The sequence below is a fragment of the Streptomyces sp. NPDC002138 genome (assembly GCF_040296485.1).
In the GTDB taxonomy this organism is placed as follows: Bacteria; Actinomycetota; Actinomycetes; order Streptomycetales; family Streptomycetaceae; genus Streptomyces.
On record NZ_JBEOXE010000052.1, the window covers coordinates 1 to 52,369 of the forward strand.

Annotated in this window: 53 protein-coding genes; 30 read left to right on the top strand and 23 right to left on the bottom strand. The window is 72.2% G+C overall.

The window, feature by feature from the left end; genetic code table 11:
• Nucleotides 1-51 precede the first annotated feature (51 nt).
• The 3 genes from ABT084_RS27970 to amaP are packed head-to-tail and all read left to right on the top strand — an operon-like array spanning nucleotide 52 to nucleotide 1,585.
• Nucleotides 52-435 (top strand): Asp23/Gls24 family envelope stress response protein, encoded by a 384-nt coding sequence (locus ABT084_RS27970; protein ID WP_351049461.1) that lies wholly within the window; start codon nucleotides 52-54, stop codon nucleotides 433-435.
• Complete coding sequence (locus tag ABT084_RS27975; RefSeq protein ID WP_351049463.1) at nucleotides 432-1,022, top strand: DUF6286 domain-containing protein; 591 nt, start codon at nucleotides 432-434, stop codon at nucleotides 1,020-1,022. The genes ABT084_RS27970 and ABT084_RS27975 overlap by 4 nt, the downstream gene beginning before the upstream one ends.
• 8 nt (nucleotides 1,023-1,030) lie before the next feature.
• Nucleotides 1,031-1,585 carry an alkaline shock response membrane anchor protein AmaP gene (gene amaP / locus ABT084_RS27980; protein WP_351049591.1) on the top strand — a complete coding sequence of 185 codons (555 nt, stop codon included), beginning with the start codon at nucleotides 1,031-1,033 and terminating at the stop codon, nucleotides 1,583-1,585.
• A 12-nt stretch (nucleotides 1,586-1,597) separates the two neighbouring features.
• On the opposite strand, the gene ABT084_RS27985 is transcribed toward amaP, so the two are convergent.
• The 6 genes from ABT084_RS27985 to ABT084_RS28010 all read right to left on the bottom strand — a co-directional run bounded on the left by ABT084_RS27985 (nucleotide 1,598) and on the right by ABT084_RS28010 (nucleotide 8,048).
• On the bottom strand, nucleotides 1,598-2,353 hold the full coding sequence (locus tag ABT084_RS27985; RefSeq protein WP_351049466.1) for an SDR family oxidoreductase: 756 nt from the start codon (nucleotides 2,351-2,353) through the stop codon (nucleotides 1,598-1,600).
• A gap of 9 nt (nucleotides 2,354-2,362) precedes the next feature.
• Nucleotides 2,363-3,196 (bottom strand): SURF1 family cytochrome oxidase biogenesis protein, encoded by an 834-nt coding sequence (locus ABT084_RS27990; RefSeq protein WP_351049469.1) that lies wholly within the window; start codon nucleotides 3,194-3,196, stop codon nucleotides 2,363-2,365.
• 102 nt (nucleotides 3,197-3,298) lie between these two features.
• On the bottom strand, nucleotides 3,299-3,532 hold the full coding sequence (locus ABT084_RS27995) for a metallothionein (RefSeq protein WP_351049472.1): 234 nt from the start codon (nucleotides 3,530-3,532) through the stop codon (nucleotides 3,299-3,301).
• A gap of 64 nt (nucleotides 3,533-3,596) precedes the next feature.
• A complete protein-coding gene (locus tag ABT084_RS28000) occupies nucleotides 3,597-4,583 on the bottom strand; it encodes a DEDDh family exonuclease (protein WP_351049475.1) in 987 nt (328 codons plus the stop codon).
• A 41-nt stretch (nucleotides 4,584-4,624) separates the two neighbouring features.
• A complete protein-coding gene (locus ABT084_RS28005) occupies nucleotides 4,625-7,276 on the bottom strand; it encodes an MXAN_6230/SCO0854 family RING domain-containing protein (protein WP_351049593.1) in 2,652 nt (883 codons plus the stop codon).
• 139 nt (nucleotides 7,277-7,415) lie between these two features.
• Entirely contained in the window at nucleotides 7,416-8,048 is a 633-nt protein-coding gene (locus ABT084_RS28010) for a TetR/AcrR family transcriptional regulator (RefSeq protein ID WP_351049477.1), read from the bottom strand.
• 147 nt (nucleotides 8,049-8,195) lie between these two features.
• Between ABT084_RS28010 and ABT084_RS28015 the strand changes: the two genes are divergently transcribed.
• The 4 genes from ABT084_RS28015 to ABT084_RS28030 are packed head-to-tail and all read left to right on the top strand — an operon-like array spanning nucleotide 8,196 to nucleotide 12,421.
• Nucleotides 8,196-9,005 (top strand): acetoacetate decarboxylase family protein, encoded by an 810-nt coding sequence (locus ABT084_RS28015; RefSeq protein ID WP_351049480.1) that lies wholly within the window; start codon nucleotides 8,196-8,198, stop codon nucleotides 9,003-9,005.
• A gap of 1 nt (nucleotide 9,006) precedes the next feature.
• Complete coding sequence (locus ABT084_RS28020; protein WP_351049481.1) at nucleotides 9,007-9,891, top strand: SDR family NAD(P)-dependent oxidoreductase; 885 nt, start codon at nucleotides 9,007-9,009, stop codon at nucleotides 9,889-9,891.
• Between the two features lie 11 nt (nucleotides 9,892-9,902).
• Complete coding sequence (locus tag ABT084_RS28025) at nucleotides 9,903-11,189, top strand: amidohydrolase family protein (protein ID WP_351049484.1); 1,287 nt, start codon at nucleotides 9,903-9,905, stop codon at nucleotides 11,187-11,189.
• The gene (locus ABT084_RS28030; protein ID WP_351049487.1) at nucleotides 11,186-12,421 is read left to right on the top strand and encodes an amidohydrolase family protein; all 1,236 of its coding nucleotides are present in this window, start codon (nucleotides 11,186-11,188) and stop codon (nucleotides 12,419-12,421) included. The genes ABT084_RS28025 and ABT084_RS28030 overlap by 4 nt, the downstream gene beginning before the upstream one ends.
• Before the next feature lie 60 nt (nucleotides 12,422-12,481).
• Here ABT084_RS28030 and ABT084_RS28035 read toward each other — a convergent pair whose 3' ends face one another.
• Complete coding sequence (locus ABT084_RS28035; RefSeq protein WP_351049490.1) at nucleotides 12,482-15,592, bottom strand: NACHT domain-containing protein; 3,111 nt, start codon at nucleotides 15,590-15,592, stop codon at nucleotides 12,482-12,484.
• 113 nt (nucleotides 15,593-15,705) lie between these two features.
• Here ABT084_RS28035 and ABT084_RS28040 point away from each other — a divergent pair, with 113 nt between their 5' ends.
• Genes ABT084_RS28040 through ABT084_RS28050 form a run of 3 tightly spaced genes read left to right on the top strand, consistent with a single transcriptional unit; the run spans nucleotide 15,706 to nucleotide 18,345 of the window.
• Nucleotides 15,706-16,608 (top strand): sterol desaturase family protein, encoded by a 903-nt coding sequence (locus ABT084_RS28040; RefSeq protein ID WP_351049493.1) that lies wholly within the window; start codon nucleotides 15,706-15,708, stop codon nucleotides 16,606-16,608.
• The gene (locus ABT084_RS28045; protein ID WP_351049495.1) at nucleotides 16,605-17,255 is read left to right on the top strand and encodes a lysoplasmalogenase; all 651 of its coding nucleotides are present in this window, start codon (nucleotides 16,605-16,607) and stop codon (nucleotides 17,253-17,255) included. Before ABT084_RS28040 ends, ABT084_RS28045 begins: the two co-directional genes overlap by 4 nt.
• A gap of 46 nt (nucleotides 17,256-17,301) precedes the next feature.
• Nucleotides 17,302-18,345: a zinc-dependent alcohol dehydrogenase family protein gene (locus ABT084_RS28050; RefSeq protein ID WP_351049498.1), complete on the top strand. Its 1,044-nt coding sequence runs from the start codon at nucleotides 17,302-17,304 to the stop codon at nucleotides 18,343-18,345.
• Nucleotides 18,346-18,412: 67 nt separating this feature from the next.
• Here the strand turns inward: ABT084_RS28050 and ABT084_RS28055 are convergent, their stop codons facing one another.
• Nucleotides 18,413-19,945: a S8 family peptidase gene (locus ABT084_RS28055; protein ID WP_351049501.1), complete on the bottom strand. Its 1,533-nt coding sequence runs from the start codon at nucleotides 19,943-19,945 to the stop codon at nucleotides 18,413-18,415.
• A 286-nt stretch (nucleotides 19,946-20,231) separates the two neighbouring features.
• On the opposite strand from ABT084_RS28055, the gene ABT084_RS28060 reads away from it, so the two are divergent.
• From ABT084_RS28060 to moaA, 3 genes are all read left to right on the top strand, one after another.
• Entirely contained in the window at nucleotides 20,232-20,615 is a 384-nt protein-coding gene (locus tag ABT084_RS28060) for a DUF485 domain-containing protein (protein WP_351049503.1), read from the top strand.
• Nucleotides 20,612-22,240 carry a monocarboxylic acid transporter gene (locus tag ABT084_RS28065; RefSeq protein WP_351049506.1) on the top strand — a complete coding sequence of 543 codons (1,629 nt, stop codon included), beginning with the start codon at nucleotides 20,612-20,614 and terminating at the stop codon, nucleotides 22,238-22,240. The genes ABT084_RS28060 and ABT084_RS28065 overlap by 4 nt, the downstream gene beginning before the upstream one ends.
• 192 nt (nucleotides 22,241-22,432) lie before the next feature.
• Nucleotides 22,433-23,422, top strand: a complete 990-nt coding sequence (gene moaA / locus ABT084_RS28070; protein WP_351049507.1) for a GTP 3',8-cyclase MoaA — start codon at nucleotides 22,433-22,435, stop codon at nucleotides 23,420-23,422.
• 30 nt (nucleotides 23,423-23,452) lie between these two features.
• On the opposite strand, the gene ABT084_RS28075 is transcribed toward moaA, so the two are convergent.
• Both ABT084_RS28075 and ABT084_RS28080 read right to left on the bottom strand, forming a co-directional pair.
• A complete protein-coding gene (locus tag ABT084_RS28075; RefSeq protein WP_351049510.1) occupies nucleotides 23,453-23,707 on the bottom strand; it encodes a hypothetical protein in 255 nt (84 codons plus the stop codon).
• A gap of 147 nt (nucleotides 23,708-23,854) precedes the next feature.
• Nucleotides 23,855-24,187 carry a DUF3099 domain-containing protein gene (locus ABT084_RS28080; protein ID WP_351049513.1) on the bottom strand — a complete coding sequence of 111 codons (333 nt, stop codon included), beginning with the start codon at nucleotides 24,185-24,187 and terminating at the stop codon, nucleotides 23,855-23,857.
• A gap of 177 nt (nucleotides 24,188-24,364) precedes the next feature.
• Between ABT084_RS28080 and ABT084_RS28085 the strand changes: the two genes are divergently transcribed.
• Nucleotides 24,365-24,643 (top strand): GlsB/YeaQ/YmgE family stress response membrane protein, encoded by a 279-nt coding sequence (locus tag ABT084_RS28085; protein ID WP_351049515.1) that lies wholly within the window; start codon nucleotides 24,365-24,367, stop codon nucleotides 24,641-24,643.
• Nucleotides 24,644-24,760: 117 nt separating this feature from the next.
• Here ABT084_RS28085 and tyrS read toward each other — a convergent pair whose 3' ends face one another.
• Genes tyrS through ABT084_RS28100 form a run of 3 tightly spaced genes read right to left on the bottom strand, consistent with a single transcriptional unit; the run spans nucleotide 24,761 to nucleotide 28,992 of the window.
• The gene (tyrS, locus tag ABT084_RS28090; RefSeq protein WP_351049518.1) at nucleotides 24,761-26,026 is read right to left on the bottom strand and encodes a tyrosine--tRNA ligase; all 1,266 of its coding nucleotides are present in this window, start codon (nucleotides 26,024-26,026) and stop codon (nucleotides 24,761-24,763) included.
• Between the two features lie 51 nt (nucleotides 26,027-26,077).
• Nucleotides 26,078-27,469 (bottom strand): metallopeptidase TldD-related protein, encoded by a 1,392-nt coding sequence (locus tag ABT084_RS28095; protein ID WP_351049520.1) that lies wholly within the window; start codon nucleotides 27,467-27,469, stop codon nucleotides 26,078-26,080.
• The gene (locus ABT084_RS28100) at nucleotides 27,469-28,992 is read right to left on the bottom strand and encodes a TldD/PmbA family protein (protein WP_351049523.1); all 1,524 of its coding nucleotides are present in this window, start codon (nucleotides 28,990-28,992) and stop codon (nucleotides 27,469-27,471) included. The genes ABT084_RS28095 and ABT084_RS28100 overlap by 1 nt, the downstream gene beginning before the upstream one ends.
• Nucleotides 28,993-29,177: 185 nt before the next feature.
• On the opposite strand from ABT084_RS28100, the gene fabG reads away from it, so the two are divergent.
• The 3 genes from fabG to ABT084_RS28115 all read left to right on the top strand — a co-directional run bounded on the left by fabG (nucleotide 29,178) and on the right by ABT084_RS28115 (nucleotide 31,421).
• Entirely contained in the window at nucleotides 29,178-29,897 is a 720-nt protein-coding gene (gene fabG / locus ABT084_RS28105) for a 3-oxoacyl-[acyl-carrier-protein] reductase (RefSeq protein ID WP_351049525.1), read from the top strand.
• A gap of 5 nt (nucleotides 29,898-29,902) precedes the next feature.
• A complete protein-coding gene (fabI, locus tag ABT084_RS28110; RefSeq protein ID WP_351049528.1) occupies nucleotides 29,903-30,682 on the top strand; it encodes an enoyl-ACP reductase FabI in 780 nt (259 codons plus the stop codon).
• Between the two features lie 214 nt (nucleotides 30,683-30,896).
• On the top strand, nucleotides 30,897-31,421 hold the full coding sequence (locus ABT084_RS28115; protein WP_351049531.1) for a hypothetical protein: 525 nt from the start codon (nucleotides 30,897-30,899) through the stop codon (nucleotides 31,419-31,421).
• Here ABT084_RS28115 and ABT084_RS28120 read toward each other — a convergent pair.
• Nucleotides 31,402-32,106 carry a FadR/GntR family transcriptional regulator gene (locus ABT084_RS28120; protein WP_351049534.1) on the bottom strand — a complete coding sequence of 235 codons (705 nt, stop codon included), beginning with the start codon at nucleotides 32,104-32,106 and terminating at the stop codon, nucleotides 31,402-31,404. The genes ABT084_RS28115 and ABT084_RS28120 overlap by 20 nt on opposite strands.
• Before the next feature lie 99 nt (nucleotides 32,107-32,205).
• Here ABT084_RS28120 and ABT084_RS28125 point away from each other — a divergent pair, with 99 nt between their 5' ends.
• The 4 genes from ABT084_RS28125 to ABT084_RS28140 all read left to right on the top strand — a co-directional run bounded on the left by ABT084_RS28125 (nucleotide 32,206) and on the right by ABT084_RS28140 (nucleotide 34,670).
• The gene (locus tag ABT084_RS28125; RefSeq protein WP_351049537.1) at nucleotides 32,206-33,519 is read left to right on the top strand and encodes a CynX/NimT family MFS transporter; all 1,314 of its coding nucleotides are present in this window, start codon (nucleotides 32,206-32,208) and stop codon (nucleotides 33,517-33,519) included.
• 5 nt (nucleotides 33,520-33,524) lie between these two features.
• The gene (locus ABT084_RS28130; protein ID WP_351049539.1) at nucleotides 33,525-33,641 is read left to right on the top strand and encodes an SGM_5486 family transporter-associated protein; all 117 of its coding nucleotides are present in this window, start codon (nucleotides 33,525-33,527) and stop codon (nucleotides 33,639-33,641) included.
• A gap of 178 nt (nucleotides 33,642-33,819) precedes the next feature.
• Nucleotides 33,820-34,041 (top strand): hypothetical protein, encoded by a 222-nt coding sequence (locus tag ABT084_RS28135; protein ID WP_351049542.1) that lies wholly within the window; start codon nucleotides 33,820-33,822, stop codon nucleotides 34,039-34,041.
• A gap of 107 nt (nucleotides 34,042-34,148) precedes the next feature.
• On the top strand, nucleotides 34,149-34,670 hold the full coding sequence (locus tag ABT084_RS28140; RefSeq protein WP_351049545.1) for a SixA phosphatase family protein: 522 nt from the start codon (nucleotides 34,149-34,151) through the stop codon (nucleotides 34,668-34,670).
• 82 nt (nucleotides 34,671-34,752) lie between these two features.
• Here ABT084_RS28140 and serB read toward each other — a convergent pair whose 3' ends face one another.
• Both serB and ABT084_RS28150 read right to left on the bottom strand, forming a co-directional pair.
• Complete coding sequence (gene serB, locus ABT084_RS28145; protein WP_351049547.1) at nucleotides 34,753-35,952, bottom strand: phosphoserine phosphatase SerB; 1,200 nt, start codon at nucleotides 35,950-35,952, stop codon at nucleotides 34,753-34,755.
• An 84-nt stretch (nucleotides 35,953-36,036) separates the two neighbouring features.
• On the bottom strand, nucleotides 36,037-37,545 hold the full coding sequence (locus ABT084_RS28150; RefSeq protein WP_351049550.1) for a streptophobe family protein: 1,509 nt from the start codon (nucleotides 37,543-37,545) through the stop codon (nucleotides 36,037-36,039).
• A gap of 228 nt (nucleotides 37,546-37,773) precedes the next feature.
• On the opposite strand from ABT084_RS28150, the gene ABT084_RS28155 reads away from it, so the two are divergent.
• Complete coding sequence (locus tag ABT084_RS28155; protein WP_351049552.1) at nucleotides 37,774-40,272, top strand: ABC transporter ATP-binding protein/permease; 2,499 nt, start codon at nucleotides 37,774-37,776, stop codon at nucleotides 40,270-40,272.
• 120 nt (nucleotides 40,273-40,392) lie between these two features.
• Here ABT084_RS28155 and ABT084_RS28160 read toward each other — a convergent pair whose 3' ends face one another.
• Complete coding sequence (locus ABT084_RS28160; protein WP_351049555.1) at nucleotides 40,393-41,055, bottom strand: transglycosylase SLT domain-containing protein; 663 nt, start codon at nucleotides 41,053-41,055, stop codon at nucleotides 40,393-40,395.
• Nucleotides 41,056-41,604: 549 nt separating this feature from the next.
• On the opposite strand from ABT084_RS28160, the gene ABT084_RS28165 reads away from it, so the two are divergent.
• From ABT084_RS28165 to ABT084_RS28175, 3 genes are all read left to right on the top strand, one after another.
• Nucleotides 41,605-42,639, top strand: a complete 1,035-nt coding sequence (locus ABT084_RS28165; protein WP_351049557.1) for a GAF domain-containing sensor histidine kinase — start codon at nucleotides 41,605-41,607, stop codon at nucleotides 42,637-42,639.
• Nucleotides 42,632-43,282: a response regulator gene (locus ABT084_RS28170; protein WP_351049560.1), complete on the top strand. Its 651-nt coding sequence runs from the start codon at nucleotides 42,632-42,634 to the stop codon at nucleotides 43,280-43,282. Before ABT084_RS28165 ends, ABT084_RS28170 begins: the two co-directional genes overlap by 8 nt.
• A 172-nt stretch (nucleotides 43,283-43,454) precedes the next feature.
• Nucleotides 43,455-43,700, top strand: coding sequence for a chaplin (locus ABT084_RS28175; RefSeq protein WP_351049596.1), 246 nt, complete (start codon nucleotides 43,455-43,457; stop codon nucleotides 43,698-43,700).
• 95 nt (nucleotides 43,701-43,795) lie between these two features.
• Here ABT084_RS28175 and ABT084_RS28180 read toward each other — a convergent pair whose 3' ends face one another.
• Complete coding sequence (locus ABT084_RS28180; RefSeq protein WP_351049563.1) at nucleotides 43,796-44,578, bottom strand: Rv1486c family protein; 783 nt, start codon at nucleotides 44,576-44,578, stop codon at nucleotides 43,796-43,798.
• A gap of 141 nt (nucleotides 44,579-44,719) precedes the next feature.
• Between ABT084_RS28180 and ABT084_RS28185 the strand changes: the two genes are divergently transcribed.
• The 4 genes from ABT084_RS28185 to ABT084_RS28200 all read left to right on the top strand — a co-directional run bounded on the left by ABT084_RS28185 (nucleotide 44,720) and on the right by ABT084_RS28200 (nucleotide 47,937).
• Nucleotides 44,720-45,514, top strand: coding sequence for an ABC transporter ATP-binding protein (locus ABT084_RS28185; protein WP_351049565.1), 795 nt, complete (start codon nucleotides 44,720-44,722; stop codon nucleotides 45,512-45,514).
• An 84-nt stretch (nucleotides 45,515-45,598) separates the two neighbouring features.
• On the top strand, nucleotides 45,599-46,030 hold the full coding sequence (locus ABT084_RS28190; protein ID WP_351049568.1) for an NfeD family protein: 432 nt from the start codon (nucleotides 45,599-45,601) through the stop codon (nucleotides 46,028-46,030).
• A gap of 95 nt (nucleotides 46,031-46,125) precedes the next feature.
• Nucleotides 46,126-47,082 (top strand): SPFH domain-containing protein, encoded by a 957-nt coding sequence (locus ABT084_RS28195; RefSeq protein WP_351049571.1) that lies wholly within the window; start codon nucleotides 46,126-46,128, stop codon nucleotides 47,080-47,082.
• 78 nt (nucleotides 47,083-47,160) lie between these two features.
• Nucleotides 47,161-47,937 (top strand): sulfite exporter TauE/SafE family protein, encoded by a 777-nt coding sequence (locus ABT084_RS28200; protein ID WP_351049573.1) that lies wholly within the window; start codon nucleotides 47,161-47,163, stop codon nucleotides 47,935-47,937.
• Nucleotides 47,938-48,006: 69 nt separating this feature from the next.
• Here ABT084_RS28200 and ABT084_RS28205 read toward each other — a convergent pair whose 3' ends face one another.
• The 4 genes from ABT084_RS28205 to ABT084_RS28220 form a co-directional block, all read right to left on the bottom strand.
• On the bottom strand, nucleotides 48,007-48,510 hold the full coding sequence (locus ABT084_RS28205; protein WP_351049575.1) for an HNH endonuclease: 504 nt from the start codon (nucleotides 48,508-48,510) through the stop codon (nucleotides 48,007-48,009).
• Between the two features lie 147 nt (nucleotides 48,511-48,657).
• Entirely contained in the window at nucleotides 48,658-49,191 is a 534-nt protein-coding gene (locus ABT084_RS28210; RefSeq protein ID WP_351049577.1) for a YbhB/YbcL family Raf kinase inhibitor-like protein, read from the bottom strand.
• A gap of 49 nt (nucleotides 49,192-49,240) precedes the next feature.
• Nucleotides 49,241-50,326: an IS630 family transposase gene (locus tag ABT084_RS28215; protein WP_351049580.1), complete on the bottom strand. Its 1,086-nt coding sequence runs from the start codon at nucleotides 50,324-50,326 to the stop codon at nucleotides 49,241-49,243.
• A 101-nt stretch (nucleotides 50,327-50,427) separates the two neighbouring features.
• Nucleotides 50,428-51,210 carry a sporulation protein gene (locus ABT084_RS28220; RefSeq protein WP_351049582.1) on the bottom strand — a complete coding sequence of 261 codons (783 nt, stop codon included), beginning with the start codon at nucleotides 51,208-51,210 and terminating at the stop codon, nucleotides 50,428-50,430.
• Nucleotides 51,211-51,325: 115 nt separating this feature from the next.
• Between ABT084_RS28220 and ABT084_RS28225 the strand changes: the two genes are divergently transcribed.
• Nucleotides 51,326-51,967 carry a DNA-3-methyladenine glycosylase gene (locus ABT084_RS28225; RefSeq protein WP_351049585.1) on the top strand — a complete coding sequence of 214 codons (642 nt, stop codon included), beginning with the start codon at nucleotides 51,326-51,328 and terminating at the stop codon, nucleotides 51,965-51,967.
• Between the two features lie 146 nt (nucleotides 51,968-52,113).
• On the opposite strand, the gene ABT084_RS28230 is transcribed toward ABT084_RS28225, so the two are convergent.
• Nucleotides 52,114-52,369: hypothetical protein (locus ABT084_RS28230; protein ID WP_351049588.1), on the bottom strand; the 256-nt coding region annotated here is incomplete at its 5' end.

The following is a 52,369-nucleotide window of genomic DNA, read 5'->3' on the forward strand; positions in this document are numbered from 1 at the left end:
CCCCGCCGGTGTCCCGGCCGATACGAAAGGAGGACGGCGCGGGCGCCCGCAGTGCCCGAAAGTCGCGGAACGCGGCGCCGGAAGCCCGACGCGGCCCCCGCCGACCGGGGCGCCACCCGGATCGCCGACCGGGTCGTGGCCAAGATCGCGGCGCAGGCGGCCCGGGAGGCCCTGGCGGGTCTGCCCGCCGCCCCGCCCGCCGAGGCCGCGCCCCCGCACGCCACGGTCACCGTCCACCACGACATCGCCCGGGTCCGGATCAGCCTGGAGCTCGGCTACCCCGCCGATATCGCCGCCCAGTGCGCCGCGGTACGCCGCCAGGTCGCCCACCGGATCGAGGACTGCGCCGGGATGACCGTCCCGGAAGTGGACGTCGACGTCGAACGCCTGCACCCCGCCCAGGTCGGCCCCGCCCGACGGGACCGGCTGCGGTGACGGCGCCCGTCGAACTCCGCAAGGCTCCGGCCGAGTCGGCCGCCGCCCCGCGCTTCCGCTCCGCCCGCCGGGTCCCCGCCGCGCTCACCGCCCTCGTGGTGCTGTGCGCCGCCGGGGTCTTCCTCTACGACCTCGCCGCCGTCCGCGCCCAGCGCCCCGGCATGCGCTGGCGCCGCGAACTGGCCCGGCTGCTGGAGCGGCACGCCCCCGCCGACACCGGGGTGGTCATCGGCGGCGCCGTGCTGGTCCTGGCCGGGGCGGCGCTGCTGTTCCTCGCGGTCGCCCCCGGGCTGCGCGCGGTCCTGCCCATGCGCCCCCCGGGCGACGGCGCCGGGGTGCGCGCCGGGATCGGCCGCAAGGCCGCCGCGCTGGTGCTGCGGGACCGGGCCATGGAGGTCTCCGGGGTCCAGTCGGCGAGGGTCACCATGACCCGGTCCCGCGTCACCGTGCGCGCCGCCTCGCACTTCCGTGAACTGGACGACGTACGGGCGGACCTGGAAGCGGTCCTCGCCGTCGGACTCGCCGAACTGGGCCTGGCCCACGCGCCGCAGCCGCGCGTGCGGGTCGGGCCGGCCGGGAAGGGGTGACTCCGCAGATGCTCGGGGTGGTCAACCGGATCCTGCTCGCCCTCGTCGGGCTCGTGCTGCTGGCGGGCGGCGCCGCCGTCCTGACCGGCCACCAGCCGCTGGAGGGCCGCCACGCGCCCCTGCTGAGCGCCGCCCGGCGGCGGCACTGGCCCAGCGGGGGCTGGTGGTGGTGGGCCGTCGTCGCGGCCCTCACGCTGTGTGTGCTGCTCGCGCTGTGGTGGCTGCTGGCCCAGCTGCGCCGCTCCCGGCTCCCGGCCGTCGTGGTCGACACGGGGGACGGCGCCTTCGCCCTGCTGCGCGGCCGGGCGCTGGAGGAGGCGGTGGCCGCGGAGGCGGGCGCGCTCGACGGGGTCGCCCACTGCCGGGTCGCCCTGCGCGGCCGCCGCGCCGCGCCCGCCCTGCGGCTCGCGCTGCGGCTGGAGCCGCACGCCGTCCCCGCGGACGTCCTCGCCGCGCTGGCCGGCCCGGTCCTCGACCACGCCCGTACCTCCGCGGGCCTGGCCGAACTGCCCACGGAGGCCCGCTTCCACGTCGCGGACCACCGGGCCCAGCGCGTCAGCTGAGGGTCGTCCCGCTCAGAACCCGTGGCGGGCGCCGCCGTCGACCGGGAGCATGACGCCCGTCAGGTACGAGGCCGCGGGGGAGAGCAGGAAGGCCGCGGCGCGGCCGAACTCCTGGTCCGTGCCGTAACGGCGCAGCGGGATGCGGGCCTCGTTGGCCGCGCGGGACGCCGCCGCGTCGCCCGAGAGGGAGTCCAGCTCGCGCACCCGGTCGGTGTCGATCCGCGCCGGCAGCAGGCCGACCACCCGGATCCCGCGCGGGCCGAGGTCGACGGAGAGGGACTTGGCGAAGCCCGCGAGCCCCGGGCGCAGCCCGTTGGAGATGGTCAGCCCGGGGATCGGCTCGTGCACCGAGCCGGAGAGCACGAAGCCGATGACCCCGCCCTGGCCCAGTTCGGCGGCGGCCGTGCGGGCCAGGCGCACCGCGCCCAGGAAGACCGACTCGAAGGCCGTCCGCCACTGTTCGTCGGTGTTGTCGGCGCCCACGCCGGGAGCGGGGCCACCGACGCTGATGAGGATGCCGTCGAAGCGGCCGAACCGCTCGCGGGCGGTGGCGACGAGGCGGGCGGCGGCAGCCGGGTCGGCGTTGTCGGCGACGGCGCCGACCGCGTTCGGGCCGAGCGCGGCGGCGGCGTCGGCCACCCGCTTCTCGTCCCGGCCGGTGATGACGACCCGCGCGCCGTCGGCGGTCAGCTCGCGGGCACTGGCGAAGCCGAGGCCACGGGTGGCTCCGGTGACGACGTAGACACGGTCCTTCAGTCCAAGATCCATGCCGGTACGTTACGCCGTCGCGGGCTCGGGCTCCCCGGATCCGCCGGGTCCGGCGCCGCCGTCGGGGCTTTCCGCCGCGGCCGCGGCCTTCGCCGCCGCCTCCTCGCGGTCGCGCTTCTCGCGCCGGACCAGGATCACCCAGCCCACCGGCACGGCGGCGGTGAACAGCCACCACTGCACGGCGTAGGCCATGTGCGGGCCGATCGAGTCGTGGTCGGGGTCGGCGACCGGCTCGGGGCTGCCGCCCGGCGGGACCGGATCGGTCAGCTCCAGATAGCCGCCGAGCACCTGCTTCTTGAGGTACTCCGCCTGCTGCCCGCTGTTGATGAGCATCACCTGGCGGTCCGGCAGGCCCGCGCGGTCCCGGATGCCGCTGTCACCGGCGGTCTCGTCGGCCTTCAGCCTGCCGGTCACCGTGACCTCGCCCGACGGCGGGGCGGGCACCGGGGGATAGGCGCGCGGATCGCCGCCGCCGGGCACCCAGCCGCGGTTGACCAGGACGGCCCGGCCGTCGCCCAGCACCAGCGGGGTGACCACCTGGAAGCCGACCTTGCCGCTGTTGGAGGTCCGCATCCGTACGACGACCTCGTGCGCGGTGTCGTAGGTGCCGGTGGCGGTGACCGCACGCCAGAAGTCGGCGCGCGGAACCTCGTGCCCGGGCGAGGTCAGCCCGGTCATCGGAGCGGGCTTCGCGGACAGGTTCGCCGCGATCAGCTCGTTCTGGGCGACCTTGTGTTCATGGCGGTGGAACTGCCAGAACCCCAGCTGGATCATCGAGGGGATCAGCACGAGGGCCAGGAGGTGCAGGCCCAGCCACTGCCGGGTCAGTACGAAGCGGTACACGCCCTTGACGGTACCCCTCGCGCCGCGAGCCCCGGCGAGCGGGTGACCCGCCCGCCGGAAGCCGCCGGTCAGGCGTGGCGCCCGCCCGCGCGCGGCCGTCCGTCAGGTGCGGTCGACGACACCCACCTTCCCTTCCGCGCGGGCGCAGTGCGCCCCGCAGAACCACTGCTTGTCGACCTCGACGCCCTGGCCGATGATCTGGACCCGGCAGTGCTCACAGATGGGCGCCATGCGGTGGATGGCGCAGGAGAAGCAGTCGAAGACGTGCACCGCGCCCTGCGCGTGCACCTCGAAGGACATGCCGTAATCGTTTCCGCAAACCTCACAACGTGCCATGCGCCACAGAGTGGGACCGGACGGGCCGGGCGGGAAAGCGGTCGCCGGGCGAGTCGCCCGACGCTCACCCGTCTGACGCAGCCACGTCCCGCAGCAGCTGTGTGAAGCCGGCCTCGTCGACGACGGGGGTGCCGAAGGTCTTCGCCTTGACCGTCTTCGAGGTGGCCGAGTCCGGGTCGTTGGTCACGAGCAGGCTGGTGAGCCGCGACACGCTCGTCGCGACATGCAGCCCCGCCTCGACGGCGCGGTCCTCCAGCAGCTCCCGGTCCACCGAGGTGTCACCGGAGAAGGCGATCCGCATGCCCTGCTTGAGCGGCTTGCCGTCCTCGTACCGCCCCGGGTTCGGGTGCGGGCACGGCGGCCGCTTGCGCGACTGGCGCCAGCTGCCCGCGCCCGCGCCCCGGTAGGAGGCCTGGTGACCGATGCGCGGGGTGGCGGGGGTGTCCGACCACTCCGTCAGCGGGCGGCACTCCAGCAGCGGCAGCCGCACGCCGTCGCGGGCGGCCGCGTGCAGGGAGGGCCGGAAGGCCTCGGCCAGCACCCGGGCGTCGTCGAGCGCGTGGTGGGCGCGCTGCTGGACCACGCCGAAGTGTGCGGCGAGCGACTCCAGCTTGTGGTTGGGCAGCGGGAGGTTCAGCTCCTTCGACAGGGCGATGGTGCACAGCCGCTGACGGACCGGCGCGGTCGCCGCGGCCCGCGCGTACTCCCGGGCGATCATCTGCCAGTCGAAGATGGCGTTGTGCGCGACGAGCACCCGGTCCGCGAGGCGCCCGGCGAACTCTTCGGCGATCTCACCGAAGAGCGGCGCGTCCTGGAGCATGTCGGTGGTCAGTCCGTGGATCCAGACCGGGCCGGGGTCGCGCTGCGGGTTGACCAGCGTGTACCAGTGGTCCTCCACATTGCCCTGCGCGTCCAGCCGGTAGACGGCGGCGGAGATTATCCGGTCGTCGCGCGCGAGCCCGGTGGTCTCCACGTCGACGACCGCGTACCCCTGCGGGTAGGCGGTCGGCCAGAGCGTCTCTGCGGTCGTACGGTCGTCGAGCATGGTCACAGAGGATATCGGCCCGGACCGACAGCCGTGGCCCGACCGCCTCAGCCCAGCTCGGCGACGAGGTCCCCGGCGGTCACCCGGACGAAGTCCGCGGGGACTTCGGCGGGACCGGGAAAGAGCCGGTAGGCCGTCCCCGAACCACCCTCGGGAGCCACGCTCGCATAGGTCAGCGCGACGAACGCGTGCTTCCCGGCGGCCAGTTCGGCGGCCGCTGCGTCGGCGTCCGCGTGCGGTCGGCGCTCCTCGGGCGCCTCCAGGGCCGCGATCCGGGAGGCGAAGGCGGCCGGCTCCTCACCGTCGGCGGCCCGGTAGAGCCACAGCTCGTCGAGTCCGTCGAGTCCGTCGAGTCCGTCGAGCGGCCCGGGCCGCGGCGCCCGCCGGATCACGGCCACCTCCCGGGTCCGGGCGGCGGCCCGCCACACCGCGAGGTCCCACAGCGTCGCGCGGGTGCCGGAGCCGAAGTGCGCGAGGACGTCGCGGGCCGCGGCCCCCAGCCGGTCGCCGCCCGAGGCGTCGACGCTCTGGAAGGAGCCCGAAGGAGGCAGATGGACGTCCGCCCACAGGGCCTCGCGGGCGCCCAGGTCCACCACCATCGGCAGGTACGCCCGGGACCCGCCCGCCAGGTCGAAGCGCTGGCGCACGGTCCGCGGATCGTAGGAGGCGCCCCGCGCGCCGTCCGCCGGCAGGGTCATGAACCCCGCGAAGGCGTCGGGCAGCTCGTCGAAGGGCACGTTGTTGAAGCTGAAGACCAGGGGGACCGCGTACGCGTCCCCGTGCGCGGCGAGCTTCGCCAGGTCCAGGTCGACGTACTCGGTCGCCCCGGCGGGCGCGGGCGCCGAGGTCAGGTCACCGGAGTGCACGGCGGCGCCGTGCGGCCCGTGCGTGAGCCGCGTGTAGTCGCAGCGTCCGGTGAACCGCCAGTCGGCGTCGAAGAAGGCCACCGACAGGTCGAGGTCGGTGCGATGGCCCCTCGGCTCCGTCCAGTGCAGGAACAGCCGCAGCACCTCGCCGGGCGGCAGGCCCTGCACGCTGCCCCTCGGCACCGCGACCAGGGACCTGGCCGTATCGCGCTCGGCGAAGGGGACGGCGAGGGCGCCGAGCCCGGAGTCGATGACGGCCAGTTCGTACGGCCGCTCCCCGGGCCGGGCGAACCGCCGCAGCACCTCGCCCTCCAGCAGCCCGACGACGGCCCGCACCAGCGGCGCCGGCAGCGGCGGCCGGTCCTCCGCCACCGACTGGGCGCGCAGGACCTCCCCGCGGGGGAAGAACACCCGGCGCGCGCCGAGCCGGTCCTCGGCGCGCACGCGCAGCGCTCCGAGCGCCGACAGCAGGGGGCCGGGCCCCACCGAGGGCAGCCCGCGCTCCAGTGCCCGCGCGAGCTCCGGCACCGGGAGGTCCCCGGTGTGCAGGCGCATCAGGTGGTCGAGCCGGCGCACCAGTTCGCCCGGCCGCTGCCCGGCCAGCGCGGCGGCCGCCTCCGGGGCACCCCCGGCGAGGGCCTGCTCCAGCCGGCCGCCCCAGGTCGAGGGCCGGATCCGGGAGCCGTCCGGGTCGATCCGCACGGCGTCGGGATGCGCGGCGGCGCTCACCCGCAGGCTCGCGCCCAGCGGCCCGGACAGCGGGGTGCCGCGCAGGGCGGCGAAGGCGAGCGCGGCGCGCGGGTGCCGGGCGTGCCGCTCGAAGGGGTGCAGGGTCTCGGCCGCGCGCTTCCAGCCGGTCGGGTGCCGCAACAGGTCCTCGACGAGGTACGGGGCCGGCAAGGCGTCCAGTACGCCCAGCAGTTCGCGCCGCAGCGGGCGCCCGAGGGAGACGAAGCGGGACGGCAGCGGCAGCAGCCCCGGGTCCCCGCCGGACAGAACGGCGAGCAGCCGCAGCACGTCGGTGGCGGTGGTCAGCCGGTCGCGCAGCAGCGGCCGGACGGCCTCCCGCGCCCCGGGGTCGGCCAGGAGCGTGGCCAGGACCAGCGCCTTGGTCTCGCGTACGGGGATCTCCGCGGGGAGTTCGCCGCGCGCGGCCGGGCTCAGCGGCAGCAGCGTGACCAGGTCCTCGCGGTCCTGCGGGGAGAGCGGGGTGCGCCGGGCGAGCAGCGCCGCCACGATCGGGGCCGCGTCGGCGGCCCGGTCGGTGCCGAGCCGCAGCAGCCGGAGCGGGCCCTGCCGGGCGGGCTTGGCGGCGCCGACGGCCCGGACGGGACGCAGGAAGGGGTCGGCGGGATCGATCCGCCGGTGGCACAGGGGGCAGCCGGAGTAGTCGGCGCCGTCCCAGCACAGCCGGCACACGAGGTGGGCGCACGGGGACACCGGGAAGACGGTGCGCTGCTCTCCGCAGAGCACGCACGGCTGGTCCGCCTGCTGGAGGAGGTGCGCGAAGACCCGGTCCACGTAGAGGCGGTCGGTGTCGCGCGGCACGACCACCGGGATCACCGGGAAGCGGCGGAAGAGCGGGGTGTGGGTCCGGTCCGCGCCGAGCAGGCCGTCGATCAGGGCGACGAGGCCGCGATGGGCGTCGGCCAGTTCCCCGGACGGCAGCGCGGCCAGGGCCGCGTACAGCTCGGGGCGCAGGATGTGGCCGCGTCCCAGGAGCTCGGCTTCCAGCCTGCGCAGGGCGGACCCGCCGCCGGTGGCCCGCTCGGGCGCCGGGTCGACGTAGAAGGTCTGGAGCCGGCGCAGCAGGACGGACTCGACGGTAGCTATGGGTTCCCCTCCGCGGACGTGAAGAACGGGGGCGGAGAGTGGGCGCGCGGGTGTTTTCGGCAGGTGAGAAGGATGCGCGCCGGGGAGCCGCCCCCGTGTGCACCGATCCCATCACGGGGCGCGGCGCGGCGCAAAGCGTTTATCCGGCGGCCCCCTCCGGCGCCAGCAGGGCGCGCACCAGCGTGCGGACCGACAGCAGGAAGAGGCGTTCCGGATCGGCCGGGCGGGCCAGCGCGCGGGAGAGGGCCGGATCGTCGGGGGCGGCCGCCGGGTCCCAGACCTCCCCCTCGGCGGGGGACTGGGCGGGGGAGCGCTCCCGGTTGCGTTCGATGAGGACGAAGCCGACGATCTGGAACTGGACCACGCGGACGGCGTCCGCCGCGCGGGCCCCGCGCAGCCCCGCCGCGTGCACCTCGTGCACGAGCGCCTGCTGCGCGGGCAGGAACATCCGCTCGGTCAGCCCGCGTTCGTGCACCATCGCGATCAGGTGCGGGCGCTCGCGCAGTTCCCGGCGCAGGATCCGGGCCACCGAGACGATCCGCTCCGCCGGGGTGCGGCCGGTGGGGCGGACCGCGCCCATGTCCCGGACGGTCCGCTCGACGAGTGCGTCGAGCAGCGATTCGCGGTTGCCGACGTGCCAGTAGATGGAGGTCACCGCCGTGCCCAGTTCGGCGGCCAGCTTGCGCATGGTGAGGGACGCCGGGCCGTGCTGTTTGACCAGCGAAGCGGCGGTCTCCAGCACCTCCTCGCGGGTGAGCGAACTCCTGGCCATCGCGGTTCCCCAACTCTCCGGTTGATCTGGCGGTCCGTCAGTTCTGGTGGGTGCAGCCCTCTTTACCCTTCATCGGTGTCGGTGTAACTGTGTTACAGACCTCCCCCGGCTCCCGCCGGGGGGACCCGCTGAAGGGTGGTGCTTCCCATGGCACGCGTACGGTACGGCGCGCGGACCGAAGCCGAGATCTCGGCTTCGCGCGAGAAGAGCTCCAAGCTCCCCGACATCTGGTCCACCGGTGTGGTGGCCGTCTGGGAGAGCGATCCGGACGTGGTGGCCGCGGTGCTCCCGCCGCCGCTCAAGCCCGCCGAACGGCCTCTCGTACGGGCCAACATCAGCAAGGTCGACCTGCCCGGCTACCCGCTCGGCGCGGGCTCCGTGGCCGTCGCGGCCCGGCACGGCGGGGTCGAGGGCTGGTACCCGCTCGTCATGCCGATGACCCACGAGCGCGCCCTGACCGGCGGCCGTGAGGTGTTCGGCGAGCCGAAGAAGCTGGGCGAGGTCGCCGTCGAGCGCGACGGGCTCGTCGTCCGGGCCTCCCTCGCCCGGCACGGGATCGCCTTCGTCGAGGTGCGCGGAGCGGTGGACCGCGAGCTGCCGCTGCCCGAGCCCACCACGAAGACCGACTTCTACTTCAAGTTCCTGCCCGCCGTGGACGGCGGGGGCTTCGACGGCGACCCCGTCCTCGTGCACTGCACGCGCAACGAGAAGGTCCGCAAGCTGGAACACGTCACGGGTGACATCGTCCTGCGCGAGTCGATGTTCGACCCGGTCGCGGACCTGCCGGTGCGCCGCGTCGTCGAGATCACCATCGGCGAGAAGACCACCGACCAGAAGGGCAGGGTGGTCGAGCGGGTCAGCGCCCGGGCGCTCCTCCCGTACATCCACCAGCGCTACGACGACCCGATGCAGATCCTCGACGCGCCCCCCGAAGGATCGTCGGCGGGGAGCGTCTGAGATGCGGATCGAACCGGGACAGGTGGCCGTCGTCACCGGCGCGGCCAGTGGCATCGGACGGGCCATGGCCCGCCGCTTCGCCGCGGAGGGGATGAGGGTGGTCCTCGCCGACGTCGAGGAGGGCGCCCTGCGCGAGGCGGCCGACGAACTCGCCGCCGACGGGGCCGAGGTGCTCGCCAGGACCGTCGACGTCAGCGAGCGCGCCTCGGTGCTCTCCCTCGCCGACGCCGCCTACGAGACCTTCGGCGCGGTCCACGTGCTCTGCAACAACGCGGGCGTCGGCTCCGGCGCCGAGGGCCGCATGTGGGAACACGAGCCCAACGACTGGAAATGGGCCTTCTCCGTCAACGTCTGGGGCGTCTTCCACGGCATCCAGGCCTTCGTCCCCCGCATGATCGCGGGCGGGGCTCCGGGCCACGTCGTCAACACCTCCTCCGGCGACGGCGGCATCGCCCCCCTGCCCACCGCTTCCGTCTACGCCGTCACCAAGGCGGCCGTGGTCACCATGACCGAATCGCTGTACGCCCACCTCAAGGCGGAGGGAGCGCAGGTCGGCGCCTCCGTCCTCTTCCCCGGGCCGCACATGCTGCGCACCGGACTCTGGGAGTCCCACCGCAACCGGCCCGATCGGTACGCCAAGGAACGCCCGCGCAAGGCCCCGTACCGCAGCCTCGACCAGTACGAGGCCGCCATGAAGCAGGCCGGGCACGAGGTGCACTTCACCCCGGTCGAGGAGGTCGCCGGGCACGTGGTCGACGGCATCCGCGCCGACCGCTTCTGGATGCTCCCGGACAGCGAGCACAGCGACCGGCAGATCCGCGCCCGGTCGCAGTCGATGCTCGACCGCGCCAACCCCGCCTACCTGGAAAGCTTCATCCTCGACTGAGGGGCCTCGCAGTGAACGCGTACGAAGATCCGTATCTGATCATCTCCTCCGACTGCCACGCGGGCCTGCCGACCGAGCGGTACCGCCCGTACCTGGAGCGCCGCTTCCACCCCCGGTTCGACGAGTTCCTCGGCCAGCGCGACGCCCGCCGCGAGGAGGCCACCCGCCTGGGCATCCGTAACGAGGCCTTCGCCGAGAAGTGGTTCCACGACCACGAGGAGGGACTCAAGGGCGGCTGGGACGCCACCCAGCGGCTCAAGGAGCTCGACGGTGACGGCGTCGCCGCCGAGGTGGTCTTCCCCGACGCCGACGCGGTCGACAGCCAGACCGCCGCGCCCTTCGGCGTCGGCCTCGGCCTCTCCGGCGACCAGGACCCCGAGCTGGGCATGGCGGGGGCGCAGGCGCACAACCGCTGGCTCGCCGAATTCGTGTCCCAGAACCCGCAGCGGCACTGCGGGGTGGCCCTGCTCCCCATCACGGGCGAACCGGACCGGGTCGTCGCGGAGATCCACCGGGCCAAGGAGTCCGGGCTCGGCGCGCTGATGATCCCGTCCATGTGGGTGGACAAGGCGCCCTACCACGACCGCCGTTACGACCCCGTGTGGGCGGCGGCCGCCGAGACCGCGATGCCGATCGTCACCCACTCGGGGGCCGCGCCGCGCCACGAGTACGGCGACCACCTCGGGATCTACGTCTCCGAGGTCACCTGGTGGCCCTCCCGCCCCCTGTGGTTCCTGCTCTGGTCGGGGGTCTTCGAGCGGCACCCGGGCCTGAAGTTCGGGGTCGCCGAGTCCGGCTGCTGGTGGCTGCCCAACCAGCTGTGGTTCATGGACCGGCTCTACCTCGGCGCGCACGGCGGCAAGAAGCTCTCGCCGTTCGCGGAGCTCAAGCGCCCGCCCAGCGAGTACCTGGACCGCCAGGTCTTCGTCTGCGCGACCAACACCAAGCGCCGCGAGCTGGCCCAGCGCTACGAGATCGGCGTGGACAACATCCTGTGGGGCTCGGACTTCCCGCACCCCGAGGGCACCTGGCCGAACACCCGGACCTGGCTGAAGAACACCTTCCACGACATCCCGGTCGAGGAGACCCGCCGGATGCTGGGGCTGGCCGCCGCCGAGGTCTTCGGCTTCGACACCGCGGCCCTCGCCCCGCTGGCCGCCCGGATCGGCCCGACCCCGGCCGAGCTGGGCCAGTCCGCCGACCAGGCGGCCGTCGAGGCCTCCTGGTCCCGCTCGCGCGAGACCGGCCGCCACTGGCTGACCGGCGGCGACTTCCCGGTGCTGGGGGTGAACGGATGACGGGCTCCGAGGACCGGTACACGGTCATCTCGGCGGACTGCCACGCGGGCGCCGACCTGCTGGACTACAAGCCGTACCTGGAGAAGCGCCACCACGACGAGTTCGACGCCTGGGCCGCCGGGTACGTCAATCCGTACGAGGACCTCCTCGCCGACACCGCCGACCGGAACTGGAACTCCCCGCGCCGGCTGGCCGAGCTGGAGGCGGACGGGATCGTGGCGGAGGTGCTGTTCCCCAACACCATCCCGCCCTTCTTCCCCAAGGCCTCCCTGATGGCCCAGCCGCCGACCGCCGCCGAGTACGCGCTGCGCTGGGCCGGGCTCCAGGCGCACAACCGCTGGCTGGCCGACTTCTGCGCGGACGCGCCGGGGCGGCGGGCCGGGGTGGTCCAGATCCTGCTCAACGACGTCGACGCGGCGGTCGCGGAGATCCGGCGCACCCGGGCCGCGGGCCTGACCGGGGGGATCCTGCTGCCGGGCGTCCCGCCGGGCTCGCCGGTCCCCGAGCTGTACTCGGCGGCGTACGACCCGATCTGGGCGGTCTGCGACGAGCTGGACGTCCCGGTCAACCACCACGGCGGCTCCGCCTCGCCGCCGCTGGGGGACGAACCGGCGGCCCGCGCCGTCTTCATGGTGGAGACCACCTGGTTCTCGCACCGCGCCCTGTGGCACCTCATCTTCGGCGGCGCCTTCCGCCGCCACCCGGGCCTCAAACTGGTCCTGACGGAGCAGGGGTCCGGCTGGATCCCGGGCGTCCTGGAGATGCTGGACTACTACCACGGCCGCCTGGTGAACTCCGCGGCGAAGGCCGCCACCGCCGAGTCCAAGTTCGGCGCGGGCCTGGCGGATTCGATGGGCAAGGGCCCGAGCGAGGTCTGGCGGGACAACTGCTTCGTGGGCGCGAGCTTCATGCGCCCCCACGAGGTGCCGCTGCGCGGCCGGATCGGCCTCGACAAGATCATGTGGGGCAGCGACTACCCCCACGACGAGGGCACCACCCCCTTCTCCCGCGAAGGCCTGCGCATCGCCTACGCGGGCCTGCCCCGGGAGGAGGTGGCGGCCATGGCCGGCGGCAACGCGGCCCGCGTGTACGGCTTCGACCTGCCGTTCCTGGACGCGCTGGCCGCCCAGCACGGCCCGCTCGTCTCGGAGATCGCCGAACCCCTGACCGAGATCCCGCCGCAGGCCACCAGCCCGGCCTTCGCCCGGGGCGCGTCGGTGCGCGTCTGGTAGCGGCGCCTTCCCCGCCGGGCGGCCCGGGTCCCGACCGGGCCGGGGCGCCCGGCGGGAGGCTCAGTTCCCGACGTACCTGACCTTCTCGGGCGGGATCCGCTCCGCCCCGGTGAAGGTGGTGCGCCGGTCCAGCTCCACGGTCAGCCCGTCCAGGGCCGCGAGCGGGGAGAGGTCGACCGGCCCGGAGCACTCGGTCAGCGTCAGCCGCCGCAGCTCCGGGAACTCGGCGACCGCCTCCAGCGTCCCCTCGATCCCGCAGCGGCGCAGGTGCAGCCCGGTCAGCCACCGGTACGGGGTGAGGGCGCCGATCGACACCGGCGCGGTGTGCCGGATCTCCAGGCTCCGCAGCCCGCCCAGCGGAAGCCGCGAGACCAGCTGCCCGTACTGCCAGGGCCCGGCGATCGTCAGGCTCTCCACCCCCGGCCAGCGGTCGATCCCGTCCAGGGTCAGCCCCCGCGCCCCCTGCCACAGCGACAGCGAGGTCAGGGTCCCGGCGGCCGGGACGTCCCCGATCCGGCGCTCCCGGGGCTCGTACCCGATGACGAGCGAGCGCAGCCCGGGCACCTGTGCCAGCGGGGCCAGCGAGAGGCCGTCGCGCAGGTACCCGAAGGCGAGGCTGTCCGCCGGGAGTTCGGCGACCGCCTCGATGCCGGTGAGGTTCGGGCAGTCGTAGACCCCGAGGTGGCGCAGCGCGGGAAGGCCCGTCAGCTCCGCCAGACCGGTCAGCCCGGGATTGCGCTGCAGGACCAGCCATTCCAGGTCCCGGCGGGCCGTGACGGCCGGCGGCACCCCCTGGTCCCAGGTGAGGTGGAGCCGGCGGATGTGCGGGAGCCGGTCGAGGGCGGCCAGCTGCTCGGGGGTGCTGACGTGCAGGTGCGCGCTGCGGACGGGGGCGTCGGCGAGCACCGCGTCCGCGAAGTCCTCGGTGGGGAACAGGCCCCACGAACCGCAGATCTCGTGGCTCACCTCGTAGCGGTCGTCCCGCCGGAACCCGGCGATGACCTGGAGCGCCCGGTCTCCGCCGACCAGGGCCGCCGTGCGGATGGTCGCTGCCGCCTCGGCCTCGGTGAGGTCCGCGGGCTCCGGCAGCAGCTCCAGGACCAGTTCGCCCGCCTTCGCCAGCTCCTCGGCCTGGCCCACCGAGTGCGGCGGCAGCAGGTGGGCGGTACGGGTCTCCACCTCCCGCCACACCTCCGGGTCCAGCTCGGGGGCGTGCTCCAGGCAGGCCGCCGCGAGCAGCACCAGCCGGCTGCTGTCCCGCTTGACCCGCTCGGAGCGGCGCAGTAACTGCCGCAGCAGGCGCGCGCGTTCGTCGGGGCGGGCATGGCCGACCGCCATCCGGATGACGTCGTACCAGTCGTCCTCGTGGGCGTTCTGCACCAGGACGCCGAAGTCCCGCGCCTCGACGGCCGCCTTGGCGCCCAGGTAGTCGCGGAAGGTGCGGTGGACGAAGTGCACCGAGCCCGGGACCGGCTCGCGGAGCAGGCCGCTGCGGATCAGCAGGTGCCGGAAGACCTGCCGGGCCGTGCCCTGGGCCCGGGCCTGCGGCATGGCGTCCAGCCACTCGTCGACCATCTCCACGGCCTCGTCGCAGTCCGCCTCGACCTGGCCGTTGCGGATCAGCCAGTAGGCGAGCCGCTGGAGCAGCAGGGTCTGTTCGTCCCGGGTGAGGTAGACCCCCTCGACGCCGATGATCTCCCGTTCGCTGTCCCGGCGGACGAGCAGCATGTCGAGCGCGGCGTCGTACAACTCCTTCCGGGCCCGGGGCAGGTGCATGTGCCGGTCCCGGTTCAGCGCGCACAGCAGCGCGCACATCAGGGGGTTGGTGGCGAGCCTGCCGAGGTCCCGGCGCAGCCGGACCGCCTGGCCGAGGGAGGTCTCGTACCGGTCCAGCTCGGCCCGGCCCTCTGCGGATCCGCATTCCGCGCGCGCCGCGTCGTGCCAGTGCGTCAGGAACGCCTGGACGTCCTTGCGTTCCATCGGCAGCAGGGACACGGGGGCGAAGGCGTGGCCCGAGAGCCAGTCGTCGCGCACCGCGGAGGGCCGGGTGGTGACGATGTACCGGGCCTCGGGATAGGCGTCGACCAGCGACCAGATCCACGCCTCGGTCCGGTTGCGCAGCCGCTGCGGCACCTCGTCGACCCCGTCGATCAGGATCAGGGCCCGGCCCGCGCGCAGCACCGAGCTGACCCAGCCGGGCGGCGCCTCCCCGTGGATCGGTATCCCGCAGGCGCGCAGGAACTCCTCCGGCATCGGCAGCGTGTCGCGCGAGGTGAAGGAGCGCAGCCGCAGCACGAAGGGCACGTGGGCGTTGAGGCCGCGCAGTTCCGGGCCGAAGCTGCGGCGGGCCGCGTTCAGGGCCAGCCACTGGACCAGGGTGCTCTTGCCCGAGCCGGCGGGCCCGCGCAGCAGGACGCGGGGGGAGGAGCCGAGCGCCGTCTCGACGGTGGTCACCGCCTGGCGCCCCAGCTCCTCGTACGGCTGGTCGCCGCTGACCGAGAGGCTGATGTAGGCCAGGTCCAGCGGCCATTCCTGGCGGGCCTGGCTGAAGGTCAGCCCGTACAGCTCCAGGCGCCCGTGGGCCGCCGCGACGTAGGCCGCGTACCGCTCCTCGAAGTCCGCGGCCGCCGAGCCGGGCGCGGGCCCCAACCGGTCCCGTACGACGTCCAGCTCGCGGGCGAGGTCCCCCGTGCGCCGGATCACCTCCAGGTCCGCGCGGGCGCCGAAGCCCGGCAGCGTGGTGACGTACTCGACGGCGTGGCGGCAGCACAGCTCCAGCAGCTCCCCGTAGAGCGCCCGCGCGGCGTCGCCCAGGCCGGGCGGCGGGCCGGGCAGGGCCGCGGCGAGCCGGTCCGGGTCGAGGTCGAGGGCGAACAGGGCGCCGGGGTCCAGCGCGCCGAGCCCGGCGAAGGCGTCCCGTACGGCGTCCAGCGCGGCCAGCCGCTCGTGCTCGGGGAGCCGGGAACCGGGGGTGTGCAGGCGCCCGGCGAGGGTGGTGGTGAGGTGGGCCAGCTCCGCCTCGCCCAGTTCCGCCGGACGGCGCCAGCGCGGGGCCGGGCGGGCCGGATCGGCGGTGGTGCCCGCCCCCGGGCCCTGCGCCAGCAGTGCTTTGACGAGCGCGCCCAGCGCCGTGCCCGCCACCTTCAAGAGAACCGGCTCTAATCCGCTCACATGGCCTCCCCGCCCCGGTCGGACAGTATCTCCGGTACCGGGGGTAACACCGATGGATACCGATCGGTAACAACATCTAGCGGCCCGGTGGGACGCGCCTCTATGGTGCGGTCATGCCGAACCTGCCCGATGTCGTGCTGTGGTCCATACCTGCCTTTGTGCTGCTCACGGTGGTCGAGCTGGTGAGCTACCGGCTCCATCCCGACGAGGACGCAGCCGGGTACACCGCCAAGGACGCCGCCACCAGCGTCGGCATGGGACTCGGCAGCCTCGTCTTCGACTTCCTCTGGAAGATCCCGATCGCGCTGATCTACGCGGCGGTCTACGAGCTGACCCCGCTGCGCGTCCCCGTCCTGTGGTGGACCCTGCCCCTCATGCTGCTCGTGCAGGACTTCCTGTACTACTGGCAGCACCGCGGCCACCACGTCATCCGCGTCCTGTGGGCCTGCCACGTGGTGCACCACAGCAGCCGCAAGTTCAACCTCACCACCGCGCTGCGCCAGCCCTGGACCAGCTGGACCTCCTGGCCGTTCTACCTGCCGATGATCGCCCTCGGCGTCCACCCGGCCGCGGTCGCCTTCTGCTATTCGGTCAACCTCGTCTACCAGTTCTGGATCCACACCGAGCGCATCGGCAAGCTGCCCCGGCCCGTCGAGTACGTCTTCAACACCCCCTCCCACCACCGCGTCCACCACGCCTCCCAGGGCGGCTACCTCGACCGCAACTTCGCCGGGATCCTGATCGTCTGGGACCGGATGTTCGGTTCCTGGGTGGGGGAGACCGACCGCCCCGAGTTCGGCCTCACCAAGAACATCGAGACCTACAACCCGCTGCGCGTGGCCACGCACGAGTACGCCGCCATCGCCCGGGACGTGCGCGCCGCCACCAGCTGGCGCGAGCGCGCCGGACGGGTCTTCCGCGGACCCGGCTGGCAGCCCGCCACGACGCCGGCCCCCGCCCCGGCCGCCGCCGGTGCCGCGGCGCCCGCGGCCCCCACCGCCGGGCCCGCCGCGTGAGCGCCCGCCGCCCCGCCCCCGGCCCCGCGGCGCTCGGCGGCTTCGCCCTCGCCACCGCCGCCGACCTCGGCTCGCTGCTCGCGGGCTGGGAGACCGGGCACCTGATCTTCAAGCCGCTCCTGATGCCCCTGCTCATCGCCTACGCCCTCACCCGCGGCGCGCCCCGGCCCCTGGTCGCCGCGCTGTGCTTCGGGTGGGGCGGGGACCTCGCGCTGCTCTTCGACGCCGACCCCGCCTTCCTGATCGGCATGGGCTCCTTCGCCCTCGGACACCTCTGCTACCTGGTCCTCTTCGGGCGGCGCCCGGTCTCCCCGCTCGCGGGGGCGGCGTACGGGCTCGCGCTCGTCGGGACCGTGTCGCTGCTCTGGGGGGACCTCCCGGCCGGGCTGCGGATCCCGGTCGCCGGATACAGCCTGCTGCTGACCGCGATGGCCTGGCGGTCCGGGGCGCCGGGGTGGAAGGCCGGGCTCGGCGGGGCGCTGTTCCTGCTCTCCGACACCCTCATCGCCACCGGCGTGGCCGACTGGCCGCAGCTGCCCCGGCCCGCCTTCTGGGTCATGGCGACCTACGCGGCCGCGCAGTACCTGCTGACCGAGGGAACCCTCGCGGATGACCGGGCGTACCGTAGGGAAGTCGTACCAGTCTGACCGCCCCGGCCACGCTGATTCCCTGACGTCACAGAAGGACCGCACCATGCGCGCCACCGTCATCCATGCCCCGCACGACATCCGTGTGGAGGAGGTGCCCGACGCCGCGGTCCAGCGGCCCGAAGACGCCGTCGTGCGCGTGCTGCGCGCCTGCATCTGCGGCAGCGACCTGTGGGCCTACCGCGGCGAGGCCGAGCGCCAGCCGGGCCAGCGCATCGGGCACGAGTTCCTCGGCATCGTCGAGGAGACCGGCTCCGCCGTCTCCGGGCTGCGCGCGGGCGACCTGGTCGTGGCGCCCTTCATGTGGTCCGACGGCACCTGCGACTACTGCGTCGAGGGCCTGCATACCTCCTGCGTCCACGGCGGTTTCTGGGGCTCGGTCGGCTTCGACGGCGGCCAGGGCGAGGCCGTCCGCGTCCCGCACGCCGACGGCACCCTGGTGAAGCTGCCCGCCGAGGCCGTCGGCGACGAGCACCTGCTCACCGGGCTGCTCGCGCTCTCCGACGTCATGGGCACCGGCCACCACGCGGCCCTGGGCGCGGGCGTCCGCAAGGGCTCCACCGTCGCCGTCGTCGGCGACGGCGCGGTCGGCCTGTGCGGCGTCCTGGCCGCCAAGCGCCTCGGCGCCGAGCGGATCATCGCCCTGGGCCGCCACACCGCCCGTACCGACATCGCGAAGCTCTTCGGCGCCACCGACGTGGTGGCCGAGCGCGGCGAGGCCGCCGAGGCGGCCGTGCGCGAGCTGACGGGCGGGCAGGGCGCGCACGCGGTCATCGAGGCCGTCGGCACCGAGCAGTCCATGCGCACCGCCGTGAACATCACCCGCGACGGCGGTGCCATCGGCTACGTCGGCGTGCCGCACGGCAGCGGTACGGGCCTGGACCTCGGGGTCATGTTCGACCGCAACATCACCCTGCGCGGAGGCGTGGCCCCGGTCCGCGCCTACATCCCGGAGCTGCTGGCGGACGTACTGAACGGCACCATCGACCCGGCGCCCGTCTTCGACCGCACCGTGGCCCTGGACGAGGTGCCGGACGGCTACCGCGCGATGGACGACCGCAGCGCCCTCAAGGTCATGATCAAGGCCTGACGCACCCGGAGCGGGACAGGGGCCGGGCGGGGAGACTCCCGCCCGGCCCCTGCGTCGTTCTCCCGGCCTACTTCACCGCGTCGAGGGCGTTCACCATGCCCGCGCCGTAGTAACTCGTCTGGCCCCACTTGCTGGTGCAGCCGACCGCGTTCACGAGGGCACCGGTCGCGTCGTAGATCTTCTCCGGGCAGGCCTTCCTGTCCGCCTGGAGCTTGAGCAGCGACTGGAGCTGCGACGGCGCGGCCCACGGGTGCGCGCTCTTGAGCAGCGCCAGGACGCCCACGACGTGCGGGGTCGCCATCGAGGTGCCCTGCTTGTAGCCGTAGCCGCCGCCCGGCAGGGTCGACAGGATCCGCCCGTTGGCGTCCGGGGTGGCCGGGATCTGCCACTTGTCGCCGCCCGGGGCGGTCACGTCGGCCACGCCCAGCCCGTAGCTGGAGTAGTACGAGCGCAGGCCCTGGTCACCGGTGGCCGTCACCGTGACCACGCCCGGCAGCTGCGCCGGCAGGGACGGGCAGACCTTGGGGTCGATGGTGCGCGGCGACGGGGTCGCGTCGTCCGGGCTGGTCTCGTCCAGGATCGAGGCCGCGGCCAGGTCCCAGTTCTCGTTGCCCGCCGCGGCCACGGTCAGGGTGCCCTTGTGCTCGGCGTAACGGCTCGCCCGGGTGAGGGCCTCGACGAGGGCCTTCTGGTCGTCGTCCGTCTTGCAGTTGAAGTACCAGGGGTCCATGTAATAGCTGTTGTTCGTCACCGCGATGTGGTGTTCGGCGGCGAACACGAACCCGCAGACCACCGCCTCGGCGAAGAACAGGTTGGTCCCCGGCTCGGCCACCTTGATCGCGGCGACCTTCACCCCGGGCGCCACTCCGGTGATGCCGATGCCGTTGCGGGCGGCCGCGATGGTCCCGGCGACGTGGGTGCCGTGGTCGCTGCCGTCGGCGTACGGGCGCCAGGCGCCCTCGGTCGTGTCGGCGACCCCGCCGACACAGTTGGCGGACTGTCCCTTGGAGAAGTTGGCCGCCAGATCGGGGTGGGTGTCGTCCACTCCCGTGTCGATGACGCCCACCGTGACGTCCGGGCTGCCATCGTTGATCTTGTGAGCCTGGTCGGCCTTGATCGCCCGCAGGTCCCACTGGTTGGGCTCCAGCGGCTCCTCGCCCGGCGCCGCCTGCGCCGCCGCCTTGGCGGCGTCGGCCGCGCTGAGCTTCTGGGTGGTGCCCTCCTCGTCGGTCTGCACCGCCTTGAGCGGGGCCGTACGGGTGGCGCCGACCGAGACCACGAGCCCGCGCTGGGTCCGCAGGGTCTTGGCGAAGTCGGGGTTCTGGGAGTGCGCGATCACGACCCCGATCTGCTCATACGCCGTCACCACGGTGCCGCCGGCCCGCTCGACGGCCTTCTGCGCGTCCTTCGCCTCGGCATAGGTGGTCAGGTTCACCACGTACGACAGCTCCGGACCCGCGGCGGTGGGCCTGGCCGCGGCCACCGCCTCCAGCGGTGCGGCGGAGGCCGCGACCGAGGGGAGGAAGGCGAGCGAGGCGGTGAGCACCAGGCCGACCGGCACGGCGAGCGCACGCCGGCGGGCGGTTCCCAGATGAGCCATGGGTTCTCCACATCATCCGTGAAAAAGCCGTCCTGACGCGGATTGCGTCACGACGGGTTCATGACAGGTGAAGCTAGCGCCGGTGTTCTGGTCCGCGCCATCAGTTCGAGAAATCAGTCCCCCGGGACCGCCATCCGGAAGCCCACTCTCCGAAAAAACAGCGGGTGTTGAACCGTCCCGACGCGCCGGCCGTGCCGTTGACAGGGGGGCTCAGCACCACCACCCCCTCATGGAGGTCGTCTTGTCCGTCGTCCCCACCGCGCCCGCGTCCCAAGGAGAGCCGCCCGTGACCACGCAAGCAGCGCCGCCGCCCGACGGAGCGGCCGCCGGCCAGACCGGCTTCCCGTATGCGGCCGGTCCCACGGCCGAAGCGTTCGTCCAGGTGCAGCAGAGCGCCGAGTTCGCGGCCCTGCGCCGCTCCCACCACTCCTTCGCGTTCCCGCTCACCATCGCCTTCGTCACCTGGTACCTGCTGTTCGTGTTCCTCTCGAACTACGCGGGCGGCTTCATGGGGACCAAGCTCTTCGGCAACATCAACGTCGCCCTGGTCTTCGGCCTCCTCCAGTTCGTCAGCACCTTCGTCATCGCCTGGCTCTACTCGCGGTACGCGGCGACCAAGCTCGACCCCAAGGCCGAGGCCATCAAGTCCCGTATGGAGGCCGACGCATGAGCAGCTCCGCCGCGATCCAGCTCGCCGCCGGCTCGACCACCGAGCACCGGCCGCTGATCATCACCCTCTTCGCGGTCTTCGTCGCCGCGACCCTGGGCATCACCGTCTGGGCCGGACGGCAGACCAAGAGCGCCTCCGACTTCTACGCGGGCGGCCGCCAGTTCACCGCCTTCCAGAACGGGCTCGCCGTCTCCGGCGACTACATGTCCGCCGCGTCCTTCCTCGGCATCGCCGGAGCCATCGCGCTCTTCGGCTACGACGGCTTCCTCTACTCCATCGGCTTCCTGGTCGCCTGGCTGGTGGCCCTGCTCCTGGTCGCCGAGCCGCTGCGCAACGCGGGCCGCTACACGATGGGCGACGTGCTGGCCTTCCGGATGCGCCAGCGCCCGGTGCGCACCGCCGCGGGTGCCTCCACCATCGTCGTCTCGATCTTCTACCTGCTCGCGCAGATGGCGGGCGCGGGCGTCCTGGTCTCGCTGCTGCTCGGCATCACCAGTGACGCGGGCAAGATCCTCATCGTCGCGCTGGTGGGCGTCCTGATGATCGTGTACGTCACGATCGGCGGGATGAAGGGCACCACCTGGGTGCAGATGGTCAAGGCCGTGCTGCTCATCGCGGGCGCGCTGCTGATGACCTTCATGGTGCTGTGGAAGTTCCACTTCAACGTCTCGGACCTGCTCGGGACGGCCGCGGAGAAGAGCGGCAAGGGAGGAAAGTTCCTGGAGCCGGGGCTGAAGTACGGCGCCACCGGCACCTCCAAGCTGGACTTCATCTCGCTCGGCCTCGCCCTGGTCCTCGGCACCGCGGGCCTGCCGCACATCCTGATCCGCTTCTACACCGTGCCCACCGCGAAGGCCGCCCGCAAGTCCGTGAACTGGGCCATCGGCATCATCGGCGCCTTCTACCTGATGACGATCGCCCTCGGCTTCGGCGCCGCGGCCCTCATCGGCCCGAAGGAGATCAAGGCGAAGAACCCGGCGGGCAACGCGGCGGCCCCGCAGCTCGCCGAGTACCTGGGCGGCGTCGGCACCACCGGCGGCGCGGTCCTGCTCGCCGTCATCTCGGCGGTCGCCTTCGCCACCATCCTCGCCGTCGTCGCGGGCCTCACCCTCGCCTCCTCCTCGTCCTTCGCGCACGACATCTACGCGAATGTGATCCGCAAGGGGAAGGCCACCGAGAAGGAGGAGATGCGGGCCGCCCGCTGGGCCACCGTCTTCATCGGCGCCGCCGCCATCGTGCTCGGCGCCTTCGCCCGCGACATGAACGTCGCCGGTCTGGTCGCCCTCGCCTTCGCGGTCGCCGCCTCCGCCAACCTCCCGACGATCCTCTACAGCCTCTTCTGGAAGCGCTTCACCACCCAGGGCGCGCTGTGGTCCATCTACGGTGGCCTGATCTCCTCGGTCGTCCTGGTGCTGTTCTCCCCGGTCGTGTCCGGAAACGCCAAGACCTCGATGTTCAAGAACGTGGACTTCCACTGGTTCCCGCTCGAGAACCCGGGTCTGATCTCCATCCCGCTCGGCTTCCTCCTGGGGTGGCTGGGGACCCTGCTCTCCAAGGAACCGGCCGACGCCGAGAAATTCGCGGAACTGGAAGTGCGCTCCCTCACCGGTACGGGCGCGCACTGACCTGGTGCGCGCGGGAGAGTGACCCAACACCCGGCGTTGCCGTGTCGTAGATCCCTACGACACGGCAACGCCGCGTCTCGTTCCTTTGGGCAGCCCTACTGGGCGCGGGCGTCGCGTAGGCTCGACAACGACGCATGCACCCATCCACAGTGGCGTCAACCTCTACGAAACCGGACAGGGAGGGGGCCCACAGTGCTCATCGACACCTTCGGCCGCGTGGCCACTGACCTGCGCGTCTCACTGACCGACCGGTGCAACCTGCGCTGCACGTACTGCATGCCCGAAGAGGGACTGCAGTGGCTCGGCAAGCCGGACCTGCTCACCGACGACGAGATCGTCCGGCTGGTCCGCATAGCCGTCACCAGCCTGGGCATCACCGAGGTCCGCTTCACCGGCGGGGAACCGCTGCTGCGGCCCGGCCTCGTCGGGATCGTCGAGCGGTGCGCGGCCCTGGAGCCGCGCCCCAAGATGTCCCTCACCACCAACGGCATCGGCCTCAAGCGCACCGCCGCGGCCCTCAAGGCCGCGGGCCTGGACCGGGTCAACGTCTCCCTGGACACGCTGCGGCCCGACGTCTTCAAGACCCTGACCCGCCGCGACCGGCACAAGGACGTCATCGAGGGCATGGCCGCGGCCCGCGAGGCCGGCCTCACGCCGGTGAAGGTCAACGCCGTCCTGATGCCCGGCCTCAACGACGACGAGGCCCCCGACCTGCTCGCCTGGGCCGTGGAGAACGAGTACGAGCTCCGCTTCATCGAGCAGATGCCGCTCGACGCCCAGCACGGCTGGAAGCGCGACGGGATGATCACCGCCGGGGACATCCTCACGTCCCTGCGCACCCGCTTCACGCTCACCGAGGAAGGCGCCGACGAACGCGGCTCCGCCCCGGCCGAGCGCTGGGTGGTCGACGGCGGCCCGGCGACCGTCGGCGTCATCGCCTCGGTCACCCGCCCGTTCTGCGGGGCCTGCGACCGCACCCGGCTCACCGCCGACGGCCAGATCCGTACGTGCCTGTTCGCCACCGAGGAGTCCGACCTGCGCGCGGCCCTGCGCTCGGGCGCCCCGGACGAGGAGATCGCCCGCCTGTGGAAGGTGGCGATGTGGGGCAAGAAGGCCGGTTCCGGCCTGGACGACCCCACCTTCCTCCAGCCCGACCGCCCCATGTCCGCGATCGGCGGCTAGGCAGCCGGCGGAGGGCTCGGAGCGCGGGCGTCAGGACCGACGGTCCGAGCCCTCCGGCTGTACCCACTCGTCGAACTTCACGACGTCCTTGAGGAAGCCGCGGACTCCCAGGAACTGGGACAGGTGCTCCCGGTGCGCCTCGCAGGAGAGCCAGGTCTTGCGCCGTTCCGGCGTGTGCAGCTTCGGGTTGTTCCACGCCAGGACCCACACGGCGGCCTCGCGGCAGCCCTTGCCGGAGCAGGTGGGGGTTTCGTTCGCGCCAAGCGATGCGTCAGGGGAGTTCACAGCCTCAACCCTACAAACCATACGAACGGAAGGGCGACGCCGAGCAGCCACGGGGGGAGCTGCCCGGCGTCGGTCCGTCGCTCCGACGGGGGATGCGGAGCGCGTAGGCAGTATGTCACGCACGACCCGGTGCGGTGCACCGGAACTTCATGATTGATCTGAGCTTTTATTGAGGTTTCCCGCGTCCAGTGCGGGGCGCACAGGCGAGGGGATGAAGTGCGAGGGCAGCGAGGGCGCCGACTCGCGCCCCGCGTTGGCGATGACCACGGCGACGTACGGCAGCAGCGCGCCCAGTACGAGCGTCACGATCGCCACAGGCCGTTCCACGTTCCACAGGATCACGGTCAGGATCACCGACAGCGTCCTGATCCCCATCGAGATCACGTACCGGCGCTCCCGGCCCCGCACGTCCTCCGCGAGACCTTTGCGCGCTCCGGTGATCCGGAAGACCTCGGCCCCGTTCCGCTTCTTCCGCCGCACGTTCCACCACCCGATCCGCCCGCCGGACACTCCCCGGTCCGGACGCTTCCACCGTACGCCGCCCCCTTCGCGCGGGGGAGGGCGGGTATCGCCCGAATGGGGTCACCCGACGTGCGGACCGGAGGGACCGGCCCGAGACTGGGCTGACATGCGCACATCGCGCCACGAGGAGGCGACATGCATTGGTTGTGGGCGATCATCGTCGGGTTCGTGCTGGGCCTCATCGCCCGGGCGATCCTGCCTGGCAAGCAGCACCAGCCCCTATGGCTGACCACCATCTTCGGCATCCTTGGCGCCCTCCTCGGCAACGCCGTCGCGAGCTGGATCGGGGTGCACGACACCAAGGGCATCGACTGGATCCGCCACCTGCTCCAGCTGGCCGGAGCCGTCGTGATCGTCGGGCTGGGTGACATGGTCTACCTGATGGTCCGGGGCAACAGGCGGCAGATGACCTGAGCGGCGCCGACAGCGGATCAGGGACCACCCCGGCGGCCCGGCCGCCGGGTCACGACGGAGGGGCCGGCCGGACAGTGCGTCCGTACCGGCCCCTCCGCCGTGCCGTCGTACCGGGGATCAGCCCGTGACCTCGACCGCGGCCAGGTTCTTCTTGCCGCGGCGCAGCACGAGCCAGCGCCCGTGCAGCAGGTCCGACGCGGCGGGCACCGCGTCCTCAGCGGTGACCTTGACGTTGTTCACGTAGGCCCCGCCCTCCTTGACCGTGCGCCGGCCGGCCGACTTGCTCGCGACCAGACCGGTCTCCACGAGCAGGTCGACGACCTGCGCGAGCTCGGCCACCTTGGCGTGGGGCAGCTCGGACAGGGCCGCGGCCAGCGTGGCCTCGTCCAGGTCCGTCAGCTCGCCCTGCCCGAACAGCGCCTTCGACGCCGCGATGACACCGGCGCACTGGTCCGCGCCGTGCACCAGGGTCGTCAGCTCCTCGGCCAGCGCGCGCTGCGCGGCGCGCGCCTGCGGCCGCTCGGCGGTCTGCGCCTCCAGCTCCTCCAGCTCCTCGCGGGTCTTGAAGGAGAGGATCCGCATGTAGGTGGAGATGTCACGGTCGTCCACGTTCAGCCAGAACTGGTAGAACGCGTACGGCGTGGTCATCTCCGGGTCGAGCCAGACGGCGCCGCTCTCGGACTTGCCGAACTTGGTGCCGTCGGCCTTGACCATCAGCGGGGTCGCCATCGCGTGGACGTGCGCCGTCGGCTCCACCCGGTGGATCAGGTCGAGACCGGCCGTCAGGTTGCCCCACTGGTCGGAGCCGCCCTGCTGGAGGGTGCAGCCGTAGCGCCGGTACAGCTCCAGGAAGTCCATGCCCTGGAGCAGCTGGTAGCTGAACTCGGTGTAGCTGATGCCCTGGTCGGACTCCAGCCGCTTGGCGACCGAGTCCTTCGTGAGCATCTTGTTGACCCGGAAGTGCTTGCCGATGTCCCGCAGGAACTCGATGGCGGACAGGCCCGCCGTCCAGTCCAGGTTGTTCACCATGACCGCGGCGTTCTCACCCTCGAAGGACAGGAACGGCTCGATCTGCGAGCGCAGCCGGCCGACCCAGTTCGCGACCGTCTCGGGGTCGTTCAGGGTGCGCTCGGCCGTGGGACGGGGGTCGCCGATCTGCCCGGTGGCCCCGCCGACCAGCGCCAGCGGCCGGTGCCCGGCCTGCTGGAGCCTGCGTACGGTCAGCACCTGGACCAGGTGTCCCACGTGCAGGGAGGCGGCGGTCGGGTCGAAACCGCAATAGAAGGTGACCGGACCGTCCGCGAACGCCTTGCTCAGCGCTTCTTCGTCGGTGGACTGGGCGAACAGCCCGCGCCACTTCAGTTCGTCGACGATGTCCGTCACGGTCTCTCGACTCCTTCGATGTCTGAAATTGCCGTGCTCAGTCTAGGTGGGTCAGACTCCCTGGCTGACCGAGCTCATGTTGAAGTCCGGGATCCGCAGCGCGGGCATCGCGGCCCGGGTGAACCAGTCGCTCCACTCGCGCGGCAGGGTCTTCTCGGTCCGCCCGGCCTCGACGGCCCGCGAGAGCAGGTCCACCGGCGACTCGTTGAACCGGAAGTTGTTGACCTCGCCCACGACCTGGCCGTTCTCCACCAGGTAGACCCCGTCCCGGGTCAGCCCGGTGAGCAGCAGCGTCGCCGGGTCCACCTCGCGGATGTACCAGAGGCAGGTCAGCAGCAGACCCCGCTCGGTGGCGGCCACCATCTCCTCCAGGGACTTCTCGCCGCCCCCGTCCAGGATCAGGTTCCCGAAGCCCGGCGCCGTCGGCTGGCCGGTCAGGGCGGCGCTGTGCCGGGTCGTGGTCAGCCGGGCGAGCTCGCCGCCGCTGATCCACTCCGTGGGGGGCACCGGGAGGCCGTTGTCGAAGACCGACGCGTCGTCGCCCGAGCTGTGCGCGATCACGAAGGGCGCGGACTCCAGGCCCGGCGCGTTCGGGTCGCTGCGCAGGGTCAGCGGCAGCCCGGAGAGCCGCTCGCCGAGCCGGGTGCCACCGCCGGGCTTGGAGAAGACGGTCCGTCCCTCCACCGCGTCCCGGGCCGCCGCCGACCACATCTGGTAGATCAGCAGGTCCGCCACGGCGGTGGGCGGGAGCAGGGTCTCGTACCGCCCGGCGGGCAGTTCGATCTTCCGCTCGGCCCAGCCGAGGCGTACGGCCAGCTCCGCGTCCAGGGCGGTCGGGTCGACGTCCTTGAAGTCCCGCGTGGAGCGGCCCGCCCAGGCGGAGCGGCTGCGGTCCGGGGACTTCGCGTTCAGCTCCAGGGTGCCGGTCGGCTGGTCGTGCCGCAGCCGCAGGCCCGTCGAGGTGCCGACGTAGGTGGAGACCATCGTGTGGTGGGCGAAGCCGTAGAGCTCGCGGCCGCCCGCGCGGGCCCGGGCGAAGGCCTCGCCCAGCGCCGGCGCGAAGTCGCCGAACACCGCCGAGGAGGTCTCGGCCGGCCCGTCGGTGAAGTCCGGCGAGGCGGGAGTACCGGTCACCAGCGGCTGGGCGTCCTCGGCCGGGCCCGCGCCGCGGGCCGCCGCCTCGGCGGCCCGCACCAGCGGCTCCAGCTCCTCGGCGGTGACGGCGGAGCGCGAGACGACCCCCGAGGCCGTGCCCTCCTTGCCGTTCACCGTGGCGATCACCGTGAGGGTGCGGCCGCGGGTGACACCGTTCGTGGTCAGGGCGTTGCCCGCCCAGCGCAGGTTCGCGCTCGACTCCTCGTCGGCGATGACGACGCAGCCGTCGGCGGTGGACAGCGCCAGCGCGCGCTCGACGATCTCGTGGGGCTTGGTACGGATCGGCATCAGCGTCCGGCCTCCTGCGTGGTGTTGAGGATGTTCACGTCACGGAACAGCGCGGAGGGGCAGCCGTGTGAGACGGCCGCGACCTGCCCCGGCTGGGCCTTGCCGCAGTTGAAGGCGCCGCCCAGGACATAGGTCTGCGGGCCGCCGACCTTCTCCATCGAGCCCCAGAAATCGGTGGTCGTGGCCTGGTAGGCGACGTCGCGCAGCTGCCCGGCCAGCTTGCCGTTCTCGATCCGGAAGAACCGCTGCCCGGTGAACTGGAAGTTGTAGCGCTGCATGTCGATCGACCACGACCGGTCGCCGACCACGTAGATCCCGCGCTCCACCCCGCCGATCAGGTCCTCGGTGGAGAGCCCGCCCGGATCCGGCTGGAGCGAGACGTTCGCCATCCGCTGCACCGGCACGTGCCCGGGGGAGTCCGCGAAGGCGCAGCCGTTGGAGCGGCCGAGCCCGGTCAGCTTCGCGATCCGCCGGTCCAGCTGGTAGCCGACCAGGGTGCCGTCCTTGACCAGGTCCCAGCTCTGGGCCTCGACGCCCTCGTCGTCGTAGCCGACCGTGGCCAGCCCGTGGGGCGCGGTGCGGTCACCCGTCACGTTCATGATCGAGGAGCCGTACGTCAGCTTGTTCAGCTGGTCGAAGGTGGCGAAGGAGGTGCCCGCGTACGCCGCCTCGTAGCCCAGCGCCCGGTCCAGCTCGGTGGCGTGCCCGATGGACTCGTGGATGGTGAGCCACAGGTTCGACGGGTCCACCACCAGGTCGTAGCGCCCGGCCTGCACGCTCGGCGCGCGCATCTTCTCGGCCAGCAGCTCCGGGATCCGCTCCAGCTCCGAGTCCCAGTCCCAGCCGGTGCCCGTCAGGTACTCCCAGCCGCGCCCGGCCGGCGGGGCGATGGTCCGCATGGAGTCGAACTCGCCGGTCTCGCCGTCCACGGCCACCGCTGTGAGCTGCGGATGGATCCGGACCCGCTGCTGCGTGGTGACCGTCCCGGCCGTGTCGGCGTAGAACTTGTTCTCGTGCACGGCGAGCAGCGAGGCGTCCACGTGGGCCACGCCGCCGGCGCGCAGCAGCCGGGCGCTGAAGTCGGCGAGCAGCGCCGCCTTCTCCTCGTCCGGCACGTCGAAGGGGTTCACGTCGTAGGCCGAGACCCAGGTGCGGTCCTCGTGCACCGGCTCGTCGGCGAGCTCCACCCGCTCGTCGGAACCGGCGGCCTTGATCACCTCGGCCGAGAGCTGCGCCATGGCCACGGCCTGCGAGGCCACCTTGGCGGCGCCGTCCATCGTGAGGTCCACGCCGGAGGCGAAGCCCCAGCTGCCCCCGTGCACCACCCGGACCGCGTAGCCGAGGTCGGTGGTGTCGGACCCGCCCGACGGCTTGGCGTCCCGCTGGCGCCAGGAGGCGCTGCGGATGCGCTCCAGCCGGAAGTCGGCGTGATCGGAGCCCAGCGCGCGGGCCCGGGCGAGGGCCGCGTCGGCCAGCGCCCGCAGGGGCAGCGCGGCGAATGCCGCGTCGATGGAATGGGGCACGGACGTCCTCCCGTGGTGTGGATCGGTTGCCTCGATCATGTCGCGCCCGGGGCCCTGCTGCCTACCGCTTTCTGTAGGGACTCGACAGACCCCGTCCCAAGGCCCTGTCGGAGCCCGATTCTTTGATAACCGCATGAGACCGATAGGTTTTCGGTTATCCAGACTGCTAGCGAAAGGGTGATCCGTTGAGCCGCTCGGTTCTCGTCACCGGAGGAAACCGGGGCATCGGCCTCGCCATCGCCCGAGCCTTCGCCGAGGCCGGCGACAAGGTCGCGATCACGTACCGCTCCGGCGAGCCGCCGGAGGTCCTGGCGGAGCTGGGCGTCCTGGCGGTCCGCTGCGACATCACCGACACGGAGCAGGTGGAGCAGGCCTACAAGGAGATCGAGGACAAGCACGGCGCGGTCGAGGTGCTGGTGGCCAACGCCGGCATCACCAAGGACACGCTGCTGATGCGCATGTCCGAGGAGGACTTCTCCTCCGTCGTCGACACGAACCTCGTCGGCACCTTCCGCGTCGTCAAGCGGGCCAACCGCGCGATGCTGCGCGCCAAGAAGGGCCGCGTGGTCCTCATCTCCTCGGTCGTCGGCCTCCTGGGCTCGGCGGGCCAGTCCAACTACGCCGCCTCCAAGGCGGCCCTGGTCGGCTTCGCCCGGTCCCTCGCCCGCGAACTGGGCTCCCGCAACATCACCTTCAACGTGGTGGCCCCCGGCTTCGTGGACACCGACATGACGAAGGTGCTCACCGACGAGCAGCGCGCCGGCATCGTCGGACAGGTCCCCCTCGGCCGCTACGCGCAGCCCGAGGAGATCGCGGCCGCCGTGACCTTCCTGGCCTCGGACGGCGCCGCGTACATCACTGGAGCCGTCATTCCCGTTGACGGCGGATTGGGCATGGGTCACTGATCACCATGAGTGGAATTCTCGACGGCAAGCGCATTCTGATCACAGGTGTGCTGATGGAGTCGTCCATCGCCTTCCACGCCGCCAAGCTGGCGCAGGAGCAGGGCGCCGAGGTCATCCTCACCGCCTTCCCGCGGCCGACGCTCACCGAGCGCATCGCCCGGAAGCTGCCCAAGCCCGCCAAGGTGATCGAGCTGGACGTCACCAACGACGAGCACCTGGCCCGGCTCGCGGACCTGGTCCGCGAGGAGCTGGGCGGCCTCGACGGAGTCGTGCACTCCATCGGCTTCGCGCCGCAGGACGCCCTCGGCGGCAACTTCCTGAACACCCCCTTCGAGTCGGTCGCGACCGCCATGCACGTCTCGGCGTTCTCGCTGAAGTCGCTGACCATGGCCTGCCTGCCGCTGTTCCCGGAGGGCGACGGCCAGGGCGGCTCGGTGGTCGGTCTGACCTTCGACGCGCAGTACGCCTGGCCGCAGTACGACTGGATGGGCCCGGCCAAGGCCGCGCTGGAGGCCACCAGCCGCTACATGGCCCGCGACCTCGGCAAGCGGAACATCCGCTGCAACCTGATCTCGGCGGGTCCGATCGGCTCGATGGCCGCGAAGTCCATCCCGGGCTTCTCGGACCTGGCCGACGTGTGGAACCACCGCTCCCCGATGGAGTGGGACATGGCCGACGCGGAGCCCGCGGGCAAGGGCATCGTGGCCCTGCTCTCGGACTGGTTCCCGAAGACCACCGGCGAGATCATCCACGTGGACGGCGGCCTGCACGCGATGGGTGCCTGACCCTCCGGTCACGCCCGTCCCGCATCCGTACGGCGGCGGCCGCGCTTCCCCTTTCCGGGGGGCGCGGCCGCCGCCGTTTCCCGTGGTCCGGGGGTGGTTCTCGATCAGATTTACGCCGCCCGACGGGATCTTCCCGAGTCGAAAAGGCGGACATATGCCTGCAAACTGACCGAGCCGGGATCTTCCCGGAGTGCGTCGGGGAGGAGGTGCGGGAGTGCGTGCGAGGCGGAAGCGAGCGGTATCGCTGCTGGTCACCTCGGTCGTCGTGACCGGCCTCCTGCTCCCGGCCACGGCCGCGTCGCGCTCCGGTGCGGCCGACCCGGTCACGGCGGCGAGTGGGGGCAGGGCCCTGCGCTCCGGGGTCGCCGGTTCCGGAGCCGAGCGCCCGGACGCCCCGATCGGCCCCGTGGATCCGGCGGGCCGGCCGGCGCCCGAGACGGCCGTCACCCACGTCGCCGATCTGGCGGTCGAGCCGCCGCCGCAGCCCGCCCGGGGCGCCCCGGAGGAGCTGTTCGGCGCCGACTGCGCCACCCGCATCGAGGGCTCCCAGGTCAAGGCCCACTGCCACAACCGGTTCCCCGGGACCGATCTCGTCCGGCTGCACGTCGAGTGCGACCGCTGGTGGGACGTGGACGGGGACAGCGCCCCGCTCGCCGTCGTCCCGTCGGGCCGCTCGGAGCTGAACGGCCGCTGCTGGAAGGAAGTCCGCTCGGCCTGGGTCAGCCACCAGCGCCAGTAGCGCCGGTGCCCGCGCCGCGCGCGCGCAGGCAGACGAACGGGTACCCCGCCGCCTCCGAAGCCGCCGCGTCCGCGTCCCCGCGCCGGATCGCCTCGATCAGCCGCCCGTGGTCCAGGTGCGACTCGGGCGCCAGCTCCGGGCCCACGTCCCCGCGCAGCCAGTCCGCCACGAGGTCGCCGAGGTCGGCGTACAGCTCGATCAGCACCTCGTTGTGCGAAGCCGTCACCACGGCCATGTGCAGGCTCACGTCCGCCGCGACGAACAGCTCCGTGCTCCCGCTCGCCCACGCCTGCTCGCGGCGCGCCAGCAGCGCGTCCAGCTGGACCAGGTCCCGCTCGGTACGCCGCTCCGCCGCCAGCCGGGCCGCCGAGGACTCCAGGGTCGAGCGCAGCTCCGCGATGTGCCGGGGGTCGGCCCCCGCGAAGCGCCGGTGCATCACCCCGGCCAGCTCGCTCGTCGCGAGGACGTACGTCCCCGAACCCTGGCGGATGTCGAGCAGCCCGTTGTGCGCCAGCGCCCGTACCGCCTCGCGCACCGTGTTGCGGGCCACCCCCAGCAGCTCCACCAGCTCCGGCTCGGTGGGGATGCGGGAGCCCACCGGCCACTCGCCCGAAGTGATCTGGTTGCGCAGCTGGGCGATCACCTGATCGACGAGCGCGGAGCGGCGAGGAGACGTCAGCGGCATGGTGCCCCCGTCGGAGGTCGGTGGAGCGGGTGGCCGAAAAACCTCGTACGAGATCTCGGGGGTGGACAACCAATCATCCCATGATTCTATGATGGTGCAATGTCCGACGAAGAAATCCAGACCCTGACCCGGCCCGCGGCCGCGCGCACGGCACCCGAACAGACCAACCCGACGGCCCCGGAGCCCGCCGTCACGCCCACCCCCACCTGGCTCGGCCCGGTGCTCCTCGTCGGAATCGTGCTGGCCGCCCTCAACCTGCGACCCGCCATCACCAGCCTCGGCGCCCTCTTCGAGGAGACCCGCACGGGCCTCGGCATGAGCGGCACGGTCGCCGGACTCATCACCTCCGTCCCCGCCCTCTGCTTCGCCGTCTTCGGCGTCACCGCGCCCCGGCTCTCCCGCCGCTTCGGCCCGGCCGCCGTCGTCTGCGCCGGCATGGCCGCCGTCGCGGCCGGTCTGCTGATCCGCCCCTTCGCCGACAGCGCCGCCGGGTTCCTCGCCGCCAGCGCCCTCTCCCTCGCGGGCATAGCGCTCACCAACGTGCTGCTCCCCGTCATCGTCAAGCGGTACTTCCCCGACCGCGTCGGCACCATGACCGGCCTGTACTCCATGGCCCTGGCCGCCGGCACGTCGCTGGCCGCCGCCGCGACCGTCCCGATGACCGACGCCCTCGGCGGCAGCTGGCGCACCGGCCTGCTGGTCTGGGCCCTGCTCGCGGTGCTCGCCGTACTGCCCTGGCTGGCCATCGCCGCGGCCGCCCGCCGCGAGAAGCGGGCCGCCACCGCCGACGGGGCCGCTCCGGCCTCCCGGCCCGACGCGGGCCCCGGCGTCCTGCGCAGCCGCACCGCCTGGGCGCTGGGCTGCTACTTCGGCCTCCAGGCCACCGGCGCCTACGTCACCATGGGCTGGCTCCCGCAGATCTTCCGCGACGCCGGGGTCTCGGCCGGCACCGCGGGCGTCCTGCTCGCCGTCACCATGGTCATGGGCGTACCGCTGGCCTTCGTCATCCCGCGCCTGGCCGGGCGGATGCGGCACCAGGGCCCCATCGCCGCCGTCCTCTGCCTCTTCGGCCTCGCCGGCTACCTCGGGCTCTACCTGGCCCCCGCCGCCGGAGCCTGGGCCTGGGCCCTCCTGCTCGGCGTCTCCAACTGCGCCTTCCCGCTCGTCATCACGATGATCGGCCTGCGCGCCAAGTCCCCGGCCGGAGTCGTCAAGCTCTCCGCCTTCGCCCAGAGCGCCGGCTACCTCATCTCCATCCCCGGACCGCTCCTCATCGGCACCCTCTACCAACACAGCGGCGGCTGGGACCTGCCCCTCGCGCTGATGGCCTGCCTGACCGTGCCCCAGCTCGTGCTCGGCGTCCTCGCGGGCCGGGACCGCACGATCGAGGACGAATGCGGCATGCGAGACTGACCGGCATGCCAGTCCTCGAACCGCACCCCCAGAACGGCCACAAGAAGCTCGGCCTCGTGCTCGGCGCGATGCTCGTCGTGACCGTGATCATCTCCGTCATCGCCAGCATCGCCTCCCGCTGAACCGGCCGGGCCCCGTGTCCCCGGGGGGTGGTGGGGTTAACCCCACCACCCCCTAGGGGGCCAGGCTCAGGGTGAAGTGGGGTGTGCCCCGGATGGGGGCCGCGCCTTCGGATCCATAGATTCGAAGGAGCGGGCCACTCCCGGCCGAGCACCCCAGCACCCCACCCCGGAGGCGGTCATGTCGGCCACCCTGCACACCCGTCCCGCCCGTCCGGCCCGCCGCGTCACCACCGGTGTCGCCGACGCGCGCCTGCACTGGTGGGTGCTGGCCCTGCCCGCGCTCGCCTTCGGGCTCCTGCTGCTGCTCCTCGCCGGATCCGGCGAGGCCCAGGCCGCCGCCCCGGCCCACACCTCGCCCCTCGCCCAGGTCACCCAGCAGATCCTGCGCGTCGTCGGCTGACCGCGCGCCGCGGCCCCGCCGCGCCCCGCGGACGAGCGCCCCACCCCCAGGGGTGATGCGGTCAACACCCTGCGCCCCGTGGCTGATTTCATGCGAAGCTGGGTGCCATGAGCGCCGAATCACCCCGCAGGATCGTCCTCCTCCGGCACGCCAAGGCCGAGTGGTCGGACGGCACCGATCACGACCGTCCGCTGGCCGAGCGCGGCCGTACCGACGCGCCCGCCGTCGGCCTCAAGCTGGCCGAGACCGGCATCGACTTCGACCTGGCCCTCTGTTCCACCGCCGCCCGGACCCGCGAGACCTGGAAGCTCGCCGTCCACGCGCTGCCGCACCGGCCGAAGACCCTCTACGAGGACCGGCTGTACGAGGCCTCCCTCGGCGAACTCATCGCCCTGCTGAACGAGACCCCCGACGACGTCGCCGACCTCCTCGTCATCGGCCACAACCCCGGCATGCACGCCCTCGCCGACGGCCTCACCGGCCGCTCCGAAGGCGACACCCGCACCCGGATGACCCGCACCGGCTTCCCGACCTCCGCCCTGGCCGTGGTCTCCTTCACCGGCCCGTGGAAGTCCCTGGAGCTCGGCGTCGGCACGCTGCTGGACTTCTGGACCCCCAAGGACCACTGACCCGCCCCCCTACCCTGACGGCGACGGGCCCCGGCGTGCTGCCGGGGCCCGTCGCCGTCGTAGGGGGCGCGTACGGACGTACTCACGCCAGGTCGGCGGCCTCGACCTCTTCCCGGGTGATCCCGAGCAGGTACAGCACCGCGTCGAGGAACGGCACGTTCACGGCGGTGTGCGCGGCCTCCCGGACCACCGGCTTGGCACAGAAGGCGACGCCCAGGCCGGCGGCGTTCAGCATGTCCAGGTCGTTCGCGCCGTCACCGATGGCCACCGTCTGGGCCAGCGGCACCCCCGCCTCAGCGGCGAAGCGGCGCAGCAGCCGCGCCTTGCCCGCGCGGTCCACGATCTCGCCGGTGACCCGGCCGGTCAGCTTGCCGTCCTCGATCTCCAGCGTGTTGGCGGCGGCGAAGTCCAGCCCGAGCCGCTCGCGCAGATCGTCGGTCACCTGGGTGAACCCGCCGGAGACCACGCCCACCTGGTAGCCCAGCCGCTTCAGGGTGCGGATCAGGGTCCGGGCGCCCGGCGTGAGCCGCACCTCCGCGCGGACCTTGTCCACGACCGAGGCGTCCAGCCCGGCCAGCAGCGCGACCCGGGCGTGCAGCGATTGCTCGAAGTCCAGCTCACCGCGCATCGCCTGCTCGGTGACCGCGGCGACCTTGTCCTCGCAGCCCGCGTGCGCGGCGAAGAGCTCGATCACCTCGTCCTGGATGAGGGTCGAGTCCACGTCCATCACGACCAGGCGCTGCGCCCGGCGGTGCAGACCGGCCGACACGACGGCCACGTCCACGCCGATGTGCTTGGCGGCCAGGGCGAGGGAGGTGCGCAGCGCCTCCGTCTCGGCGCCGGAGACGGCGAATTCGACCGCGGTCACGGGATACTTGGCGAGCCGGAAGATGCGGTCGATGTTGCCGCCGATCGCGGTGATCCGGGCGGCGATGGCCGCCGTGGACTCCGAGGTGAGCGGGTTGCCGAGCACGGTGACGTGGGAACGCCCACTGCCGCGCGGCCGGTTGTCGCCCGTACCGGAGATGATCTCGGCCTGCAGCTTGAGCGACTCGGCCCAGCTGTGCACGGTGGCCCGCAGCTCGCCTTCGCCGCCCACCTCGGGCTTGGTGACGAGGGCGCACAGCACGATGCGGCCACGGGTGACGACCTGTTCGATGTCGACGACATCGACGGAGTAGGCGGCGAGGGTGTCGAACAGCCCGGCGGTGATCCCGGGACGGTCCTTGCCGAAGATCTTGACGAGGATGGTGGGGACGTCGGAGGTCTGCGAAGCGCTCATGGTGCCCTCACCGTATCTTCCCCGGTCCCGCGGGTGACCCCCCGTCCCGCCCAGCGGACTCCGGGCGCGGCGGGGGCGTCCTCGTCAGCGCGGGGGGCTCGGGGGCGGGCCGGGTGGCGGGGGCGGGGTGAAGGGCTCGCGGGGCGGTCGGGGGTGGACCGGTGGGGCTGCGATCGTCCGGTCCTGGGAGGGGTGGGGCGGGGCGTGCGGGGGTTTGGGCGGGGGGTCGGTCCGGTACGGGTTGGGGTGGTCCGGCGGGGTCCAGGGGGTGGCGGGGCGGTAGGGGCTCGGGGGGCCGTCGGGGGGTGGCGGAGGGGTCGGGGGCCGGGGTGGCGCTCCCGCTGGGCGGGCTCGGCGGGCCAGTACGGTGCCTGTGGCGCCTGCCAGGGTTCCCCATGCCGCGCCCAGGGCCACGGCCAGGGGGGTGTCGCCCCGGAGGTCCACCTGGGCGCCTGCCGTGTCCACGCCCAGGACGGCCAGCGAGGCGCTCGCCGACAGGGCCGTCAGCCACGCCAGTGCCCCCAGCGTCACCCCGGTCACCGCCCCCAGCCGCAGCGCGGGAGCCGCCACCCCGCGCCCTGGGGTCCGTACGGCCGCCAGCACACCCGCGTACAGCAGCAGCAGGCCCGCCCCCGCCACCAGCAGCCATACCCGCTGGTCGTACTCCGCCAGCCGCCCCACCGTCACCGCGTCCCGCCCCGGAACCCCGAGCAGCCGGTCCAGCGGATCGGGCAGCAGCCGCGCCGCGTCCCCCGTGACCCGGGCGCGGAAGGGGACGAAGAGCCCCAGCAGCACCCCCGTCCAGGCCCCGTTCGGCGCCCCCAGCAAGGCCGCGCCCAGGACCCGGTCCGGATGCGCGTCCCCCGCCGCCGCCCACCCGGCGGCGCCCAGCCCGGCCACCACCGCCACCAGCAGCATCGCCAGCACCGCCGAGACCGCGGGCCGCAGCCGGGCCAGGGCGGCCGGACCGCGCCGCGAGGCGAGCAGGGCCACCGCCAGCACGCAGATCGCCCACACCCCGGCTGCCAGCAGGGTCGGGGCGGTGTCCACCGCGAAGCCCACCCGCGCCCGGGTCTCGATCAGGTCGCCCAGCCGGTCGGGCAGCAGCCCGCCGATGTCCCCGATCCCCGGGATCTCCACCTTCGCCGGGGTCCGGGGCAGCGCCGCGCCGTCCAGGGTGACCACGTCGTGCCCCGCCCAGCCCAGCCCGCCCGCCATGGCGACGAAGAGCGCGGTCACCAGCGCCGCGCGCGCGAGGAGTTCGCCCGGAGCCGCGCCCACCCGCAGCGAGCGCAGGAACAGCAGCCCGAGCACCAGCGCTCCCGCCAGCGCCACCCCCAGCGGGGCGACGTCCAGGGCGGTGCGCGCTTCCGCCCCGCTGACGCCCAGGACCGACACGTCCCCCGTCGGGGTGACCGAACCGCCCACCGCCAGCACCACCACGGCCGCCGCCATCGCCCCGAGCGAGCCGCCCGCCGCGTCCGCGCCCAGCAGGTGCAGGCCGAGCGCGGCGACCCCGGCCATCACGATCAGGGACCAGCCGACGGCGGCCACGGCGGACAGGACCGCCTCGCCCCAGCGCATCCGGTGCATGGGCGGCCCCCAGTTTTCTGTCCCCTATGTGACCTGTCACCACTCTCGGGCGGATATCCGACCCCGTCAACGGGCCTCCGTAGGCCCGCGCGAGCGCCGTGTAGACGGTTTCGGCGGAGCCCGGATTCCCCTTGTGGCCCCGGGCCTGAAATAGTTCCCCCGGATGTTCGCCATCCCTAGACTCCCTGACGTCAGGGGGATCCTCGGGGGACAAAAAGTGGGGCTGGAGTGCCGGAACACGTACTGGAATTGAATGGCAGGACCTGGACGCTCGATCCGTCCAGGTCGTACTCCCTGGGGCGCGACCCCCAGGGTGACGTGGCGATCGATGACGCCAGGGTGTCGTGGCGCCATGCCACCATCAGCTGGAACGGGCGGGGTTGGGGGATCGAGGACCACGGCAGCACCAACGGCACCTATGTGCACGGTGCCAGGGTCCAGCAGACCGAACTGGTGCCCGGAACGCCGGTGCACCTGGGCAACGCGCAGGACGGTCCGCGGCTGAATCTGACCGTCGCCGCCGTGGCGGCGGCCGCCCCGCAGCCGGCCGCCGCCCACCAGGCGCAGGCCAACTGGCAGGAGGCGCCCCCGCAGCAGCAGTACCAGCAGCCGCAGCAGCAGGCCGCTCCGCAGTACCAGCCGCCGCAGCAGCAGCCGCAGGTCCCGCACCAGCAGGCCGCCCCGCAGCAGCAGCATCAGCCCGGCCCGGGCTACAGCGACCGCAGCCCGACGACGTTCCACCACCTCGAGCTCGGCCACGTCATGCGCATCGGCCGCGCCCTGGAGAACGAGCTGGTCGTCTCCGACCTCCAGGTCTCGCGCCTGCACGCGGAGTTCCACTCGATGCCGGGCGGCCGCTTCGAGATCCGCGACCTCGGCAGCCACAACGGCACCTACGTCAACGGTCAGGCGCTGCCGAAGTCCGGCACCGCGCTGCTCGGCCCCAACGACATCGTCGGTGTGGGTCACTCCACCTTCCGGATCGTCGGCGACCGCCTCGAGGAGTTCGTCGACACCGGTGACGTCTCCTTCTCGGCCCGCCACCTCACGGTCACGGTCGACGGCGGCAAGCAGATCCTCAAGGACGTCACCTTCGGCGTCCCGGAGAAGTCGCTGATCGGTGTCATCGGCCCCTCCGGCTCCGGCAAGTCGACCCTGCTCAAGGCGCTCACCGGCTACCGGCCCGCCGACCAGGGCGACGTCCTCTACGACAACCGCAACCTGTACAAGCAGTTCGCGGAGCTCCGCCAGCGCATCGGCCTGGTCCCGCAGGACGACATCCTGCACAAGGAGCTGAAGGTCAGCACGGCCCTCAAGTACGCGGCCAAGCTCCGCTTCCCCGGCGACACCGCCGAGTCCGAGCGCGCCGCCCGCATCGACGAGGTGCTGCGCGAGCTCAAGCTCGACATCCACAAGGACAAGAAGATCACCTCGCTCTCCGGTGGTCAGCGCAAGCGCGTGTCCGTGGCCCTGGAGCTGCTCACCAAGCCGTCGCTGATCTTCCTGGACGAGCCGACCTCCGGCCTCGACCCGGGCATGGACCGCGATGTCATGCAGCTGCTGCGCGGCCTCGCCGACGACGGCCGTACGGTCCTCGTCGTCACCCACTCGGTCGCCGAGCTGGGCATCTGCGACAAGCTGCTGGTCATGGCCCCGGGCGGTTCGGTCGCCTACTTCGGCCCGCCGGACGAGGCGCTGAACTTCTTCGGCTACACCACGTGGGCCGACGTGTTCTCCGCCTTCGAGAACTACCGCGAGTACGACTGGGCCGGCCGCTGGAAGGGCTCGCAGCACTTCCAGCTCTACGCCGCCGACATCGACGCCGTCGCCCCGCAGTCGGTCGCGATGCCGCCCGCGCAGCAGATGCGCCCGCCCAAGCCGCAGGGCTACGGCTCGCAGCTGTGGACGCTGATCCGCCGGTACACCTCGGTCATCGCCTCGGACAAGGGCTTCATCGGCCTGATGCTGATCCTGCCCGCGGTCCTGGGCGTGGTCTCCACCGTCATCCCGGCCACCTTCGGCCTGGCGCCGCCGACCCCGCCGTCGAACTTCAACGGCGACGCCGGCACGATCATGCTGATCCTCTGCGTCGGCATGTGCTTCTCGGGCGCCGCGAACTCGGTCCGTGAGCTGATCAAGGAACGGGTGATCTACGAGCGCGAGCGCGCGACCGGCCTGTCCCGGTCGGCGTACCTGATGTCCAAGGTGATCGTCCTCGGCGTCATCACGGCCATCCAGGGCGTCGTCATCTGCGCGATCGGCTTCATCCCGCGCGACCTGCCCACCGAGGGCCTGCTCATGCCCCCGGCCGTCGAGCTGTGCCTGTCCGTCACGGCGCTGGGCTTCACCTCGATGATGTTCGGCCTGGTGATCTCCTCGCTGGTGAAGACCGCCGAGAAGACCATGCCGCTGCTGGTCATGTTCGCGATCGTCCAGGTCGTGTTCACCGGCATCCTCTTCAAGGTCTACGACTCCGTGGGCCTGGAGCAGGTCGCCTGGCTGATGCCCTCCCGCTGGGCCATCGCCGCCGCGGGCACCACGCTGAACCTCGGCAAGCTCATGCCGCCGTGGGACCGCGACAACCCCACCAACACCGACCCGCTGTGGGACCACTCGATCGGCCAGTGGGGTCTGAACATCACGATCCTGCTGCTCCTGGGCATCGCCTGCGGCTTCGCCGTGGCGCGCCTGCTGCGCCGCCACGAGCCGGAGGTCATGCGCAACTAGGCCGCGCGCCCGTCCGTACGGGCCCCGGTACGCGCATACGCCACAGGGCGGCACCCGGTACTCCGGGGGCCGCCCTGTGGCGTATGGGGGCTGGGGGTGACGTCAATGGCCGAGCAGGGCTCAGTAGGCGCTGTTGACGTTGTCGATCGAGCCGTAACGGTCGGCGGCGTAGTTGGCCGCGGCGACGATGTTGGCGACCGGGTGGTACTGGTCCAGCGGGGTGCCGGCGACGTGGTAGGCCAGGAAGGTCGGGCGGATGACCTGGAGCAGACCCATCGAGGGGATGCCGTTCTTGGCGTTGATGTCCCAGTTGTTGATCGCGCGCGGGTTGCCGCTGGACTCGCGCATGATGTTCTTGTAGAGCCCGTTGTACGTGCCCGGAATCTTGTTCGCCTTCATGATCGCGAGCGACTCCTTGATCCATCCGTCAAGGTTGTTCGCGTACATCGGCTTGCGGGCGGCGGAACGGCTGGCCGCTTCCTTGTCGGCGCGGTCCTTCTTCGCGGCGGCTTCGGCCTTGGCCTTCGCCGCGGCCTTGGCGGCCTCCGCCTTCTTGTCCGCGACGACCTGCTGCGCGGTGAGGTGCTGGCGCAGGGTCTTCGCCTGAGCGCCGTCGACGGTCTGGGTCCACGCCACGGGGGCGGCCACGACGGTCTCGGCGGCCTCACCGGAGGCGGCCGGAACGAGGGAGAAGGCGAGGGCGGCGGCGCCGAGGGTGGCGACTCCGGCGATCGACAGCTTGTGGCCCTTGGTCAGACGGCCGGGGGTGCTGGTCTCGGACATGCGTGAGCAACCTCTTCGAATAGCGGGGGCCGCAGGAAAGCGCCTCGGCGGTGTTGATCCGCGGCGCTGTGCGACGGGAGCCATTGTTAGCGGCGGCAAAATCCTGTGGCAAAGGTGTGACGTACGAAGCCCGATAGTGGATCACGGCCCCCCGAGGTCACCCCGTGTTCGTCCGCCGGACCGGCCCCATCAGTGCTGACAGAGCCTTTATCTATCCACTAAGCAGCTTCGTAAGTGATCTGCGTCCTATGTGCGGGCTCACATCGGAGTCGTAACAGTCTCACCGTCCGTTGCATAGGCAATGCTTAGCGTGAGGGATCTCCTCCCTGAGGAGGACCCCGCACCCCCGGGCCCTCCTGCGAAAGGCAGACCCGCCCCCCGTCTCCCCCTGCTCCGGAGGTACGGCGCCCCGCGCGCGCCGGGTCCGCGCCGGGCCCACGCCGGGCCCCGCCGGGTCCGCGGCCGGGTCCGCAGACCTAGGCCGGACCGCGCCCGTACCTAGGTCGCGGGCCCGATTCCGCAGGTCACGGCCACGAGTACGGTGATCCCATGCGCAACGGACCCGAGGGAACCCGCACCGGGCTGGCCGCGGTGAGCACCGCCCTGCTCGCCATGAGCCGGCACCTGGAGGTCCGCGACGTCCTCAAGACCATCGTCGTCTCGGCCCGGGAGCTGCTGGACGCCGAGTACGCCGCCCACCCCGAGATGTCGGACTTCCTCGGCCTGCCCATCCGCGACGGCGAGGAGATCCTCGGCGCCCTCTTCCTCGCGAACAAGCGGGACCCGGCGGCCCGGCGGGACCCGGCGGACCGGCGGGACCCCGCCGACGGGCCGTGCCCCGCCGGCGAGCGCGTCCCCCGCCCCGGCGGCGGCTTCACGGAAGAGGACGAGGCCCTGCTCGGCATCCTCGCCCAGCATGCGGCCATCGCCCTGACCAACGCCCGCCTCTACGAGCGCAGCCGCGAGCTGACCATCGCCGAGGAGCGCTCCCGGCTCGCCCACGAGCTGCACGACGCCGTCAGCCAGAAGCTCTTCTCCCTCCGGCTCACCGCCCAGGCCGCCGCCGCGCTCGTCGACCGCGACCCGGTCCGGGCCAAGGACGAACTGCACCAGGTCGCCGCCCTCGCCGCGGAAGCCGCCGACGAGCTGCGGGCCGCCGTCGTGGAGCTGCGCCCCACCGCCCTCGACGAGGACGGCCTCGTCGCGACCCTGCGCGACCAGATCAACGTCCTGGACCGCGCGCACGCAGCCCACGTCACCTTCCACTGCGACGGCGTACGCGCCCTGCCCGGCTCCCGGGAGGAAGCCCTCCTTCGGGTCTCCCAGGAGGCCCTGCACAACGCCCTGCGCCACTCCGGCGCCGACCGGGTCGAGGTCACCCTGAGCCGCACCCCCGCCGGGGGAGCGCTCCTGACGATCACCGACTCCGGCCGCGGCTTCGACCCCCAGGCCGTCCGCAAGGCCGGCCGCCACCTCGGCCTGGTCTCCATGCGGGACCGGGCCGGCGGGGTCGGCGGCCGCCTCACCGTGCGGTCGGCGCCCGGCGAGGGCACCACGATCGAGATGGAGGTCCCCGGTGGCTGACACACCGGCCCGTATCAAGGTCCTGCTCGTCGACGACCACCAGGTCGTCCGGCGCGGCCTGCGCACCTTCCTGGAGGTACAGGACGACATCGAGGTGGTCGGGGAGGCCTCCGACGGCGCCGAGGGCGCCGCCCGCGCCGAGGAACTGCGGCCCGACGTGATCCTCATGGACATCAAGATGCCGGGGACCGACGGCCTCGACGCCCTGCGCCGGCTGCGCGAGCTGGCGAACCCCGCCCGGGTGCTGATCGTCACCAGCTTCACCGAGCAGCGCACCGTGGTCCCCGCCCTGCGCGCGGGCGCCGCCGGATACGTCTACAAGGACATCGACCCCGACGCGCTCGCCGGAGCCATCCGCTCCGTCCACGCCGGGCACGTCCTGCTCCAGCCGGAGGTCGCCGAGGCGCTGCTCTCGCAGGACGAGCACGGCCCGGCCCCGGGCCGCGGCGGATCGCTGACCGACCGCGAGCGCGAGGTCCTCGGCCACATCGCGGACGGCCGCTCGAACCGGGAGATCGCGCGGGCGCTCGTCCTCTCGGAGAAGACGGTCAAGACGCACGTCTCGAACATCCTGATGAAGCTGGACCTGGCCGACCGCACGCAGGCGGCATTGTGGGCGGTCAGGAACGGAATCGCCGACTGAGCGGACCGAATACGACCGTCTCGCACCCGTCTCGCACCCGTCTCGTTTCCGGGATGAGATTCATACGGTCGGGTGTATGTAGCCCACATGGCGCATCCCGGCGGCCCGTACGGCCGTTCTTCAGTGCGTGCCGCGGCGGCTGGTCGCGGCAGACGTACTGGAGGACGAGAACGTGAAGAACTTCAAGAAGGCCGCAGCCGCCACCATGATCGCGGGCGGCCTCGTCGCCGCCGGCGCCGGTGTCTCCTCGGCGCACGGCGGTGCGTCGGCGGAGGGCGAGGCCCAGAACTCGCCCGGCGTGGCCTCCGGGAACCTGCTCCAGGTCCCCGTGCACGTCCCCGTGAACGCGGTCGGCAACTCGGTCAGCGTGATCGGCCTGCTCAACGGCGCGTTCGGCAACACCGGCATCAACGGCTGACGCCACCCGCGTACCCCGGCCCCGCTTCCCCCGCTCTCCCCGGGAAGCGGGGCCGCGGTGTGTCCGGGCCCCTTTCCGCGGAACGGCCCCGCCGGTCAGCCCCGCTCCCGCTCCTCCACGTACGCGTTGTACGCCGCCACCTGCGCGCGCCGGGCCACCCGCTCGACCGGCCGCAGCGCCTCCGCCCGCGCCGCCATCTCGGAGGCGGCCACCGCCCCGCCGTGCCCGCGCTCGTACGCCAGGGACACCAGCAGGCCCACCCGCTGCGCCAGCGACAGCACCCGCACCGCCCGCGGCGGATACCCCGGGGCCAGCACCTCGCGCCCCGCCTCCGCCCGCGCCCGGTACGCCGACAGCGCCGCCTCCGCCACCGGCCCCGAGGCCGCCACGTCCAGCCGGGTCAGTACGGCCGTCGCCTCCCGCAGGGCCTCCGCCAGCTCCCGCTCCGCCTCGCCCAGCGAGGGCACGTCCGCGGGCGGCGCCTCCCGCACCGGCAGGCAGTGCCACACCACCTCGACGTGCACGTCACCCGCGGGCCCGGCCTCCGTCACCTCCGGTACGAGCCCCAGCGCCGCACCGACCGCGACCACGGCCTCCTCGGCGTCCAGCGCCCGCGCGTTGAACTCCGGCGGACCGCTCAGCCCCAGCGGATGCCCCGGCGCGGGCAGTGCCACCCGCAGACCGGTGACCCCCATGGCGCGCAGCCGCCCGAGCCCGAGCGTCAGGCCGACCGGCCCGTTCTCGCCCGGCAGCTCCGCCACCCGGTGCACGGCGTCCGCGCCGACGATCGACAAAGCGGCGTCGTCGGGCGAGACGAGACCGGCCAGCAACGAGTTCCCCCAGGCGGCCAGCCGCCCTGAACGTGGTTCCACAAGCATTCCCCCACCTTAGTAACCCGCCCCCGGAGCCCGCCCCACTCGGCCTGGCGACCGGAGCTCCTCCGGAGTGGCGTAGGTTTCTCTGGGGCTGCGCCTACAGGCGCACACAGAACCGACACTGCAAGGGGAGACAACACGCTCATGAGCGACGTTCTGGAGCTGGTGGACGTATCCGTGGTCCGCGAGGGCCGCGCTCTGGTGGACCAGGTCTCCTGGTCGGTCAAGGAGGGGGAGCGCTGGGTGATCCTCGGCCCCAACGGCGCCGGGAAGACCACCCTGCTCAACGTCGCCTCCAGCTACCTCTTCCCCAGCAGCGGCAGCGCCACCATCCTCGGCAGCACCCTCGGCAAGGTCAACGTCTTCGACCTGCGCCCGCGCATCGGCGTCGCCGGCATCGCGATGGCCGACAAGCTCCCCAAGCGCCAGACCGTCCTGGAGACCGTGCTCACCGCCGCCTACGGCATGACCGCGACGTGGCACGAGGAGTACGAGGACATCGACGAGCAGCGCGCCCGCGCGTTCCTCGACCGCCTCGGGATGACGGACTACCTCGACCGGAAGTTCGGCACCCTCTCCGAGGGCGAGCGCAAGCGCACCCTGATCGCCCGCGCCCTGATGACGGACCCCGAGCTGCTGCTCCTCGACGAGCCCGCAGCCGGCCTCGACCTCGGTGGCCGCGAGGACCTCGTCCGCCGGCTCGGGCGCCTCGCGCGCGACCCGATGGCCCCGTCGATGATCATGGTCACGCACCACGTCGAGGAGATCGCCCCCGGCTTCACGCACGTGCTCATGATCCGCCAGGGCAAGGTCGTCACCGCCGGCCCCATCGAGCTCGAGCTGACCTCCCGCAACCTCTCCCTCTGCTTCGGCCTCCCGCTGGTCGTCGAGCGCAACGACAGCGACCGCTGGACCGCCCAGGGCCTGCCGCTCCGCTAGCCGCCCCTGCCGGATCCGGCCCGACCCGGGACAGGGGCCCGCGCACCCTGTCCGGACCGGGCCCGCCCGACCTACCATGACCATGTGAGCGAAATCGACGCGTGGGTGTGGTGGCTCATCGGGGCGGTCGGACTGGGGATCCCCCTGGTCGTCACCGCGATGCCGGAGTTCGGCATGTTCGCCGTCGGCGCGCTCGCCGCCGCGGTCACGGCCGCCGTCGGCGGGGGAGTGGTCGCGCAGTTGCTGGTCTTCGTCATCGTCTCGGTGGCGCTGATCGCCGTGGTCCGCCCCCTCGCCAACAGGCACCGCGACCAGCGGCCCCAACACCGCAGCGGGATCGACGCGTTGAGGGGCAGAAGCGCCGTCGTCACGGAACGGGTCGACGGCAGCGGCGGCCGGATCAAGCTCGCCGGGGAGATCTGGTCCGCCCGCACGCTCGACGCGGACAGCAGTTTCGAACCAGGACAACAGGTCGATGTCGTGGAGATCGACGGGGCGACGGCCGTCGTCATGTGACGTCATGTGACCAAGCACCCGACTCGCGGGCCCCCGGTCTGCGAGACTCCGCTCAACGGGGCAGCACAGACAGCCGGAAGGGCACGGGGAACCGCATGCAACCGATCATCATCGTTCTGATCATTCTGGTGATCCTCGTCTTCATCGCACTGGTCAAGACGATCCAGGTGATCCCGCAGGCCAGCGCGGCCATCGTCGAACGGTTCGGGCGATACACCCGCACCCTCAACGCGGGCCTGAACATCGTCGTCCCGTTCATCGACTCGATCCGCAACCGGATCGACCTCCGCGAGCAGGTCGTCCCCTTCCCGCCGCAGCCGGTGATCACCCAGGACAACCTGGTGGTCAACATCGACACGGTCATCTACTACCAGGTGACCGACGCCCGGGCCGCGACGTACGAGGTGGCCAGCTACATCCAGGCCATCGAGCAGCTCACCGTCACCACCCTGCGCAACATCATCGGCGGCATGGACCTGGAGCGGACCCTCACCTCCCGCGAGGAGATCAACGCGGCCCTGCGCGGCGTGCTCGACGAGGCCACCGGCAAGTGGGGCATCCGCGTCAACCGCGTCGAGCTGAAGGCGATCGAGCCGCCGACCTCCATCCAGGACTCGATGGAGAAGCAGATGCGCGCCGACCGCGACAAGCGCGCCGCGATCCTCCAGGCCGAGGGTGTCCGCCAGTCCGAGATCCTGCGCGCCGAGGGTGAGAAGCAGTCCTCCATCCTGCGCGCCGAGGGTGACGCCAAGGCCGCCGCGCTGCGCGCCGAGGGCGAGGCCCAGGCGATCCGTACGGTCTTCGAGTCCATCCACGCCGGAGACCCGGACCAGAAGCTCCTCGCCTACCAGTACCTCCAGATGCTCCCGAAGATCGCCGAGGGCGACGCGAACAAGCTCTGGATCGTCCCCAGCGAGATCGGCGACGCCCTCAAGGGACTCAGCGGCGCCATCGGCAACTTCGGCCCCATGGGCGGCGGCTCCAACGGGCTGCACCGCAAGGACGAGCAGCCCGCCGCCCCGGACCGCCGCGAACAGCCCCCGATCGACTAGGACTCCCGTCCCCTCGTGCATGATCAGTGAGGCCCCTCGACCTTCTGGGCGGGGAGGCGACTCACTCTCGCAAAGGGGATGGCCTTGTCCATCTGGGAAGCACTCGCGGTCTTCGCCGCCGGCATCGGCGCCGGCACCATCAACACCATCGTCGGCTCCGGCACCCTGATCACCTTCCCGGTGCTCCTGGCGACCGGTCTGCCGCCGGTGACCGCCAATGTATCCAACACCCTCGGACTGGTGCCCGGTTCGGTCAGCGGGGCCATCGGCTACCGCAAGGAACTGAAGGGCCAGGGCGCCCGGATCCTGCGCCTGGGCGCCGTGTCCCTCGTCGGCGGACTCGCGGGCGCCGTCCTGCTGCTCAACCTGCCGTCCGACTCCTTCGACACGATCGTGCCGGTGCTCATCGCGCTCGCGCTCGTGCTCGTCGTCCTCCAGCCCCGGATCGCGGCGTCCGTGCGGCGGCGCCAGGAAGCCGCCGGGGGCGACGGCCCGCACCCCGACGGCGGTCCGGTCCTGCTGACCGGAATGCTGCTCTCCAGCGCCTACGGCGGCTACTTCGGGGCCGCTCAGGGCGTGCTCTACCTCGGCCTGATGGGCTCGCTGCTCCGCGAGGACATGCAGCGGGTCAACGCCGTCAAGAACATCGTCGCGGCCCTGGTCAACGGCATCGCGGCCGTGTTCTTCCTCTTCGTCGCCTCATTCGACTGGACGGCCGTCCTGCTCATCGCCGTCGGCTCCACCCTCGGCGGCCAGATCGGCGCCAAGGTCGGCCGACGCCTCCCGCCGACCGCCCTGCGCGCACTCATCGTGGTGGTCGGCCTGGTGGCCATCGTCCAGCTGCTGCTCCGCTGAGCGACGTAGGGAGGCTACGTACTTCGACGTATCCCTATCTACGCCCAGCGGGCAGATGACCTCATCCGATTACGCGATCCGCTCCAGCCATTCCGGCAGCTCCTCCCGGACACCCGCCCCCATGGCCAGCAGCATCGCGTCCGCCGGAGACGGCACGAAGGGCCTCCGGAGCAACGGCATCCCCGCTTCCTCCGGAGTCCGCGCCGCCTTGCGGTGGTTGTCCACGGCACAGGACGCCACCGTGTTCAGCCAGGTGTCGCCACCCCCCTGAGCCCTCGGCACCACGTGGTCCACCGTGGTCGCACGCTTCCCGCAGTAAGCGCACCGGTGCTGGTCACGCGCCAGCACCCCCCGCCGTGACCAGGGAGCATGTCTTCGGAAGGGCACCCTGACGTACCTGCACAGCCGGATCACCCGGGGCATCGGCAGGTCCATGGTGGCGCCGCGCACACGGAGTTCGGGATGGGACTGTTCGACGACGGCCTTGTCCTGAAGCACCAGGACCACCGCCCGGTTCAACGTCACCGTCGACAGCGGCTCGAAGCTCGCATTCAGCACCAGCGTGTCCCGCATCTCGCCCACCTCCCGTGTGCAGGCCCGCGACCACCCTGGCGGCGGGGCCCGGAACCACTCTGGCCGGGCCCGCCACCGGGGACAACGCAATAAAAATGCCCGGTCCTGGCCGCCTTTAGACCAGGACCGGGCAAACGCTCGGAGAACTCAGCCGGCCGGCGCCTCGAATTCGCCGATCAGCTGGGCGCGACCCAGCGTGTGGAAACGCAGGTTGAACCCGACGACGGCGGGCGAGGCCTCCGCGTCCGGCCCCAGCTTCTCCGTGTCCACCGCGTACACGGTGAACACGTACCGGTGCCGCTCCCCGGCCGGGGGAGCCGCCCCGCCGAAGTCGCGGCTGCCGTAGTCGTTGCGCACGTGCACCGCCCCGGCCGGCAGCCCCGGGAAGGAACCGCTGCCCGCCCCGGCCGGCAGCTCCGTGACCGAGGCCGGCAGGTCGAAGAGCACCCAGTGCCAGAACCCGCTGCCCGTCGGAGCGTCAGGGTCGAAGCAGGTCACCGCGAAGCTCTTCGTCCCCGCGGGCGCGCCCTCCCACCGCAGCTGCGGCGAACGGTTCCCGCCCCGCAGCACCTGCGCGTCGCTCAGATCCGCCCCCGGCGCGAGATCCGCGCTCTCGACGGTGAAGGTGGCCACCTCGGGATGGAAGGCGTGCGGAAGGGGCGCTCTGTTCTGGTCGGTCACTGCTCAACCTCCGTGGACGGGAACCCGTACGTCATCTGCCGACAGGAGCCTAGTGATCTGGTTCGGAGATGCGTGAGCAGTAGCGGCAGATCCGGTCGAGGATCTGGTCGGCGGTCTTGGTCCACTTGAAGGGCCGGGCATCGTCGTTCCAGACCTTGGTCCAGTTCTCGAGTGCGGCCTTGAGGTCGTCGAGTGAGCAGAACACCCCCCGCTCGAGACAGCGCCGTTCCAGCTCCGCGAACCACCGCTCGACCTGGTTGATCCACGACGAGTACATGGGGGTGAAGTGCAGCTGGAAGCGGGGATGCGCGAGCAGCCACTTGTGCACCACGGGTGCCTTGTGGGCGGAGAGGTTGTCGCAGATCACGTGGACCGCCAGGCCCTTGTCCGTCTGGCGGTCCATCTCGTCGAGGAAGTCCCGGAAGTCCACCGCCCGGTGCTGCGCGGACAGCTTCGTGATCACTTTGCCGGTGGCGGTGTTCAGGGCGGCGAACAGGTCGACGGTTCCGTGCCGGATGTAGTCGAAGCTCCGCCGCTCGGGCACTCCCGGGATCATGGGCAGCACCGGCGCGGTCCGCTCCAGGGCCTGGATCTGCGGTTTCTCGTCCACCGCGAACACCACGGCGTTCGCCGGCGGGGCGAGGTAGAGGCCGACGACGTCACGGATCTTGTCGATCAGGAACGGGTCCGGGGAGATCTTGAAGGTCTCAGTCCGCCACGGCTGCAGGCCGAAGGCGTGCCAGATCCGCAGCACACTTGCCGGGGAGATCCCCACGGCCTTTGCCAGTTCCCGCTTCGACCAGTGCGTCCCGCCCGCGGGCGTCTCCTCCAGGGTGCGGACCACCACCTCTTCCACCTGGGCATCCGTGATGGTCCGCGGCACCCCGGGCCGAGGCTCGTCGGCCAGCCCGTCGAGGCGGTCGCGCAGGAACCGCATACGCCATTTGGTGACGGTGCCCCGGTTCACACCCAGCCGGGCCGCAACCGCCAGGTTCGGCCCGCCCTCCGCACACGCCAGCACGATCCTCGCCCGCAGGGCCAGCCCCTGCGCGGTCGTGCGGCGCTTGACCCAGTTGTTCAACACCTGCCGCTCGGCCTCGCTCAGCACCAGCGGCTCCAGCCTGCTGTCACCCACAACCCACAGCAGACCGAAGCCAACCGACATCCGTCAGCCGAACCCACGAAGTGGTACGGCAAACGACTCACGTGGTGCCGAACGAACTCACGACCAGATCACTAGAACCAGTTGCGCTGCGAACCGACGGAAGCGATCCACTGATTGAGGTACCCCGCCCAATCGGTCCCCTGGTAGGACTGCAGGCCGACCTGGAAGCACCGGTAGGTGTCGGAGCCCTCGGAGAACAGACCCGGCTTCTTGTCCATCTCCAGCACGACGTCCATCTCGCGGCCATCGGCGATGAAGGTCAGCTCGACCTGGTTCAGCCCGCGGTACTGCGACGGCGGCAGGAACTCGATCTCCTGGTAGAAGGGAAGCGTCTGGCGCGTCCCCCGGATGTGCCCGCGCTCCATGTCCGCGCTGCGGAAACGGAAGCCGAGCTGCCCGAAGGCGTCCAGCAGCGCCTGCTGCGCCGGGAGCGGGTGCACGTTGATCGGGTCCAGGTCACCCGCGTCCACCGCCCGCGCGATCTCGAGCTCGGTGCTGACCCCGATGTTCATCCCGTGCAGGTGCTGACCCGCGAAGTGGGTGACCGGCGTCTCCCACGGGATCTCCAGGCTGAACGGCACCACGTGCAGCGCACCGGCCTGCACCTGGAAGGCACCGCCGAGCCGCTGCTTGCTGAAGACGATGTTCTGCTTCAGCTCCTGGTCGCCGCTCTCCACCTCCACCCGCGCCTGGAGACCGACGTTCAGCCCCTCGATCTGCTGCTCCACGGAACCGCCCTGGATACGCACCTCACCCTGGACGATCCCGCCCGGCACCACGTTCGGCTCGGTGATGATCGTGTCCACCGAAGCACCACCGGCACCCAGGCTCGCGAACAGCTTCCTGAACCCCATGTTCCTGACTCCCCTTGAAGACTCGTCCCGCCGATGCGGCGGGACGGCGTACCCCTACAAACGCGGAACCCTAAGCCCCGGTTGCACCGGCAGGCGTTGTACTACGCTCGCCCGGATGAGCGAGCGACCCGACCGTACGCCCCTGACCCGGGCATTCTTCGACCGCCCGGCCCTCACCGTGGCCCCGGACCTGCTGGGCCGCACCCTGGTGCGGCGCAGCGCGGAAGGGCTGATCGAGCTGCGCATCACCGAGGTGGAGGCGTACGAGGGAGAGGCCGACCCGGGCTCCCACGCCTACCGCGGCCGCACGGCGCGCAACGCGTCGATGTTCGGTCCGCCCGGACACGCGTACGTCTACTTCATCTACGGCATGTGGTTCAGCCTCAACCTGGTGTGCGGCCCGCCGGACCACGCGAGCGGGGTGCTGATCCGGGCGGGCGAGATCACCGTGGGCGCCGATCTGGCCCGCAAACGTCGACTTTCAGCCAGAGCCGACAAGGAACTGGCCAAAGGCCCGGCCCGCCTCGCGACCGCCCTGGACGTGGACCGCTCCCTGGACGGCGCCGACCTCTGTGCCGGCCCGGAGGCACCCTTGTCCGTCCTCGCGGGCATCCCCACACATTCCGACCTGGTCGGTACGGGCCCCCGCACCGGAGTCGGCGGCGAGGGCGCGGACCATCCGTACCGGTTCTGGATCACCCAGGACCCGACCGTGAGCCCGTACCGGGCCCATGCGCCACGCCGCCGCTCAACTTGACTCGCCCCTGGGCGCGGCCTAACGTAGCCCGAGCCGCTTGAAACGGAGCACTGCATCTGCAGACCTCCGGAGGCGGCCAACCCACTACTGCGATCACCCTGACGGGGATGATTTCGGCATGCCCGAATTCAGCGCCGGTGGCTCGATTATGAGCCGCAAGGGAAAGCCGCTAAAGTAGTGAACACGCCGAAAGGCAAGGCCCCCAACGGCCACCGAATTCGAATTCCAATCCGGTTAAACGGAACGGAATGAGTCTGGTAGAGTTGGAAACGAAGAACGAAGCCCGGAGGAAAGCCCGCAAGGGTCGGTACAAAGGAAGCGTCCGTTCCTTGAGAACTCAACAGCGTGCCAAAAATCAACGCCAGAAGTTGATACCCCGTCCACTTCGGTGGATGAGGTTCC

Excerpts from the sequence above, each read along its gene's own strand:
- ABT084_RS28055 (WP_351049501.1), bottom strand. The coding sequence starts at position 19,945 with ATGGCTCATCTGGGAACCGCCCGCCGGCGTGCGCTCGCCGTGCCGGTC.
- ABT084_RS28130 (WP_351049539.1), top strand. The coding sequence starts at position 33,525 with ATGCCAGTCCTCGAACCGCACCCCCAGAACGGCCACAAGAAGCTCGGC.
- ABT084_RS27995 (WP_351049472.1), bottom strand. The coding sequence starts at position 3,532 with ATGGCACGTTGTGAGGTTTGCGGAAACGATTACGGCATGTCCTTCGAG.
- ABT084_RS28040 (WP_351049493.1), top strand. The coding sequence starts at position 15,706 with ATGCCGAACCTGCCCGATGTCGTGCTGTGGTCCATACCTGCCTTTGTG.
- ABT084_RS28185 (WP_351049565.1), top strand. The coding sequence starts at position 44,720 with ATGAGCGACGTTCTGGAGCTGGTGGACGTATCCGTGGTCCGCGAGGGC.
- ABT084_RS28200 (WP_351049573.1), top strand. The coding sequence starts at position 47,161 with ATGGCCTTGTCCATCTGGGAAGCACTCGCGGTCTTCGCCGCCGGCATC.
- ABT084_RS28085 (WP_351049515.1), top strand. The coding sequence starts at position 24,365 with ATGCATTGGTTGTGGGCGATCATCGTCGGGTTCGTGCTGGGCCTCATC.
- ABT084_RS28050 (WP_351049498.1), top strand. The coding sequence starts at position 17,302 with ATGCGCGCCACCGTCATCCATGCCCCGCACGACATCCGTGTGGAGGAG.
- serB (WP_351049547.1), bottom strand. The coding sequence starts at position 35,952 with ATGAGCGCTTCGCAGACCTCCGACGTCCCCACCATCCTCGTCAAGATC.
- ABT084_RS28030 (WP_351049487.1), top strand. The coding sequence starts at position 11,186 with ATGACGGGCTCCGAGGACCGGTACACGGTCATCTCGGCGGACTGCCAC.
- ABT084_RS28160 (WP_351049555.1), bottom strand. The coding sequence starts at position 41,055 with ATGTCCGAGACCAGCACCCCCGGCCGTCTGACCAAGGGCCACAAGCTG.
- ABT084_RS28165 (WP_351049557.1), top strand. The coding sequence starts at position 41,605 with ATGCGCAACGGACCCGAGGGAACCCGCACCGGGCTGGCCGCGGTGAGC.
- ABT084_RS28120 (WP_351049534.1), bottom strand. The coding sequence starts at position 32,106 with ATGCCGCTGACGTCTCCTCGCCGCTCCGCGCTCGTCGATCAGGTGATC.
- ABT084_RS28150 (WP_351049550.1), bottom strand. The coding sequence starts at position 37,545 with ATGCACCGGATGCGCTGGGGCGAGGCGGTCCTGTCCGCCGTGGCCGCC.
- ABT084_RS28220 (WP_351049582.1), bottom strand. The coding sequence starts at position 51,210 with ATGGGGTTCAGGAAGCTGTTCGCGAGCCTGGGTGCCGGTGGTGCTTCG.
- fabI (WP_351049528.1), top strand. The coding sequence starts at position 29,903 with ATGAGTGGAATTCTCGACGGCAAGCGCATTCTGATCACAGGTGTGCTG.
- ABT084_RS28015 (WP_351049480.1), top strand. The coding sequence starts at position 8,196 with ATGGCACGCGTACGGTACGGCGCGCGGACCGAAGCCGAGATCTCGGCT.
- ABT084_RS27985 (WP_351049466.1), bottom strand. The coding sequence starts at position 2,353 with ATGGATCTTGGACTGAAGGACCGTGTCTACGTCGTCACCGGAGCCACC.
- ABT084_RS28205 (WP_351049575.1), bottom strand. The coding sequence starts at position 48,510 with ATGCGGGACACGCTGGTGCTGAATGCGAGCTTCGAGCCGCTGTCGACG.
- ABT084_RS28180 (WP_351049563.1), bottom strand. The coding sequence starts at position 44,578 with ATGCTTGTGGAACCACGTTCAGGGCGGCTGGCCGCCTGGGGGAACTCG.
- amaP (WP_351049591.1), top strand. The coding sequence starts at position 1,031 with ATGCTCGGGGTGGTCAACCGGATCCTGCTCGCCCTCGTCGGGCTCGTG.
- ABT084_RS28065 (WP_351049506.1), top strand. The coding sequence starts at position 20,612 with ATGAGCAGCTCCGCCGCGATCCAGCTCGCCGCCGGCTCGACCACCGAG.
- ABT084_RS28010 (WP_351049477.1), bottom strand. The coding sequence starts at position 8,048 with ATGGCCAGGAGTTCGCTCACCCGCGAGGAGGTGCTGGAGACCGCCGCT.
- ABT084_RS28095 (WP_351049520.1), bottom strand. The coding sequence starts at position 27,469 with ATGCCGATCCGTACCAAGCCCCACGAGATCGTCGAGCGCGCGCTGGCG.
- ABT084_RS28195 (WP_351049571.1), top strand. The coding sequence starts at position 46,126 with ATGCAACCGATCATCATCGTTCTGATCATTCTGGTGATCCTCGTCTTC.
- ABT084_RS28225 (WP_351049585.1), top strand. The coding sequence starts at position 51,326 with ATGAGCGAGCGACCCGACCGTACGCCCCTGACCCGGGCATTCTTCGAC.
- ABT084_RS28125 (WP_351049537.1), top strand. The coding sequence starts at position 32,206 with ATGTCCGACGAAGAAATCCAGACCCTGACCCGGCCCGCGGCCGCGCGC.
- ABT084_RS28020 (WP_351049481.1), top strand. The coding sequence starts at position 9,007 with ATGCGGATCGAACCGGGACAGGTGGCCGTCGTCACCGGCGCGGCCAGT.
- ABT084_RS28140 (WP_351049545.1), top strand. The coding sequence starts at position 34,149 with ATGAGCGCCGAATCACCCCGCAGGATCGTCCTCCTCCGGCACGCCAAG.
- ABT084_RS28135 (WP_351049542.1), top strand. The coding sequence starts at position 33,820 with ATGTCGGCCACCCTGCACACCCGTCCCGCCCGTCCGGCCCGCCGCGTC.